We start from the raw sequence: 53,758 nt of genomic DNA on the forward strand, positions 1-53,758 counted from the left end.
ACCCGCGGCTCGCCGTCGAACGCCGTGATCGTCGGCCCCTCGTCGCCCGCGCTCGTGACGAACACCGTCGCCTCGGCCAGCCCGTAACACGGCTTGTGCGCGGCCCGCGGCAGCCCGAAGGGAGCGAAGGCCCGCTCGAAGGCCTCGACGGTGGCCGCGCGGACCGGCTCGCTGCCGTTGAGCAGCGAGTTCACCTGCGAGAGGTCGACGGCTTCGAGGTCCCCCGCCGCTTCCGCGGCCAGGTCGAAGGCGAAGTTGGGCGCGGCGGTGACGGCGCCCGGGAGCTCGGCCAGCAGCCGGATCCAGCGCAGCGGGTCGCGCACGAACTCCATCGGCGTGAAGAAGACCGACCGCGAGCCGAGGAAGACGGGCGTGCCGATGAGCAGGACCAGGCCCATGTCGTGGAAGAACGGCACCCAGCCGGCCAGCGGGGTCGACGCGCCGGCGCGGTAGCACCGCGTGGTCTGCCAGCAGGCGGCCACCAGCGCGCGGTGCGAGATCACCGCGCCGGCCGGGCGGCGCGTCGAGCCGGACGTGTACTGCAGGTACGCGGGATCGGTCATCGCCACCGCGGCGGGCGGCTCGGCGTCGTCGGGCTCGATGTCCTCGACGGCGAGCACGACGGCCGGCGGGACCTTGTCCCGCAGGTCCTTCGAGGTGAGGCAGGCCGCCGGGGCGGCGTCCGCGAAGGCCGATTCGATCCGGGCGCGGCCGGTGCGGCCGGTCGGGACGGACAGCGGCACCGCGACGCGCCCCGCGTAGAGCGTCCCGAGGAAGGCGGTGACGTAGCCGAGGTCCTGCCGGGCGACGATCGCCACGCGATCACCCGGCCGGGTGACGCGCCGCAGCTCGCGGGCGACCCCGCGGACCCGGGCGAGCACCTGCGGCCAGGTCAGCGTGTGGTCGGCCGGGCCGGGGAAGGTGCGGCAGGTGAACGCGGGGCGGTCTTCGCCCGCATTGCGGAGCAGGTGGTCCGTGAACGGCGTGGCCAGGACGTCATCCGGGACGGCTGCGGGCGGCACGGCCCCATCCTGCCCTACCGTGTCGAAGCGATGGACGAGTTCGAACGGCACGGCATCGGGGTGGTCTCCGGCCGCGACGCGTGCGCCCGCGCCCTGCGCTCCCCCGAGCTGACGTCGGATCCGGGCGGCGGCTCGCCCAGCGTGCTGCTGCGGGACGGCGAAGATCACACTCGCGTGCGCGCGGTGCTGCGGGAGATCATCGCCGGGCTGGAGCCGCTCCCCGAGTCCCTGCGAGCCGGGATCGAAACGACGGTGGCCGCGCTGGGGACGTCGTTCGACCTGGTGCGCGACTTCGCCCGGCCGGTGGCGGGCGCGGTGACGTCGGCGGTGCTGGGCGTGCCCCTCGACGACGTGTTCCTGGACCACCTCGAGGCGACGACGGCGAACCTCGACGTCTTCGGCGGCACCGACCGGGCCGGACAGGCGTCGGCGTTCCGGCTGGCGGTGCAGCTCAGCCGGACGGTGGCCGGGCCGGGCGGGCTGACGGCGCTGCGGGAGGCACACGCGGCCGGTCGCCTGGACGACGACGAGCTGACGTTCACCCCGGTGGTGCTGGCCCACGCGGCGTACGAGAACTCGCTGAACTTCCTGGCCTGCGCCGGCCTCGAACTCGCGACTTCGGGCCCGCGGACCGTGCGGGAGCTGGTGACGGCGATCTGCCCGGCCCGGTACGTCCTGCGGTTCGGCCCGGACGGCCCGGTGGCGATCTCCCTGGCCGACGGCCTGCCGTTCGGCCTCGGCCGCCACGCCTGCCCGGGCTCCGGGGTGGCGGTGGCCGAGGGCGAGATCGCGCTCACCGCCCTCGCCGCGCGCCTGGGCCCCGGCAGCGAAGTGCGGGACGTGCGCTGGAAGACCCACCCGATCTTCCACGGCCTCGGTAGGGCGGTGGTCACGTTGTCGTGAGTGGTAATTCGGGTTAGAACCCTAATTACCACTCACGACAGCCGCGGCAGGCTCAGGAAACGGCGGAGACCACGCCGGCCAGGCGGTCGGCCGCGGCCTGCGCCGTGGACTGCGCCGGCGCCTCGACCATCACGCGGACCAGCTGCTCGGTGCCGGACGGGCGCAGCAGCACCCGGCCCTCCTCGCCCAGCTCGGCCTCGACCTCGTCGACGGCCGTGCGGACCTCGGAGGAGCCCGCGACCGCGGCCTTGTCGGCCACCGGGACGTTGACCAGCACCTGCGGCAGCCGGTTCATCACCGCCGCCAGGTCGGCCAGGGACTTGCCCGTCTCGGCCATGCGGCTCATCAGGCGCAGCGCCGTCAGCAGGCCGTCGCCGGTGGTGGCGTGGGCCGGGAGCACGACGTGGCCCGACTGCTCGCCACCGAGGGCGAAGCCGCCGGCGCGCAGCTCCTCCAGGACGTACCGGTCACCCACCGCGGCGGTGACGACCGTGACGCCGTGCGCCTTCATGGCCAGGTGCAGGCCGAGGTTGCTCATCACGGTGGCGACCAGGGTGTCCTTGGTCAGCTCGCCGGCCTCGGCCAGCGCCAGCGCCAGGACCGCCATGATCTGGTCGCCGTCCACGAGCTCGCCCGCGGAGTCGACGGCCACGCAGCGGTCCGCGTCACCGTCGTGCGCGATGCCGAGGTCGGCGCCGTGGGCGACGACCGCTTCGCGCAGCTTCTCCGGGTGGTTGGAGCCACAGTGCTGGTTGATGTTGACGCCGTCCGGGTCGGCGTACAGCGCGACGACCTCGGCCCCGGCGCGGCGGTAGATCTCGGGCGCGGCGGCGGAGGCAGCGCCATTGGCGCAGTCGACGACGACCTTGAGCCCGGCGAGCGGGTGCGGCGTGGCGTCGAGCAGGTGGGCGGCGTAGCGGTCGAGGGCGTCCTCGACGTCCGTGACGCGCCCCACACCGGCACCCGTCGGGCGGACGGCGTCGGCGGACAGGCCGGCTTCGATCTCGTCCTCGATGCCGTCGGGGAGCTTGTGCCCGCCCGCGGCGAAGAGCTTGATGCCGTTGTCGGGCATCGGGTTGTGCGACGCGGAGATCATCACGCCGAGGTCGGCCTCGAGCGCGCCGACCAGGTAGGCGACGGCCGGCGTGGGCAGCACCCCGACGCGGCGCACGTCGGCCCCGGCGGACGTGAGGCCCGCCACGACCGCGGCTTCCAGCATCTCGCCGCTGGCGCGCGGGTCGCGGCCGACGACCGCGATCGGCCGGTGCGAGCGGTCGTGCGCGGCGAGCACGCGGGCGGCGCTGGCCGCCAGCGCCAGCGCGAGCTCCGGCGTCAGCTCGGCGTTGGCCAGACCACGGACTCCGTCGGTCCCGAACAGGCGTGCCATCGATCGACCTCCTCTGCGCGGTCACACCGGTGCGACCACCACGACAACCTAGCGATCCTGACGGACCGCGTTCCCCCACCCCGGTGATGTCGCTCCCCGGCTCGGAAACGACACAGAGCCGGAAAACGAACACCCCGGAAAACGCCGGAGCGCCCATCCGATGGACGGATGGGCGCTCCGGTGGTTCGCGCCTCGAGACGCGATCAGCGCTTGCTGTACTGCGGGGCCTTGCGGGCCTTCTTGAGGCCGTACTTCTTCCGCTCCGTGGCGCGCGCGTCACGGGTCAGGAAGCCGGCCTTCTTGAGGGCCGGGCGGTCGTCGGCGTCGACCTCGATGAGCGCACGGGCGATCGCCAGGCGCAGCGCGCCCGCCTGACCCGAGACGCCGCCACCGTGCAGGTTGGCGAAGATGTCGAACGAATCCGGCTTTTCGACCAGGACCAGCGGGTCCTTGATGAGCTGCTGGTGCACCTTGTTCGGGAAGTACTCCTCGAGGGTGCGGCCGTTGAGCTTGAACTGACCGGTGCCCGGGACGACCCGCACGCGGACGACGGCTTCCTTGCGGCGGCCGACGGTCTGCGCGTTGCCGCCGGCGGCCCGCGACGGGCGCGGCGCGGCAGCGGACTCGCTGGTGGCGACCGGGGTCTCGCTGGTCGCGGCCGGGGTCTCGGCGGCCGGGGTCTCGGCGGCAGGCGCCTCGGCGGCGGGGGCCTCGGCGGCCGGGGCCTCGGCCGCCGGGGTTTCGCTGGTCGCGACGTCGCCGGTCTCGGTCGCCTCGACGACCTCGGGGGTCTCGGACTCGGTGCTGGTCACAGACTGTTCCTCACTCACTGCGCGACCTGCGCGATCTTGGTGATCTCGCGCGCCTGCGGCTGCTGCGCGGCGTGCGGGTGCTCCGAGCCGGCGTACACCTTCAGCTTCTTGGCCTGGGCGCGACCGAGCTTGTTCTTCGGCAGCATGCCCTTGACGACCTTCTCGACAAGGTGCTCGGGCTTGGTGTCCAGCAGCTCGCCGAACGAGCGCTTCCGCAGACCGCCCGGGTAACCGCTGTGCCGGTACGCGAACTTCTGCTCGCGCTTGTTACCGGTGAGCGCGACCTTCTCGGCGTTGACGATGATGACGAAGTCACCGGTGTCCACGTGCGGGGCGTAGGTCGGCTTGTGCTTGCCGCGCAGCAGCGTGGCGACCTCGGTCGCCAGCCGTCCGAGCACGACATCCTCGGCGTCGATCACGTGCCAGGCACGAGTGACGTCGCCGGGCTTGGGGCTGTACGTGGGCAAGGGTCTACCTCGTCGTCAACATTGCGTGTGGGTTCTGTGCGGGCCTAGCGCTTACGCGCCGCAGCGCACAACGACATATGAAGATACCCCCACAGTCACCGCACCCGCGCATGGGGGGTGGTGGAAGCGTCCATACTAGGCTCCGGGCGGCCCGGGCGCAGCCGGGACTCTACCGGAGTTTTCCCGCCGAAGCGCCTGCACGCGCCGCCGTCGCACGCGAGGATGGGGCCATCCGGGCGGCATCGGCTGAGCAGGGGACGGCATGAGCAAACGACCGACGGCGATCTTCGTCCTGGGCGCCGTGCTGGCCCTGGTCACCGCCTGCGGCCAGGCGAAGGCGGGCACCGCGCTGCCGAAGGGCGACGACGCGGCGGACTACGTCGGCGCCAAGTTCGAGCAGGTGATCGGCAAGCTCGGCGACGCCATCACCGACACGCGCGACGTCACCAACTCGCTGGACGCCTACTTCAAGTTCGACGACAAGTGGGTCCACAGCACCGTGACGTCGGCGCGCACCGGCAACCCGGAGAACCGGGCGGTGCGGCACCGGTCGCAGAAGAACCCGGACGAGATCATCGACACATACACGCCCGCGGACGGCACGGTCGAGTACACCTACCTCGGCCCGATGTACGTGCAGAAGGGCGTCTCGCCGACGGCGTGGGTGTCGATGCCGAAGCCGGAGGGCGGGCTGGTCCTGCCGTGCGCCTGGGGCGGGGTGCTGACGCCGTGCCGGATGGCGGACTCGGCCGTGGAGGCGTACCGGGCCGACAAGCGGGCGGTCCGCGGGGCGAAGAGCCTCGGCGACGGCAAGACCGCGCTGACCGTGAACGTGCCGTTCGGGATCTTCGTCAAGAACCGGGTCGAGATCCTGCCGCCGAGCATCACCGGCCAGATCGGGCCGGAGCTGAAGAAGGCCGCGGTCCCGGCCACCATCACGCTGAACCCGGACGGCAGCCTCGTCTCCTTCGTGCTGGAGGCCAAGTTCGCCGGCGACGGCCACCAGCTCGAGCTCAAGTACGAGTTCCGGTTCACCGGCAAGGCGAGCCTGCAGGACATGCCGAAGCTGCCGGAGGCGAGCCAGATCACCGTGCTGCCCGACCGCGCGGCGATGGACGACTTCTACCGCCGGCTCGGCGAAGCCCAGGGCAGCTGAGGCGTGACCACGACCCGAGGTGATCTCCGATGACTCCACCGTCGCCACCGTCGCCACCGTCCCAGCCACCCGGCCCGCAGCAGCCGCAGTGGTGGCAGCCGCCGGCGAACCAGCCCGGCGCCGCACCGCAGCCCGGCGCGTGGCAGCCGGAGCAGCAGGCGACCGGCCCGCACGCCGGGCAGTGGCAGCAGCAGCCGGACCCGGGCACCGGCGCCTACACCGGCCAGTGGAACCCGGGGCAGCCGTCGGGCTCGTTCTCCGGGCCGTGGCAGCAGGGCCGGCCGGGCGGTGCGCCGTGGCAGCCGCCGTCCCAGCCGACGCCGCAGCAGCCGCCGACGCCCGGCCACGGGCAGCCGCAGTACGGCGGTGGGTTCCAGCCGTCGCAGTACGGCGGTCTCGGCGCGTTCCCGGCCGAGCCGGCGAAGAAGCCGAAGCCGAAGAAGCCGTTGCTGATCGCCGTCGCCGCGGTCCTGGTGCTCGCCCTCGGCGGCGGTGCCGCGTGGCTGCTGGGCGCGTTCCGCGGGGACGTCCTGGAGCAACAGTCCCTTCAGGACGGTGTGGTCAAGGTCCTGAACGACAACTACGGCGAGCCGGACGTGAAGAACGCGCAGTGCCCGGCGAACGAGGCGGCGCAGAACGGCACGACGTTCGACTGCACGGTGACCATCGGCGGGCAGCAGAAGAAGGTGACCGTGCGGGTGCTCAACGACCGGCCCGAGTACGAGGTCGGCGCCCCGCGCTGAGTTTTCCTTGCCGGGCAAAAGAAACGGCGGGCCCCGCACCGGAGTGCGGGCCCGCCGTGGTTTCCGGGGCTACCGGCTCAGAACAGGCCTTCGACGGCGTTGTCGGTCTGCTGGTAGCCGTCGGCGATCTCCGGCAGCACGGCCGCGATCTGCGCCAGAACCTGCTTCAGGTCCTCGAACTTCTGGTCCCAGGTGCGCTGGGCGGCGTCGTACTGCTCCTTCGCGGAACCGGTCCAGGTGGTGACCAGCGGCTTCAGGTCGTCCTTCAGCCGGTCGAAGGCGGCCTGGAGCTCGCCACCGGTCGCCTTGCAGTCGTCCGCGGCCGCGCGGATAATGGCGTAATCAACAACAATTCCGGCGCCATCAGGCATGATGTGCTCCTTTGTGAGAGAAAGTTTGCGAGGGAAGGGGAAATCAGCCGAGCTTGTCGAAGCCGGCGTTCACGGCGCGCAGGATCTCCTGCTGCTGCTGCTCGGAACGCTCGTACTTCGAACCGGCTTCCTTGAGGAGCTCACCGATGCGCTGGAGGGCCTGCGCCATGCCGCGGGCGTCCTCGTCGAAGCGGTGCATGACGTTGGCGAAAGCCTGCTTCGCTTGACCCTGCCAGCCAGCGCGGGTGGCCTCGATGCGGTCGCGCAGCGTCGCGAGGTTGAGGTCCATCTGCGCCCGGACCTCGGTCACCCGCGCCTCGGACTCCGTGAACTGCTGGACTGTCCCTTGAAAACCAGGCCCGCTCATTCGGGACCCCCTTCTGTCCTGTGGTGGATTGGCCGCAACCAAGCTTGTTCGTTCGTACGGCCCTACGACGCAGACACTGCCACGTCCGGTTCCCCCTTGTCGTGGTTTGCCCCGAAGTAGTTGCTTGCGTTAACGCCCACCACGGGAACCGATCGCCGCAGGTATCCGAGGCACCCCCCGAACCGCGGCTGCCGCACCGCGAAAAGGTTCTCCACCAGCGGGATTAGCACGCGCACAGCAACCGGCAGTACGGCTTCACTGATCGCGTTGCATGATTCGCATCTGGGAAAAGTCTTCGTCTTCGTCACCCGATCGAGCGGTTCGGACCGGAGATTGCGAACGCGAAGGAACCGGATCGGGAACCGCGGGAACCGCCAGCCCGCGGGCGCGGCGGAACCGTTCGGCGGCCGCGCGCAGCGTTCCCGGCGTCGGATCGCCGGACTTCGCGCCGCGCCCGCTCCGTTTCAGGAGGTCGGCGTTTTCGCTGTGGTGCCGCCGGCTGCGCGCCTTCGCGTTCCCGGCGACGCGACGCGCGTGCGTCACCGCGTCCTGGCCGATCCGCTTGAAGGACGTCGCGGCGCTTTCGAATTCTTCGGACGACACCGCGTGCCCTCCTCTCAGTTGAGGATTTCGACCGTGCGCACGGCCTGCGCGCAGGCGGCGGCGACCCGGTCCCGCAGCGGGGCCGTGGCGTACTGGCAGCCGACGTGGACGCGGATCCGGCCCTTCGCCACGACGTACCAGTCGACCTGGAGATCGGGCCGGTCCGGCTTGATTTCGTGGTACCCGATCACGGTCTTGCCGACGTACGACAGGCTCGGGTTGAACGCGCTCCAGCGGGCGGGGTCCCCGTCCGCGATGTTCTTGAGCTCGTCGACGAGCTTCTGCCGGTCCGCGGTCGCGTCGTAGTCCATGACGATCTCCTGCGCGACCAGGAGATCGTTGCCGTCACGGGACTCCTGCGGGTGGATCACGACCTGCTTCTGGGCCACCCGGTCGTCGGTCTGGACCCAGTCTTCCGGGGCGGTGAACTTGAAGTCGTACTGCGAAAGCGTCCGGCCGCTCTCGGTCCCGGGGTCGCGGAAGACGAAGACGCCGGCGACGACGAGCGCGGCCACGACGACCACCGCGCCCGCGACGATCCCCCACAGCTTCCGGCGGCTCTTCCCGACCGGTTCGGGCGCGGGACGGGCACCCGCGGGCGGGCCCGGCGGGTTCGGCCGGGCGGGCGGGCTCCACGGCCGGGACACCGGCTGGCCGGCCGGCGGCGACGGCGGGGGCACCGGCCGGTTCGGGAACCCGCCCGGCGCGGTCGGGGTGCGCGGCGGCGCCGGACGCGGGGCGACGTCGCCGGGGCGCACGACCTCCGTGCGCTGTGCCCCCGGCCCGAGCGCGCCGCTCGGGGCCGCGCCCAGCCGGGCCATCGCTTCGCCGGGCAGCGCACCGGTGCGGTCCGGGTCCACCAGCACCGCCCGCAGCGCGCCGCGCGCGACGACCGTCTCGGGCTGGTCGAGGCTCGTCGGCACGACACCGGTGCGTTCGTGCACCAGCCGCGAAATCATCGGGATCCGGCTCGACCCGCCGACCAGGAAGATCGCCGTGAGCTGCTTGGGCCGCAGGCCGGCTTCGCCGAGCGCGGCGACCGTCAGCTCGACAGCCCGGCCGAGCGGCGCCGCGATCAGCCGTTCGAGGTCTTCGCGGGTGACGTGGGCGTCGGCGAACGGCGGCGGCATCGGCACGTCGGTGTAGGCGTGCCGCGACAGCGTCTCCTTCGCGCCACGGACGTCCTGGCGCAGCACCCGGCGCCGGCGCCGGTCGGCCAGCTCGCGGCCTTCGACGAGCTCGCGCCAGGCGTCCGGATCGGCCGCCGAGACCAGGGACCCGACGTGCTCCAGCAGCGCCTGGTCGATGTCCGCGCCACCGAAGCTGGGGTCCCCCCGGGTGGCGAGCACCTGGAAGCCGCCCCGCTGCGGACGGCCGGTGCGATCCCGCGCGACCTCCGGCGGCAGCCGCCGCACCACGCTGACGTCGACCGTGCCCCCGCCGAGGTCCAGCACCGCGAGCGCGTCGCCGGGGCGGCCGCTGAACTCCACGGTGCGGTCGTTCGTCACGTCCTGCGGCGCGAACGTCGCCGCGTGGTACACGGCCGCAGCCACCGGCTCCGGCACCAGCGCGACCTCGCGCGCCAGCCCGCCCGCGGCCTGCCGCAGCAGCCGGGTGCGGATCGCGCCCCAGTCCGCGGGGTGGGTCAGCACGAGCAGGTCGACCTCGGCGTCACCGGCCAGCCGGCGCGCTTCGGACACCGCGCGTCCCAGCACGGCGTGCACGACGTCGGTCACCCGCAGGACGTTCTCGCCGAGCAGCAGCTCGCCCTCGTCGATCCGCCGCTTCGGGTTCGGCTCGTACCGCGACGGGTCGACCGCCGCCTGCCGCTCGGCCTCCTGGCCGACGAACAGCGTGCCGTCCGCCGCCGCGTACACCGCCGAGGACATCAGCGGCTGGCCGTCGATCACCACGACCTGCGGCTCGCGTCCGTTCACCGAGGCGACGACGCAGGTGCTCGATGTCCCGAAGTCCACCGCAACCCGGACCGTCACCAGCAGCTCCCGCCCATTTCGTCGCGTTGCCCCGCGCCCGGCCGGCGGGGCGCGCTCTCGGGGAGAAACCTACTCACCCCGCCGAAAGCGCGTCCGGCCACCGTCGTCAGTCGGGCTGGATCCACGACACCTGGACGAGCTGCTTGCCGTTCTTCCGGGTCAGCAGGTTGCCCCGGCCCGGCGGCATCGCGCTCGGCTTGATGTTGCCGATCAGCGCGCCTTCGTCGCGCGAACCGTTCATCACCATGCCCGGCGCCGCGATCTCCTTGAGCTTGCCGATGATCGGGTCGTACATCGCCTTGCTCGCGCCACCGGTGCGCCGCACGACGATCAGGTGCAGGCCGACGTCCTTGGCCTGCGGCAGGAAGTCGGAGATCTTCCGCAGCGGGTTGTTCGTCGACGTGGCGACCAGGTCGTAGTCGTCGACGAGGATGAACAGCTCCGGCCCCTTCCACCACGACCGCGTCTTCAGCTGCTCCTGCGTGACGTCCGGGCCCGGCAGCCGGCGCGTCATCGAGTTGAAGACGTCGTTGACCATGCTCTCCAGCTGCGCGGCCGACACCGCGTACCCGAGCAGCGAGTCGCCCTGGACGTAGCCGAGCATCGTGCGCCGGTAGTCGACCAGCAGGATGAGTGCTTCCTTGGAGTTGTAGCGCTCCGAGATGCCCCGGGCGATCTGCCGCAGCAGGTTCGTCTTGCCCGACTCGCCGTCCGCGAAGGCGTAGAAGTGCGGCTCGGCGTTGAAGTCGAGGTAGATCGGCTGCAGGTCTTCTTCGTTGACACCGATCGGGATGAGCTTCGAGTCGCGGGCGGTGTCGAGCTTCTGCACCTCTTCGTAGGTGATCAGCTCCGGCAGCAGGCGGACCTGCGGCGCGACGCGGCCGCGCCACGCGCCCTTGATCTTCGCCACGGCGTCGGCCACGCCGGAGGCGATCGTCTCCGGGTCGCTGGAACCGTCGATCCGCGGCAGGCCGCCCAGCATGTGCAGCTTCTCCCGGGTCAGGCCCCGGCCCGGCCGCCCGGCCGGGATGTTCACCGCGATGCGCCGGTCGATGTCCGACTCGGTCGGGTCACCGAGGCGCAGCTCGAACCGGGTGCCCAGCATGTCCTTGATCGCCGGGCGGATGTCGGCCCACCGGTTCGCGGAGATGATCACGTGCACGCCGTAGGACAGACCCTGCGTGGCGAGCCGGGTGATCGAGGTCTCGAGCTCTTCGAAGTCGTCGCGCAGGGCCCGCCAGTTGTCGACCACGAGGAACGCGTCCCCGAACGGATCCTGGTCGGGGCGGATCTCCCCGCGGCGCTTGCGGTTGCGGAACTCGGTCATCGAGTCGATGCCCATCGCCCCGAACCGGCCTTCCCGCTCGGTGAGCAGGGTGGTCAGCTCGGCCACGATCCGGCGGGCCTTGTCCGGCTCGCGCCGGGCCACCGCCACGCCGCCGACGTGCGGCAGGCCGGCGAGCCCGGTCAGGGTGCCACCACCGAGGTCGAGGCAGTAGAACTGGGCCTCCTCCGGCGTGTGCGTCAGCGCCATCGACATGAGCAGCGTCCGCAGCATCGTCGACTTGCCGGTCTGCGGGCCGCCGACGATCACGCCGTGCCCGGCCGCCCCGGAGAAGTCGGCCCACAGCGGGTCACGGCGCTGCTCGTACGGCCGGTCGATGATGCCCAGCGGCACCTGCATCCGCCCGTTGCCGAAGTAGCCCACCGGGGACAGGCCGCGGTCGTCGGTCGGGTTCAGGTTGGGCAACAGGGTGTCGAGCGAGTTCGGGTCCTTCAGCGGCGGCAGCCACACCTCGTGCGCCGGCGGCCCCTGGCCGACCAGGCGCGAGACGATGACGTCGAGCTCGCTGGGTTCGACCGCCTCTTCGGGCTGCCGCTGCTCTTCCTTCGGCGCCGCCTCGACGAACTGCGGCTCCGGCTCCTTCGGCAGCTCGACGAAGTCCGGGACGAACAGCTGCGGCCGCTTGTCCGCGCGGACCACGGTCGCCGCCGGGCCCGCCGCCTTGAGGCCGGCCGGCCGGTACGGGCCCGAGACGTAGGCCGCCTTGAACCGCACCAGGGTCGACGTGTCGTACTTGAGGTACCCGCCGCCGGGGACCGACGGCAGCTCGAACGCGTCCGGCACGCCGATCGCGGCGCGGGACTCCGCCGCCGAGAACGTCTTGAGGCCGATCCGGTACGACAGGTGCGAGTCCAGGCCGCGCAGCTTGCCTTCTTCCAGGCGCTGCGAGGCGAGCAGCATGTGCATCTGCAGCGACCGGCCCAGCCGGCCGATGGCGACGAACAGGTCGATGAAGTCCGGCTTCGCCGACAGCAGCTCGGAAAACTCGTCACAGACGATGAAGAGCGCGGGCAGCGGGTCGAGGTCCGCGCCGTTTTCGCGCGCCTTCTCGTACTCCCAGACGTTCTTGAAGTTGCCGCCGTTCTTCAATGCTTCCTGACGCCGGTTCATCTCGCCGGCCAGCGCGTCCCTCATGCGGTCGACCAGCGTGACCTCGTCCGCGAGGTTGGTGATGACCGCGGAGACGTGCGGGGCCTTGTCGAGGCCCATGAACGTCGCGCCACCCTTGAAGTCGACGAGGACGAAGTTCAGCGTGCTCGACGAGTGCGTGGACAACAGGCCCAGCACCAGGGTGCGGAGGAACTCCGACTTGCCGGAACCGGTGGCGCCGATGCAGAGGCCGTGCGGGCCCATGCCCTCGGCGGCGGCTTCCTTGATGTCCAGCTCGACCGGCTGGCCGTACTCGCCGACGCCGAACGGGACGCGGTAGCGGTCGCGGATCGGCCGCGGCCGCCACGCCTGCTGGACGTCGAAGGTCATCGGGTCGCCGGGGATGCCGAGCAATTCCAGCAGCGACGGGTTGGACAGCAGCGGCTCTTCGTCACCGACGTCCTGGCCCGCGGCGCCGCCGACGCGGTACGGCGAGATGAGCCGGGCCAGCGACTCGGTCTCGACCAGGCTGAGGGTGTCCGGCCGGCCGAACCACTCGACGCCGCCGGCACTGCGGGCACCCAGCCGGTCCGACTCGACGACCAGCCGGAGGCCGCGGCGGGCGGCGAGGTTGCCGAGGGAGTCGGACAGGTCGATCAGCGTGACGCCGACCAGGCCCTCCTCGAGGACGATCTGCTCTTCGCGGGTGACCTCGGCGTCGTCGATGATGATGACGACGTGCGGCTGGTCCGGCGCCGGGGTGGCGTTGCGGGAGAAGCGCTGGCGGTCACGCAGTTCTTCGTCGAGCCAGGCTTCGATCTGGGCCAGCGAACCGGCCATCATGCGCAGCTGGCCGATGCCGTCGGACAGCGTGGGGTGCTGGGCGTGCGGCAGCCACTTCGCCCACTCCCACTCCTCCTTCGCACGGCCCGCGGTGGCGACCGCGACCAGCACGTCGTCGGGGCTGTGGAAGGTGACCATCTGCGCGAGCATCGCGCGGGTCAGGCCGCGGGTCAGCGCGCGGTCGCCCTGCATGCTGACCGCGGCGAACCCGCGGAGGGTGATCTGGGTCGGCAGGTCCGGCACGATCGAGTGCGCGCGCACGAACCGGCGCAGCGCGAGGGTGGCGATCGGCTCCAGCTCGTCGACCGGCCCGGTCTGGGGCGGGACCAGCCGCGTGGCGAGGCGGTGCGAGCTGCGCCCGACGCGCAGGTGCAGGAAGTCCTGGTCGTTCTGGCGGCGTTCCCACATCCGGCGGCTGGCGGCCAGTGACCAGAGGGACTGGGGGTCGGGGTGGACCCATTCGAGAGCGGCGCGCTGGTCGACCATCGCCTCGCGGGCCCGGTCGCGCATCTGGCCCAGGTAGCGGAGGTAGTCCTTGCGGTCTTCGTCCATCTCGGCGCGCTTGGCGCCGCCGCCCTTGCCGCCACCGCCGGCCATCATCCCGAGCGTCCCGACGACCATCATGCCGCCCATGGCCATCATCATCGGGTTCCGGTTGCTGGCCTGGAACATGAAGACCATCATCCCGAGCGACGCGACGATCATGACGACCGGAAGCGCCTTCATGACGATGTTCCCGGGGATGACGCGCGGCACCTCGGGCGGCGGCTCGAGGTGCACCTCACCGCCCGGCGGCCGCGGTGCCGCCAGCCGCGGCGACTTCTTGAACTGCAGCGTGCTCATCGAAGGACCCCTCTTCAAACTCGACGATGGCGGCCACCGTTTTAGTGCGCAAGGTGCGCGGAACAACCTATCGAACGCCGCGGCGGAATTCCGGCGGATGCCGTAACGCCCTCGTGAACCGGTCCTGACCTCGCCTGGCGAGTGTACGGCGCGGCACCGACAGTAATCGCGTGATCCGGCCGGTGAGCTGCGGTCACCGGTGAATTTCAGACCGCCCGCAACGGCCAACTCGCCAGCCGGAACGGCCAACTCGCCAGCCGCAACGGCCAACTCGGCGGGTTCTCCGGCGTGTTGGCCGTTGCGGTCGCTGAGTTGGCCGTTGCGGTCGCTGAGTTGGCCGTTGCGGTCGGCCACCGACCTGAGCTGCGGTTGCCGGTGAATTTCGGACGTTCGATGATGCCCGCGCCGGGGTTCGGTATAAGTTCCCCGGGAGCAGCATCGACCGAGCGGGGGCAGTGCAGTGGCTACGGGCACGACAGTATTCAGCAGGGTGACGGTCGTCGCACCGTCCACCCGGATCGACGTGGCGCTGCCCGCCGACGTCGCGGTGGCCGATCTGCTGCCGATGCTGCTGGACATGGCCAAGGAGACCGCGCCCGACGGTGGGGCCCGCCACGGTGGCTGGGCGCTGGCCAAGCTCGGGGACGCCCCGCTCGACCCGAGCCGCACGCTGGCCTCGCTCGGCGTCGTCGACGGTGAGCTGCTCCAGCTGCGCAAGCGCAACGAAAACCCGCCGCCGCCGCTGTACGACGACGTCGTCGACGCCATCGCCGAGTCGTCCCCGGACAGTTTCCGCCCGTGGACGAAGGAGACGGCGAACCGGTTCGGGCACGTCGCGGGCGGGCTGGCGCTGTTCGCCGCCGCCGTCGCGTTGTTCATGAGCGGTTCGTTCTACGGCGGCAACGCGCTGGGGGCGGCCATCGCCGGCGGCATCGGCGCCGTCGCCTGCGTCGCGATCGGCGCGACGCTCGCCAAGGGCTACCAGGCCGAACCGACCGGCGTGCTGATCGCCGCGGCCGGCGGGCTGCCGCTGGCCTTCGTCAGCGGCTTCTACATCGTGCCCGGCCTCTCCCTCCGGGCGAACCTGCTGCTCGGCGCGGTCCTGGTGATCATCGTCGCGTCGGTCTGCATCATGGTCATCGGCGCCGGCATCACGACGTTCATCGCCGCGGCCACCGCGGGCACCTTCGGCGCGCTGGCCTTCCTGTTCGGCACGCTCGTCGCGCACCCGGCGGCCGGGATCGCGGCCGGCACCGTCGCGGTCGCCCTCGCCTGCATCTCGATCCTGCCGCGCGCCACCATCTGGCTCGCGAAGCTGCCGCTGCCGCACGTCCCGAGCAACGCCGAAGAGCTGAAGGAAGACTCCGGCTTCCCCGACTACCGGGCGATCGAGCGCCGCACGGCGATCGCGCACAACTACATGACCGGCCTGATGGTCGGCTGCGGCGCCACGGTGGCCGTCTCGGCGATCATCGCCGCGAGCGCGCCCGGCGTGTTCGGGAGCATCCTCGGCGTCGTCGCGACGCTCGTCCTGCTGCTGCGCGCCCGCGCGTACGCCAACGGCAGCCAGGCGATCGCCCTGCTCACCACCGGCCTGGTCTCGGCCACCGGGATCGCCATCGGCTGGCTCGTGTCGGCGAGCGCCCAGAACCGCCTCCTGTACGTCTTCGGCGTGCTGATCCTGCTCGCCGCGGGCGCGCTCGTCGTCGGCGTGATCTTCCCGAACCAGCGGTTCTCGCCGCCGCTGCGGCGCACGGTGGAGATCATCGAAGCGATCTGCATCGCCTCCGTGCTCCCCCTCGCCCTCGGTGTGATGGACCTCTACACCACCCTGCGGCACCTGAACTTCAAGTGACCGGATCGGGTGACTCTCCCATGGCAGCAGCACGGCGTCCCGGCGCCACCCGACGGACCTCGACGGCCCTGCTGGCCGGCACGCTCGGCCTCCTGTCGCCGCTGACGCTCGCGGTACCGGCGTGGGCCCAGGCCGCCCCGGCCGACGGCTATTTCGCGGCACCGCCGCCGGTCGACATGGGCAAGCTGATCCCGGACTCGCGCCAGCCCGACAAGACCTACACCCAGACGAAGGGCTGCGTGCAGCGCAGCACCCTCGGCCAGAACATCGAAATCAAGTACCGGCCGTGGGGCCAGGAGTACCTGCAGATCGCCAAGGCGCAGGACATCGTGAAGGCGGCCACGGGCAGTGCCGGCGGTGGCATCCGCGTCGCGGTGATCGACACCGGTGTGACGAAGCACCCGTGGTTCCAGGACCGGCTCAAGTCCGGCGGCGACTACGTGGCCACGCCGACCAAGGGCCAGCAACCGGGGCTCGAGGACTGCGACGGCCACGGCACGGAAGTCGCCGGGATCATCGGGGCGAAGCCGGACAACCCCGAAGTCGGATTCGTGGGTGTCGCACCGGACGCCACGATCGTGTCCTACCGCCAGCTGAGCGAGAACTACGAGCCCGCCAAGCAGAACTCGACGGCCGGCTCGAGTTCACCGCCGTCGTCGTCGAGCACGAACCCGCCGTCCGGGTCCGGCACACCGCCGCCGACGGGCGGTGGTGGCGGCAGTGAAGGCGACCGGACGTCCCCCGGGCAGTCCAACGGCGGCCGTCAGCTGGAGAAGGACGGCACCGCGGGCACGCTGAAGACGCTGGCCGAGATCATCCGCGGCATCGCCGACCGGCACGAGGCCGACGTCATCAACATGTCGGTCGACAACTGCCGCCCGGCGACCGGCTCGATCACCGAAGGCGAACAGCAGGTCCAGGCCGCGGTGCACCTGGCGGCACTGGCCGGCATCGTGGTCGTCGCGGCCGCCGGCAACGCGACGGACACCTGCCCGCAGAACGACCAGCCGGACGCGCGCAAACCGAAGACGATCGTGACGCCGCCGTGGTTCGCGGACGACGTGCTGTCGGTCGGGGCGATCGACGAGACCGGCAGCGTGGCGTCGTTCAGCGTGCACGGCCCGTGGGTCGGCGTCGCGGCCCCCGGCACGCGGATCGTCTCGCTCGACCCCGCCGAGGGGTCGAGCGGCCTGGCGAACCTGACGTTCGAGAACGGCGACAAGGCCAGCGAGATCCAGGGCACGAGCTTCGCGGCGCCGTACGTCGCGGGCCTGGCGGCGCTGGTCAAGGCGAAGTACCCGCAGCTCGACGCCAAGGGCATCATCAACCGGATCAAGGAGACGGCCCAGCACCCGGCGGCCCCCGGCGGGCGCGACAGCTTCGTCGGCTCCGGGGTCGTCGACCCGGTGGCGGCGCTGACGCAGGTCCTGCCGTCCGAGGTGGGGAACCAGGCGTCGGCGCCGCCCCCGCAACTGGCCCAGCTGCCCCCGGCGAACGACCACAGCTCGACGCCGATGATCGTCGCGCTGGCCGGCACGGCGGGCGGCGTGGTCGCGCTGCTGATCACGTTGTTCGTCATGCACACGATCCGCCGCAACCGCCCGGCCGAAAGCGACACCTCCCGCCGCTGACCACAAACATCACCCGTGATTGAGCGGGCATCTCACGTGATTGGGAAGGCATCACGCGTGATTGGGCGGGCATCGGCGTGATGACCCTTCAATCACGCGTGATGCCTCTCTGATCACGCGTGATGCCTCTTTCGTCACTTCGCGGGCGGTGCCGGCGGCTTCTTCTCGGACGGCGGGTTCTCGTCCGCGCCGATCACCGGGGGTGTCACCAGGCCGGGCTCGCCGAGCAGGTCCGACGACTTCGTGACCGGGCGGGTCTTCGACGGGCGGCGGGCCTGGCCGCCCGAGCCGAAGGCTCCGAAGCCCATCATCGGCATCATCGGGACTCCGCCCGACGTGCTGTGGTTCTGCTCGGCGGACGGGGCAGGCTGCGGAGCGGCCGCGTCAGCGGGGTCGGGGGTGCCGGCGCCGGTGTGGCGCCCCTCCGCCGGGCCGTCGGCCGACGACGGCGTCATGACCTCGTCGGCCGAAGCCGGGGCCGAGGAGTCCGCCGACGCCGCGTCCGTGGCCTGCTCGCCCGCCTCGTTCAGCGCGTCGTCGTGCAGCTTGAAGCGCTCCGGCGGGTACCGGTGCCGGATCTCGATCGTGCGGGACGCCGCGTCCGGGTCGTCGACGCCGTTGCACAGCCGGTCGAACGCCTCCAGCACGTCACGCGCGGTTTCGTGCAGCGCCTTCGCCGAGTCCTGCGTCTCCGCCAGCTGCGAACGCGCCCGCTTCGCCCCGCCGCTCGGGAGCAGCATCGTCTCCGACGTCAGCTCCGCCGCGTCCACCAGCACCTCGACCAGGTCGACGACGACGTGGCGCAGGGTCGTCACCATCTCGTCCAGCGCGCCTGCCAAAGCCTCGAGCGCTTCGCGGAGGTCGCCGCCCGCCGCGCCGATCGTGCGGATGTACGCGACGAACGAGTCCGCGTCGCGGCCCTCCCAGCCCGCGTCGAGCCGGCCGAGCTGGTCGTCCAGGCGCGCCGAAACCTCGGCCGCGACCGAAGCTGCCTGGCGCAGGCGGTCCGCTTCCGCGCCGAGGTCGGCCCAGCGGCCGACCAGCGGGCGGAAGTACGTCTCGACGGAGTCGAGCACGCCCAGCTGCTGCGCGAGGTCCGTGAGGTACGCCAGGTACGGCTCGGCCGCCGCCGTGATGTCCTCGCCCGCGGGCACCGGCACCGAAGCCGCCAGGGGGTAGCTGCCGGCCGTCATCCGTCGAGCCTCCCGGCCCGCTTGATCAGCTCCGCGGCTTCGTCGTCCTGGTCGCCGTGGCGGACCGTCACCTGACGCAACGCCTCCGCGGCCGAGCGCAGCGCCGCGGCGCCGTCGGTCAGCTGCCGCCGCAACGCCCCGGCCGCGCGGCCGTACGACTCACCGAGGCCCAGCTGCGCCCCCAGCGTCCCGTAGGACTCCCCGGTGACGTCGCCACCGCCGACCTCGGCCGCCGCCGTGTCCAGTTCGTCCGCGGCGGCCTCGGCCGTCTCGGCGTACCGGGCGACGACGACGCCGTCCATCTTCAAGCCGGCCACGGCACCTCCGCTCACGAGAAAGACCTTCGAGCGTGGGACGCCCGACGCCGGCCGGCGGTTCCGCTCAGTTGCCGGGCTGCGCGGTCGGGTACGCGCCGGCGTTCGGGTCGATCGGCACCGAGTCGAACTGCCGCAGCACGTCCTGGGTGTTCAGCGACGCCCCGGTCGGCAGCAGCCCGATGATCGACTCGGGCGCCGGCTGCCGGTTGTTCATGCCGATCGCGTCCGCGGTCTGCGCGTCCGGGACGCTGTAGCGGATACCGCGATCGGAGATCAGCTGGATCTGGCCCTTGCCGAAGCTGGCCTTGCCGGTCGCGGACTGGACGACCGCGGCGAACCCGGGCTTGAGGTAGAAACCGTTGAGCGGCACGCGGTTCGGGCCCGGCGTGGTCACCGTCATCGAGGTGAACTTGTCCCCGGTGCTCTTCTGACCGGGCAGCTGCGTGTCGACGTACACCGAGGTGTGCGCGTCCTGGTCCGGGCCGGACCCGACCAGCGACCAGCCCAGGCACGCGACCGAGGAGTTCTTCGTCGCGTCGAGGATCGTCGGCACCGAGCGCGGGAAGTCGTCGACCGCGATGTAGTCGGGGTCGGTGGGCTGCAGGGTGTGCACGCCGGCGAGCTTGTCGGGGCCCAGCGTCTGGATGCTGTTGGAGCTGCCGTTCTTCGCGACGCGGATGATGTCCGCGACGGCATTCGACACCCGCTGGATGCCGGTCGGGGTGATCGCCCAGTAGTTCAGGTCCCGCTGACCGGCCTGCTGCGTGGCGAAGACGTCGCCCGCGGTCAGGCCGTCGAAGTCCGCCGGGGCCCGGCCGTTCTGGATCTTCGGCGGCGTCAGCTTCGCGACCTCGGGGATCGCGTTGAGCAGCCCCTGCGTGATCTTCCGCGGCGACGGCGGCAGCTGCAGCGCCGTCCGGACGGCGTCGTTCGGGTTGTCGACGTCGATCTCGGCGCGCACGGTGTTCGCGTTCGGCCGGTTCCGGGAGCTCGGCAGCCGGTAGACGAGGTAGGTCTTCCCGTTGTCGGCCTTCGCCAGCAACGCCTCGTTCTCACCCAGCTCGGTGCCGAGGCCGCTCGGCGCGATACCGCCGAAAACGTAGGTGTTGGTCCGGCCGGTGTCGGCGTTCGGCAGCGCCGGATCCAGCTGAACCTGGTCGCAGACGGCCCAATTGGGGGAAATTCGCTGGGAATCCGTCGGGATCAGCTGCGGACCGTCCGGAATTCCGGTCAGTTTGTCGCGCGGAATGTCCTTGAGCTGCTCATCGGAAACGACCGTGGGATTCTTCACACTCGCCGGGCTCGCCGGGGCGGCGGCGGGCGCCTCGGCCGCGCCACCGGTGCCCGCACCGGTCTTCTTCTGCTGAGCCAGCAGCAGGAGCCGCGCCGACGCGAGGTTGAACGTGGGGATCAGCTTCGTCGGGTTGCCCGTCACGACGTAAACGGTGCCGGACTGCTCGCCGATCACGATGTTCCCGGCCGCGGGCACCGACGGCGCCGGGCTGAGCAGGCCCCAGACGACGAAGACGATCATGCCGAGCACGCCCAGCACCACCCCCACGATCGTGGCCCGCGTGTGGGTGCGCATCGGGTCGTGCAGCATCACGGCGTCCCGCCGGACCAGCGCCGACTGCATCCGCCGTAGGACGAACTGATACGCCTGGACCTGAGACTTAGTCGTGGGTGTTGATGGCATTCTCGACCTACAGCTCTCCCCGTCGCGGTACGGTTCCGCAGGATAGCCGTACGGGGACCGTCTGGTGTGGGGTTTCTACCAACTCAAGCTAGTGTCGGGCACCCCGGGACCCGGCTTCCGGGTACGCAGCAAGCACGAGGGGAAGAGAAAGCGCGGATGTCCGTCACCACTCCTCCACGTCCGCCTGGCCCGCCCGGGCCCCCGCCGCCCGGTGGCCGTCCGCCGGGCCCGCCGCCGCGGCCGGGCAGACCCGGTGGTCCCGGTGGCCCTGGTGGCGTTCCCGGTGGACCCGGTGGTGTTCCTGGCGGACCTGGTGCCGTTCCCGGTGGCCCTGGCGGACCCGGTGGCGTGCCCGGCGGTCCTGGCATGCCCCCGCGTGGTCCCGGCGGCCCCGGTCCTGGCGGACGTCCGGGCGGCCCTGGCGGTCCCGGTCCTGGCGGTCCCGGTCCCGGCGGTCCCGGTCCCGGCGGCCCCGGTGGCGGCGGTCCTGGTGGTCCCGGTGGCGGCGGTCCTGGTGGTCCCGGCGGCGGTGGCCCCGGCGGTCCCGGCGGCGGTGGCCCCGGCGGTCCCGGCGGCGGTGGCCCCGGCGGTCCCGGCGGTCCTCAGGGGCCCGACGACAGCGGCCCCGCAACTCCCCCGCCCGGCCCGGCCCGGATGGCCCCGCCGGCGCGGCGACGGTCCGCCGGCGTCACGCTCGGCCCGCTGCCCGTGACCAACCTCGTCGTGCTCGAAGTCGGCCTCGCGATCGGCCTGGTCCTGCTCGCGATCGACATGTCGCTCAAGTACGTCGGCATCGGCATCGTCGGCTTCGCCCTCATCGTCGCGCTGCTGCGCTGGCGCGGCCGCTGGTTCACCCAGTGGGTCGGCCTGACGCTGCGCTACACCGTCCGCTCGCACGACCGGGTCGCGGACCCGCTGCCGCCGAGCACCGTCGAAGCCATGACCGCCGAAGAAACCACGGTCACCGGTCCCGACGACGCCCGCGTGAACCTGCTGCGGATCGCCGTGCCGGACCTCGTCGTCGCCCACGGCGTCGACCACGAGCGCCAGCAGGTCGGGCTCGCCTGGAACGACGGCACCTGGACGGCGGTGCTGCTCGTCGAGCCGACCCCGGCGCTGATCACCCAGGCCGACGGCGCGCCGAGCCTGCCGCTGTCGGCGCTGGCGCCCTGCCTCGAAGACCGCGGTGTGGTCCTCGACTCGATCCAGATGATCTGGCACTGCTACCCGGGCAGCGCGGCGTTGCCGTCGGACTCGCCGGCGCTGAGCTCCTACATGGAGGTGCTGGGCCCGCTGCCCGCGGCGGCCCGGCGGACGACGTGGGTGGCGATCCGGCTCGACCCGCGGCGGTGCCCGGCGGCGATCCGGGAACGCGGCGGCGGCGTCGTCGGCGCCCACCGCGCGCTGATCGGCGCGCTGTCGCGGGTGCGCAACGCGCTGGAGTCCCAGGGCGTGCCCACCCGGCCGCTCGACCCGGACGAGCTGCTGCGGGCGAGCATCTCGGCGGCGGAGCTGACCTCCGTTGCCGGCTCACCCACCAAGGTGACGCTGCAGGAACGCTGGTCCGGCGTGACCGCGGCCGGCATCGGGCACGCGAGCTACGCCATCACCGGCTGGCCGAAGGGCAAGGTCACCAACAGCCTCAACGCGCTGACGAGCGTCCGCGCGCTGTCGGCGACGCTCGCGATGTCGATCTCCCCGGCGTCCGACGAGGGCAAGATCGGCCTGCGCGGCGTGGTCCGGCTGAGCGCGCGGAACCCGCGTGAGCTCGACGCCGCCGACCAGCGGCTGCAGGGGCTGTCCGAGCGGCTCGGGGTGGACCTGACGCCGCTGCGCGGGCTGCAGGTTTCCGCGTTCGCCGCGACGCTGCCGATCGGAGGAACAGCATGAGTTCGCGCATCCGTGACGCCGGGCAGAACAGCGGCGTGGCACCGGAGTTCACGGTGGATCCGGCGCTGCTCGACGCGATCAGCCCCTCGGGTGACCGCGGCGGCATCGTCCTCGGCTCGGGCCTCAAGGGCGAGCCGCTGACCATCTCGGCGCTGCGCTCGACCCCCACCCGGATCGTGCTGGTGGGCGGGCTGTACCTGGCCCGCCAGGTGGCCATGCGCGCGATGGCGGTCGGCGCGTGGGTCGTGGTCGCGACCGGGCGCCCGACGGAGTGGCAGGTGCTCTCCCGGGCGGCCGGCAGCCGCGACGGGCGGCCGTCGCCGCTGGTGCAGATCCGCCGGTTGTCGCCGGTCGAGCTGCCGCGGCCGTCGGAGGACGCGCCGCTGCTGGTGGTCACCGACGGCGGCCCGACACCGCAGGACCTGTTCCCGCCCCGCTCGCCCTGGCAGACCACGGTCTACGTCCTCCCGTACCTGCACCCGCAGGCGGGCGCGACGGCCAACGCGGCGGACCTGGTGCTGATGCAGCGCCTCCCGGCCGGCCAGGCCGAGCTGGCGGCCCGCATCTGGCGCCTGCCGCCGCAGATGATGCGGCAGCTGACGACGTTGAAGGACGATCAGGTGGTGGCCCTGGGCCGCAACCTCTGGCGTCCCCTCCGCCTGGTCACCACGGGCAAGGAGCAGCAGCTCCTCGGCCCGGTCCGCCGCGGCGACTGACCTCGCTTCCCGACAACTTCGTGAAGGCCACCTTGAGGAACTTAAAGTTCCTCAAGGTGGCCTTCACGAAGTTTGGTGGCTAGAGCGAGGTGCGGATGTTGCGGGTTTGCTCGGCACGGGCCGCGAGGTCGGCGTCCGGGGGGTAGTCCACGCCCAGGAGCGTCAAGCCGTGGGCGGGAGCCACCGCGCTGTCGCGGATGCCGCTCTCCAGCACCTTCGACGGCCACGCGTCGGTGCGGCGGCCGTCGCCCACCAGGAGGAGCACGCCGACCAGGCTGCGGACCATCGAGTGGCAGAACGCGTCCGCGGAGACCCGGACCTCCAGCAGGTGGTCGTCCACCCGCTCCCACGTCAGGCGCTGCAGCTCGCGGATCGTGGTGCCCGTGTCGCGCTGCTTGCAGTACGCCGCGAAGTCGTGCAGGCCCAGTAGTTCCGCCGCCGCCGCATTCATCGCGTCCGTCGACAGTGGACGGTTCCAGGCCAGGGTGTCGTGGCGGCGCAGCGGGTCCACGCCCCACGGCGCGTCCGAGACCCGGTAGCGGTAGTGACGGCGGATCGCCGAGAACCGCGCGTCGAAGCCCTCGGGAGCGATCCGGGCGCCCAGGACGCGTACGTCGCCCGGCAGCAGGCGGTTCCAGCGGCCCGTCATGCGCGTCAGATCGGGGATGCCTTCGGAAGAGACGGGGACGCGGCCCGAAGCCTCGGAAAGGGGCACCACGTCGACGTGGACCACCTGGCCGGTCGCGTGCACGCCGGCGTCCGTGCGGCCCGCCACGACGACGGACTTCGGGACGGCGGCCCCCGGTGGCTGCCGCTGCAGGGCCTCCTCCAGGACGCCCTGGACCGTGCGACGGCCCGGCTGGCGGGCCCAGCCCGAGAAGTCCGTGCCGTCGTAGGAGACGTCCAGGCGCAGACGAACGAGCCCGCCCTCCCCGAAGGGAGTGGCGGGCTCGTCCGGTGTCGAAGCGGCCGTCAGGACGTCAGTCCTTCTTGGCGTCGGCGTCGGTCTCCTCCGAAGCGGGAGCCTCGGTGGTGTCCTCGGCCTTGGCCTCCTCGGCAGCGGGAGCCTCCTCGGCCGGAGCCTCGGTGGTGGTCTCCTCGGCAACCGGAGCGGCGGCCTTCTCGTCCTTGGCGAACTTGGTCTTGCGAGCGCGCTCGGCCTCGGACGTCACGGTCTTCTCGGGCACCAGTTCGATGACCGCCATCTTGGCGTTGTCGCCCTTGCGCGGAATCGTCTTGGTGATCCGGGTGTAACCGCCCGGACGCTCCGCGAAGTGCGGACCGATCTCGGCGAACAGCTTGTGCAGGACGTCCTTGTCACGGACGACCTTCTGCACCTGACGGCGGTTGTGCAGGTCGCCCCGCTTCGCCTTCGTGATCAGCTTCTCGGCCAGCGGGCGGACCCGGCGGGCCTTCGCCTCGGTGGTCGTGATCTTGCCGTGCTCGAACAGCTGCGTGGCCAAGTTGGCCAGGATCAGCCGCTCGTGCGCGGACGACCCGCCGAGCCGGGCTCCCTTGGTAGGGGTGGGCATTGGTTCTCCTACTAGTTCAGCTCGCAGCGTCCAGGCACAGAGCCCTAGAGCTGCTCGGTCTCTGCGTAGTCCTGGCCATCGTCGTGGCCGTCCGAAATCCCGTCGGCGATGCCACCGACACCCTCCGACCAGCCTTCACCGTCGTAGCTGGCGGCCGCCGCGGTCGGGTCGAACCCGGGCGGGCTGTCCTTCAGCGCGAGGCCGAGACCGACGAGCTTGAGCTTGACCTCGTCGATCGACTTGGCGCCGAAGTTGCGGATGTCGAGCAGGTCCGCCTCGCTGCGCGAGACGAGCTCGCCCACCGTGTGGATGCCTTCGCGCTTGAGGCAGTTGTACGACCGGACGGTGAGGTCCAGGTCCTCGATCGGCATCGCGTAGGCGGCGATGGTGTCTGCCTCCTGCGGCGACGGGCCGATCTCGATGCCCTCGGCGTCGACGTTCAGCTCGCGAGCGAGACCGAACAGCTCCACCAGCGTCTTGCCGGCCGACGCGACCGCGTCGCGCGGCGTGATCGACGGCTTGGTCTCGACGTCCAGGATCAGCTTGTCGAAGTCGGTGCGCTGCTCGACACGGGTGGCCTCGACCTTGTAGGTCACCTTGAGCACCGGCGAGTAGATCGAGTCGACCGGGATCCGGCCGATCTCCGCGCCCGCCTGCTTGTTCTGCAGGGCCGGAACGTAACCGCGGCCGCGCTCGACGACGAGCTCGATCTCGAGCTTGCCCTTGCCGTTCAGCGACGCGATGTGCAGATCCGGGTTGTGCACGGTGACACCCGCCGGCGGCACGATGTCGGCCGCCGTGACCTCACCCGGGCCCTGCTTGCGCAGGTACATGGTGACCGGCTCGTCCTCTTCCGAGGAGACCACGAGCTCCTTGAGGTTCAGGATGATGTCGGTGACGTCTTCCTTCACCCCGGGAACGGTGGTGAACTCGTGCAGCACGCCGTCGATGCGGATGCTCGTCACGGCCGCGCCCGGGATGGACGACAGCAGCGTACGACGCAGCGAGTTGCCGAGCGTGTAGCCGAAGCCGGGCTCCAGCGGTTCGATGGTGAACCGGGAGCGGGTCTCGTTGACCGTCTCTTCGCCGAGAGCCGGCCGCTGGGAAATCAGCATTTCTTCCTAATTCCTTTCCAGACGACGCCCGCCATATGACGTCGAAGGGATGGCGCGGCGGCGGCGCACCTGTCGCGCCGCCGCCTTGTCCGACGGTGCCGGACTACTTCGAGTAGAGCTCGACGATCAGCTGTTCCTGAACCGGAACATCGATCTGCGCACGCTCCGGCAGCTGGTGGACCAGCACGCGGAGGTTGGACTGGACGACCTGCAGCCACGCCGGGACCGGACGGTCGCCGTAGGACTCCTTCGCCACGACCAGGGGCAGCATCGAGAACGACTTCGGCCGCACGTCGATGATGTCCCACTTCGAGACCTGGAAGGACGGGACGTTGACCTTGACGCCGTTGACCAGGAAGTGGCCGTGGCTCACCAGCTGACGCGCCTGACGGCGGGTGCGGGCGATGCCGGCGCGGTAGATCACGTTGTCCAGGCGGGACTCGAGGATCTGCAGCAGGTTCTCACCGGTCTTGCCAGGACGCCGGACGGCTTCCTTGTAGTACCGGACGAACTGACGCTCGAGAACGCCGTAGGTGTAGCGAGCCTTCTGCTTCTCCTGCGACTGCAGGAGGTACTCGGACTCCTTGATGCGCCCGCGGCCGTGCTGGCCCGGCGGGTAGGGGCGACGCTCGAAAGCCTGGTCGCCGCCGATGAGGTCAACCTTGAGGCGACGCGAGATACGCGTCGCGGGGCCGGTGTAACGAGCCATTTCTTCTTACTCCTCCCCGTTCCTCAGACCCGGCGCCGCTTGGGCGGGCGGCAGCCGTTGTGAGGCTGCGGGGTCACGTCCTGGATGGTGCCGACCTCGAGGCCGGCCGCCTGCAGCGAGCGGATCGCCGTCTCGCGGCCCGAACCCGGGCCCTTCACGAAGACGTCGACCTTCTTCATGCCGTGCTCGGCGGCCTTGCGGGCAGCGTTCTCGGCGGCCATCTGCGCGGCGAACGGGGTGGACTTGCGCGAGCCCTTGAAGCCCACGTGCCCACTCGACGCCCACGCGATCACGGCACCGGTCGGGTCCGTGATCGAGACGATGGTGTTGTTGAAGGTGCTCTTGATGTGCGCGTGACCGTGCGCAACATTCTTCTTTTCCTTGCGGCGGACCTTCTTGGCCCCGGCCGCAGTACGAGACTTCGGTGGCATGTTCTGAGGGTTCTCCTACTCAGCGCGCGTTCTCTTGGTGAGCGGCGACCGCTTCGGCCTGCCCGCGCCGGATGATCGAACCGGCGTCGGTGTACAGGTTGCGGAGCGCCATCGGGCGGGCGTAGAGCGCCTTGGGCGAAACGCAAGCCGTGCCGCGGCGGTGGACGCCGCCCATCTGCACGACCTTCTTGCCCTGGACGCTCACTTCTTGCCAGCCTTCTTCTTGCCGGCGACCGTCTTCTTCGGACCCTTGCGGGTGCGGGCGTTGGTCTTCGTGCGCTGACCACGGACGGGAAGTCCGCGGCGCCAGCGAAGGCCCTCGTAGCACCCGATCTCGATCTTCCGACGGATGTCGGCGTTCACCTCGCGGCGAAGGTCACCCTCGACCTTGAAGTTCTCTTCGATGTACGTACGCAGCTTCGCGAGGTCGTCATCGCTGAGGTCTTTGACGCGGGTGTCCGCGTTCAGCTCGGCAGCCTTGATGAGCTGCTTCGAGCGGGTACGGCCGATCCCGTAGATGTACGTAAGCGCGATCTCCAACCGCTTTTCGCGGGGGAGGTCTACGCCAGCGAGTCGTGCCATTGGCGTTGATGCTCCTTCATTGAATTCATCTTCAGGTCTGCTCCCCGTCCGGTTCCGGGACCGACTCGCCTGTCGTGCCCTCTGCTTGCGCTTCGGGTGTCCCGGCCCCGGCCTGAAGCCCGGGGGTGAACCGGACCACTCGCGTGGCCCGGCAGGTGCGGGGAGGGTGTGTAGCCGTCAATCCACTCTGGTTCGAGTGCGAGTGATCAGCCCTGCCGCTGCTTGTGCCGCAGGTTCTCGCAGATCACCATGATCCGGCCGTGACGGCGGATCACCTTGCACTTGTCGCAGATCTTCTTGACGCTCGGCTGGACCTTCACGTCTTCTGCTCTCCTGCTTCTGTGACATCCGAGGCTTCGCCCCGGGCCGGGGGCCTCGCCACCCGGACCCCCGAAACCTCAGCTGAGCTGCTTCTCGTGATCACTTGTAGCGGTAGACGATGCGACCACGAGAGAGGTCGTAGGGCGAAAGCTCCACGACAACCCTGTCCTCGGGCAGGATGCGGATGTAGTGCTGCCGCATCTTGCCGCTGATGTGAGCCAGGACCTTGTGGCCGTTCTCCAACTCGACGCGGAACATCGCGTTGGGGAGCGGCTCGACTACGCGGCCTTCGACCTCGATGGCCCCGTCTTTCTTCGCCATGTCCTCCGCATTTCCTTGTCGAACACTGCCTTGTCAGCACTGTCTGCCGCCACACCCGTGATCAACTCGAGCACTAGCGCCGGGTTGGGGTGTTGCGTGGCACACTGGTGCCCGGGTCCCAGTAGACCGTGAATTCACGAGCGCGCAGGATCCGGGCGCGATAAGTGCGCCGACTTGACAGTGTACGCATGCCGTGTCGCGACCCCCAAACCGGGGGTGACCATGCTAGGCGGAGGTCCGGCCAGGTCGTGAGTGGTAATTAGGGTTCTAACCCTAATTACCACTCACGAGGGTGTTTGCGCAGGTCAGGCGTCTTCGGCGGCCGTGAGCACCCAGGGGCCGTCTTCGGTGATCGCCACCGTGTGCTCCCAGTGGGCCGCGCGGGAGCCGTCGGCCGTGACGACCGTCCAGCCGTCGTCCAGCTCGCGGGTCTCGCCGCCGCCACCGGTCAGCATCGGCTCGATCGCCAGCGCCATGCCCGGCTTCAGCCGCGGGCCCTTGCCCGGCTTGCCGACGTTCGGCAGGAAGGGGTCCATGTGCATCTCGCGGCCGATGCCGTGGCCGCCGTACTCGACGATCATCCCGTACTCGATGCCGTCGTCGCGGCTCGCGCGCTCGGCGGCGGACTGGACGGCGTAGGAGATGTCGGTGAGCCGGCCGCCGGCGCTGACCGCCTCGATACCGGCCCACATCGCCGCCTCGGTCGCCGCGGACAGCGCGAGATCGGCGTCGGAGACCTGGCCGATGGCCAGCGTCACGGCGGAGTCGCCATGCCAGCCGTCAAGGATGGCGCCGCAGTCGACGGAGATGATGTCGCCGTCGGCGAGCACCTGGGTCTTCGCCGGGATGCCGTGGACGATCTGCTCGTTCACCGACGCGCAGATCGACGCCGGGAAACCGTGGTAGCCCTTGAACGACGGCACCGCGCCGGCGTCCCGGATCGTCTGCTCGGCCAGCTCGTCGAGCTCGGCGGTGCTGACGCCCGGTTTCGCCGCGGCACGGACCGCCGCGAGCGTGCGGGCGACGACCAGGCCGGCGGCCCGCATCGCCTGCAGCTCGTCCGGGGTCTTGACTTCGATCATGCGCCCACGCCGGAGCACTTGCAGAACACGCAATCCTCCGAGGTTCACGTGCGGTCGCGCAGCGCTTTCAGCACCCGGCCGGAGATCTCCTCGACGCTGCCGACACCGTCGACGGTCACCAGGATGTCGGCGTAGTACTCCAGCAGCGGCGCGGTGTCCGACACGTAGATCTGCTGACGGCGGCGGATGACCTCTTCGGTGTCGTCCGCACGGCCACGGGACATGAGCCGCCCGACGACGACGTCCTCCGGGACCTGCAGCTGGATCACGGCGTCGAGGGCGACGTCCGAGTCGCCCAGGATCTCGCCGAGGACCTCGGCCTGCTTGGTGTTGCGGGGGAAGCCGTCGAGCAGGAAGCCGATCTTCGCGTCCGGCTCGGTGAGCCGCTCGCGGACCATTTCGTTGGTCACCGAGTCGGGCACGAGCTCACCCGAGTCCAGGTAGCGCTTCGCCTCCTGGCCCAGCGGGGTCTCCTGGCCGACGTGCGCGCGGAACAGGTCACCGGTGGAGATGTGCGGGACGCGCAGCTGTTCGGACAGGGCCACCGCCTGGGTGCCCTTGCCCGCGCCGGGCGGGCCGACGAGAACCAGACGCGTCACTTCAAGAACCCTTCGTAGTTGCGCTGCATCAGCTGGCTTTCGATCTGCTTCACGGTGTCGAGGCCGACACCGACCATGATCAGCACAGCCGTGCCACCGAACGGGAAGTTCTGGTTGTTCCCGCTACCGGTCAGCGACAGGAAGAAGTTCGGAAGGATCGCGATGATGCCCAGGTACAGCGAACCGGGAAGGGTGATCCGGCCCAGCACGAAGCTCAGGTATTCGGCGGTCGGGCGGCCCGGGCGGATGCCGGGGATGAAGCCGCCGAACTTCTTCATCTCTTCCGCACGCTCGTCCACGTTGAACGTGATCGTGATGTAGAAGTACGTGAAGAAGATGATCAAGCCGAAGTACAGCGCGATGTGCGCCCAGCTGGACTGGTTCACGATGTAGTTCTTGATGAACACCTGCCAGCCGGAGTTGGCGTTCTGGTCGCCGACGAGGCGGCTGATCAGGTCCGGCAGGTACAGCAGGGACGACGCGAAGATGACCGGGATGACGCCGGCCTGGTTCACCTTGATCGGCAGGTAGGTCGACGTGCCGCCGTACATCCGGCGGCCGACCATGCGCTTGGCGTACTGCACCGGGATTCGGCGCTGCCCCTGCTCGACGAAGATGACGCTGGCGATGATCACCAGGCCGAAGACGCAGACGATCGCCAGGCCGACACCACCCGCGTTGCTGAGGATGTTGCCACCCTCGACCGGGATGCGGGCCGCGATGTTCAGGAAGATCAGGACGGACATGCCGTTGCCGACGCCGCGTTCGGTGATCAGCTCGCCCAGCCACATCATGACGGCGGTGCCCGCGGTCATGGTGATGACGATGATCGCCAGCGAGTAGACGCTGTTGTCCGGGATGATCGGCTGGTCGCAGTCCGGGAAGAGCTGCTTGCGGTCCGCGAGCGCGACCACGCCGGTGGCCTGCAGGATCGCCAGCGCGACCGTCAGGTACCGGGTGTACTGGGTCAGCTTGCCCTGGCCGGACTGCCCTTCCTTCTTCAGCTCCTCGAACCGCGGGATGACCACGGTGAGCAGCTGGATGATGATGCTCGCCGTGATGTACGGCATGATGCCGGTCGAGAAGAGCGACAACTGCAGCAGCGCACCACCACTGAACAGGTTCAGCAGCTGGTAGACGCCCTCCTGCTGCGCCTGGGAGCTACAGGCCTGTACGGCACCGTACGAGATGCCGGGCGCCGGAATGGTCGCACCGATTCGGTAAACCGCGACGATGGCTAGCGTGAACAGGATCTTCTTGCGTAGATCCGGCGTCGCGAGAGCCGAGCGGAAGGCGCTGAGCACGCGGGGGACCTCCTCGGCGTCGTCGGCTGTCCTAACCGACGATCGGCTTGGCCGGCACGGGGCCGGCAGGAACACACAGCACTACCTGGCACGCAAGCCAGGAACGCTTCGGGGCACACTCGTCCCGAAGCGTGTCGCCGACTCTAACAGCTTCACAGGGCGTGTCCGCAGTCCGTGTGCGTTTTCCGTACCAAGGTTGCTCCGGCGGGTTGATCCACTTCGCCGTCTTGGCCGTATTCCTTGACAGAACGGCTCAAGCGTTCGACGCCGCGAGCACGCCGGCCAGCCCGACGAGCACCACTCCGGTGCCCCGGTCGACGGTGCGCCGGGCCCGCCGGGAGAGCTTGAACGTCTTCACCGCGGCGCGACGTGCGCCGAGCAGCGCGATCTGCGTCGAATTGCGCCTTGACCTGCGATGATGACCTGCAGACGAAGGCGGTGAAGATCGAAACCGCCTTCGGGTCGGTGATCGTGCCGCCGAAAGCGGCCAGGAACTGCCCGAGGCCGGCCGCTATGGCGGCGGGGCGGGCCGGCCGGCCCGCCGCTCCTGAAGCCATGGTTCGTGAAGGCCACCTTGAGGAAGTTGTAGTTCCTCAAGGTGGCCTTCACGGCTTTCGGGGAGGTGCGTTCGACCGGCGAGCCCGGAGAGGCCGTGGCGAACACCGTGCGTCATCCCGTGGTGGAGGCCGAGCAGGTTGTTCGCCCCTGGCGTAAGGGCGACGAGCACGGACGCACCGAAGACCCACATGTGTTCACCGTAGCTGCGGTTCGTCGTCCGGTTCGTCCGGCGGCAGCACGGTGATGGCGACGCCGGAAGGCGGCGTCGGGGTGTCGGCGTAGGCGACGGCCGGATCGGCCCAGCCGGCCGTTCGCAGCGGCAGGTGCGCCACGACGGCGGCGGCCGCGGCCACGACGGCGGCCGCGATCAGGAGCCACATGCCCGGCGCGATGCTCACGTCCAGGTCGAGATCGCCACCCATGGCGGACAGCCCGAAGCCGTGCATGCCGACGGTGGCGACGACCCCGGCGGTGAAGACGGCACCACCGGCGATCAGCCACCGGCCCGCACCACTCCCGGCCCGGGTGGAGGCAAGGACGGCCGCAACGGCCAGCACCACGACGGCGACGAGCACCGGGACACCCAACGGCGAGCCGGCCTGGGCGACGGACTCCTGCCCGGGCAGTTCCATGGTGCTGCCCCAGGCCGTTTCGGTGACGGACAGATCGGTGTTGAGGAACCCCCGCCCGGAGCCGACGTGCTGCCGGAGCCGGAACAGCGGCAGGAAGGTGCCGATGAGGGCCATCAGGGCCGCCAGGGCGGTGAGGGTGGGCGGGAGGAGGCGCAGGAGGGCGGGCGGGCCCGGGAGCGGGGTGGGCAGGCCGGCGAACCGGGGTGCGCCGGGGTGGGGTGGTCCCGCGAACGATGACTGGCCGGGCGGCCCGGCCGGGTGCGGCACGCCGGGCTGGGGTGGCCCGCCGAACGGAGACTGGCCGGGCGGCCCGGCCGGGTGCGGCACGCCGGGCTGGGGTGGCCCGCCGAACGGAGACTGGCCAGGTGGCCCGGGCTCGTGGGGCGCGCCGGGCTGCAGGGGCTGCCCGGCAGGCAGGCCCGGCAGCTCCGCAACCGGGAACGGCAGCGGTGCCGCGTCCGCGGGCCCGGGCGGTCCGGCCGGGAAGAGCTGCGCCGCGGGAGCCGGCCCGCTCCCGGAACCCCCTGGCTCGAAGGACTCCGTAGCGAGCGGCGGGCCGATGTCCGGCGACCGGGGAGCCTCCACCGGGAAGTCGAGGGGCGACTCGCTCCCACCGCCGTCCGCGGGCCGGGGAGCTTCCACCGGGAAGTTCAGCGGCGACTCCGCGCCCTCGGGCCGGGATGCGGGCTCCTGCGACGGTCTGTCCACTCTGCGATCTTCCGTCCGGATTCCCGTCCCGGCAAGGAGCGATCCGGTCAGTCCGGCGGCAGGGCCTGGATCACCACTCCCGACGGCGGGGTCTCCGCCAGGCGCCCAGCACCGAGCGGACCGCTTCGGGGCTCCGGGGCCGAGTGGCTCCTCACGGCCGAACAGCGGCAGCACCGCGCCTTCACCCGGATCACGGAAACGCCAACGGCCCGCCTGGCGGAGCCAGACGGGCCGTTGAACGAGAACGAGCTCAGTTGGTGGTGGCGGAGCCACCGGCCGCTTCGAGCTTCTCCTTGGCGGAGCCGGAGAACGCGTCGGCGGTGACGTTCAGCTTGACGCCGTTCACGTCGCCGTTGCCGAGGACCTTCACCAGCTTGCCCTTGCGGACCAGGCCGCTCTGCGCGAGTTCCTCGGCGCCGATCTGGCCGCCGTCCGGGAAGACGCGGGCGATGTCGCCCACGTTCACCGGCTGGTACTCGGTGCGGAAGCGGTTCTTGAAGCCGCGCAGCTTCGGGAGCCGCATCTGGATGGGCATCTGCCCACCCTCGAACCGGGCCGGCACGTTCTTCCGGGCCTTGGTGCCCTTCGTACCGCGACCGGCCGTCTTGCCCTTCGAACCCTCACCACGGCCCACGCGCATCTTGTCGCGCTTGGCGCCCGGAGCCGGACGCAGGTGGTGGATCTTGATGGCCGTCATGCCTGGACCTCCTCGACCTCCACCAGGTGGCGGACGGTGTGGATCAGACCGCGAACCTGGGGGGAGTCTTCACGCACGACGCTCTGGCGGATCTTGCGCAGCCCGAGGGTGCGCAGCGACTCGCGGTGAGCGTGCTTCGTGCCGATCTTGCTCTTGACCTGGGTGACCTTGAGCTGAGCCATGTCAGGACCCCTGACCCGCGCGCTGGCGCAGCATCCGGGCCGGCGCGACGTCCTCGAGCGGGAGGCCACGGCGAGCCGCGACCTCTTCGGGACGCTGCAGACCCTTCAGGGCCGCCACGGTCGCGTGCACGATGTTGATCGCGTTGTCGGAGCCGAGCGACTTCGACAGCACGTCGTGGACACCCGCGCACTCCAGCACGGCCCGCACCGGGCCACCGGCGATGACGCCGGTACCGGCGGAAGCCGGGCGGAGCAGGACGACACCAGCGGCTTCCTCACCCGTGATCGGGTGGGGAATGGTGCCACCGACGCGCGGAACGCGGAAGAAGTTCTTCTTCGCTTCCTCGACGCCCTTGGCGATCGCCGCGGGAACTTCCTTGGCCTTGCCGTAGCCGACGCCGACCTGACCGTCGCCGTCGCCGACGACCACCAGGGCGGTGAAGCTGAAGCGACGACCACCCTTGACGACCTTGGCGACGCGGTTGATCGTCACGACCTTCTCGAGGTGCGGGGTCTTGTCCTGGCCGGCCCCGCCACGGCCACTGTCGCGCCGGTCCCGGCCGCCACCGCGACGGTCATTGCGGTCGTTGCCGCCCTGCCCGCCGGGTCCGCCCTGTCCGCCGCCGAATTGCCGTGTACGTCCCGGCATCAGGCTTCCTCTCCGTGCTTCTGCAACTGCATCATCCTCAGAACTCCAACCCCGCCTCACGGGCGGCGTCGGCGAGCGCGGCGATGCGGCCGTGGTAGGCGTTGCCCCCACGGTCGAACACCACAGCCGAGATCCCGGCGTTCTTGGCCCGCGCGGCGACGAGTTCCCCGACCTTGGCGGCCTTGGCCTTCTTGTCGCCGTCGTGCGCCCGGACGTCCGCCTCGAGGGTGGACGCCGACGCCAGCGTGCGGCCGGCGAGGTCGTCGATCACCTGCACGGCGATGTGCCGCGAGGATCGCTTGACGACCAGGCGCGGACGCTGGTCGGTGCCCGAGACCTTCTTGCGGAGCCGGAAGTGCCGACGGGCCTTCGCGACGCGGCGGCGGGTCGAGATGTCCTTGCCCACCGGCTTGCGCTTCGTAGTCGTGTCGCTCATGATCACTTACCCGTCTTTCCGACCTTGCGGCGGATCTTCTCACCCTCGTAGCGCAGGCCCTTGCCCTTGTACGGGTCCGGACGCCGCAGCTTGCGGATGACGGCCGAGATCTGGCCGACCTTCTGCTTGTCGATGCCCGAGACCGAGAACCGGGTCGGAGTCTCCACCTTGAAGGTGATGCCCTCCGGGGCCTCGATCTTGACCGGGTGCGAGTAGCCGAGGGCGAACTCGAGGTCCGAACCCTTGGCCTGCACGCGGTAACCCACGCCGTGGATTTCCATCTTCTTCTCGTAGCCGGCGGTGACGCCGACGACGAGGTTGTTCACCAGCGTCCGGGTGAGCCCGTGCAGCGCCTTGCTGGTGCGCTCGTCATCCGGACGCTTGACCAGCAGCGTGCCGGTCTCGTCGCGCTCGACCGTGATCGGCTCGGCGATGGTGTGCTCCAGGGTGCCCTTGGGCCCCTTGACCTTGATGTGCTGACCGTCGATGGTCACCTCGACCCCGGAAGGGACGGCGACCGGCAGCTTTCCGATGCGTGACATGCCTGTACCCCTTCCCTTACCAGACGTAGGCGAGGACTTCGCCGCCCACGCTGTTGCGCTTGGCCTGCCGGTCGGTCTGCAGGCCGCCGGACGTCGAAATGATCGCGATACCGAGGCCGCCGAGCACCGACGGCAGTTCGGTGGACTTTGCGTAGATCCGCAGACCGGGCTTGGAGACGCGCCGCAGGCCGGCGATGCTCCGCTCACGGTTCGGGCCGTACTTGAGCTCGACGACGAGGTTCTTGTGCTTCTCGCCCGGCTCGTCGTGGTAACCCGCGATGTAACCCTCGCGCTTGAGGATCTCGGCGATGTTCGCCTTGAGCTTCGAGTGCGGGAGCTTGACCTCGTCGTGGTACGCCGAGTTCGCGTTACGCAGACGCGTCAAGAAGTCTGCGATGGGGTCGGTCATCGTCATGGTGACCTGTCAACCTTTCTCGCCTGGTTCCCCGCTCCCAGAAGGAGCGGGGCCTGTGGCGAATCTGGAGTTAAAAAGAAGCTCTTACCAGCTGGACTTGCGGACGCCGGGCAGCTCGCCCGCGTGCGCCATCTCGCGAAGGCAGATCCGGCAGAGCCCGAACTTGCGGAACACGGCGTGCGGACGGCCGCACCGCTGACAGCGGGTGTAGGCGCGCACGGCGAACTTCGGCTTCTTCGAGGCCTTGTGGACCAGGGCTTTCTTGGCCATGGGCTCAGTTCTCCTTGAACGGGAAGCCGAGCTTGCGCAGCAGCGCCCGGCCCTCGTCGTCGTTCGTGGCGGTCGTGACGACGGTGACGTCCATGCCGCGCGGGCGGTCGATGGAGTCAGGGTCGATCTCGTGGAACATCGACTGCTCGTTGAGACCGAACGTGTAGTTGCCGTGGCCGTCGAACTGCTTCGGCGAAAGCCCGCGGAAGTCGCGGATACGCGGCAGCGCGATGGTCAGCAGCCGGTCGAGGAACTCCCACATCCGGTCGCCGCGCAGCGTGACGCGCGCGCCGATCGGCTGGCCCTCACGCAGCTTGAACTGCGCGATGGACTTGCGGGCCTTCCGGACCTCCGGCTTCTGGCCGGTGATCAGGGCGAGGTCCTTGACCGCACCCTCGATCAGCTTGCTGTCGCGGGCGGCGTCGCCGACGCCCATGTTCACGACGACCTTCGTCACGCCCGGGATCTGGTGGACGTTGCCGAAGGAGAACTCAGCCTGCAGCTGGCCCTTGATTTCCTCGCGGTACCGCACCTTGAGGCGCGGCGAGGTCTTCTCTGCGGTGGTCATCAGATGTCCTTACCGTTCCGGCGCGAGATCCGGACCTTCTTGCCGTCCTCGCCGATGCGGTAACCCACCCGGGCCGGCTTGCCATCCGAGTCGACGACCATCACGTTCGAGACGTGGATGGGCGCCTCCTGCGTGACGATGCCGCCGGACTGCGCACCGCGCTGGGTCTGGCTGATCCGCGTGTGCTTCTTGATCCGGTTCACGCCCTCGACCAGCACGCGCTCGCGCTCCGGGTAAGCCTGGATGACCTTGCCCTTGGCGCCCTTGTCCTTGCCGGCGATGACGACGACCGTGTCGCCCTTCTTCACCTTCATGGCTTACAACACCTCCGGCGCGAGCGAAATGATCTTCATGAACTTTCGGTCGCGCAGCTCACGGCCCACCGGGCCGAAGATGCGGGTGCCGCGGGGCTCGTTGTCGTTCTTGATGAGCACGGCGGCGTTCTCGTCGAACCGGATGTAGGAACCGTCCGGACGACGGCGCTCCTTGACCGTGCGGACGATGACGGCCTTGACGACGTCGCCCTTCTTCACCCCGGCAGCCGGGATGGCGTCCTTCACGGTGGCGACGATGATGTCGCCGATGCCGGCGTAGCGCCGCCCGGAGCCACCGAGAACGCGGATGCAGAGAATTTCCTTCGCACCCGTGTTGTCGGCTACCCGAAGCCGCGACTCCTGCTGGATCACGTCAACTCCTGTATGTCGCGCCGGTTCTCGCCCGCTTGTGAGGATTCACAGGGCGAGCCTTGCGGAACTAAGAACTCCGAAGAGCCCTGCTTACTTGGCCTTCTCCACGATCTGCACCAGGCGCCACCGCTTCGTCGCCGACAGCGGGCGGGTCTCCATCAGGGTGACCCGGTCGCCCACGCCCGCCTCGTTGTTCTCGTCGTGCACCTTCACCTTGGAGGTGGAGCGGACGACCTTCGAGTAACGGGGGTGCTTCTTGCGGTCCTCGAGCTCGACCACGATCGTCTTGTTCATCTTGTCCGAGACGACGTAGCCCTCGCGGACCTTGCGGTCGTTCCGGGCCGGCGTCTCGGTGGTGGGCTCGCTCATGCGGCACCTTCACTCTCGGCGTCGGGGGCAACGGACAGGCCGAGTTCGCGCTCGCGCATGACCGTGTAGATCCGCGCGATGTCCGTGCGGACGGTGCGCAGACGGCGGTTGTTGTCGAGCTGCCCGGTCGCCATCTGGAAGCGGAGGTTGAAGAGCTCCTCCTTGTATTCCTTCAGACGCAGGACGAGCTCTTCCGCGGTGAGCTCACGCAGCTCCGATGCCACAGCACCAGCGTTCGCCATCAGAACTCACCACCTTCACGGGTCACGATGCGGCACTTCATGGGGAGCTTGTGGATCGCGCGGCGGAGCGCCTCACGGGCGGTCTCCTCGTTCGGGAAGGAGATCTCGAACATCACGCGGCCCGGCTTCACGTTGGCGATCCACCACTCGGGCGAACCCTTACCGGAACCCATGCGGGTCTCGGCCGGCTTCTTGGTCAGCGGGCGGTCCGGGTAGATGGTCGTCCACACCTTGCCACCACGCTTGATGTGACGGGTCATGGCGATACGAGCGGACTCGATCTGCCGGTTCGTCACGTAGCTGTGCTCAAGCGCCTGGATGCCGTACTCGCCGAAGCTGACCTTCGTGCCACCCTTGGCGGCGCCGTGGCGCTTCGGAGAGTGCTGCTTCCGGTGCTTGACCCTGCGCGGGATGAGCACGTCTCAGCCCTCCGTCTTTTCTGCGGTCTCGGTGGCCGGGGCCGCCTCGGTCGTGGCGGCAGCGGCAGCGCGGCCGGCTTCGGTCGAGGTGGCGGTCGTGCCCGACGCGCCGGAACGACGCGGGCGGGACGGCCGGTCGCTGCGGTCACGGTCGCGACCGCCGCCACCACGCGGCGCGCGCTCGGCGGCGTCACGGGCTTCGCGGGCCTTCAGGCCACCGACGAGCTCACCCTTGTAGATCCACACCTTGACGCCGATGCGACCGAACGTCGTCTTGGCCTCGAAGAAGCCGTAGTCGATGTCGGCGCGCAGCGTGTGCAGCGGGACGCGGCCATCGCGGTAGTGCTCGGAGCGGGACATCTCGGCACCGCCGAGACGACCGCCGCACTGCACGCGGATGCCCTTGACCTGCGGCGAGCGCATGGAGGTCTGGATCGCCTTCCGCATCGCGCGGCGGAACGCCACGCGGTTGGAAAGCTGCTCCGCGACCGCCTGGGCGACCAGCTGGGCGTCGGCCTCGGGGTTCTTGACCTCGAGGATGTTCAGCTGGACCTGCTTCTTGGTCAGCTTCTCCAGCGCGCCGCGGATCCGGTCGGCCTCCGCGCCGCGGCGGCCGATGACGATGCCCGGCCGAGCGGTGTGGATGTCCACGCGGACGCGGTCACGGGTGCGCTCGATCTCGACCTTGGAGATGCCGGCGCGCTCCATGCCCGTCGCCAGCAGCTTGCGGATCTTGACGTCCTCGGCCACGTACTCGGCGTACTGCTTGTCGGCGTACCAGCGCGACTTCCAGTCCGTGGTGATACCCAGGCGGAAACCGTGCGGGTTGATCTTCTGGCCCACTACCGGCCACCTGCCTTCTTCTTGCTCTGAGCCTTCTGCGCGGCTGCCGGACGCGACTCCACCTCGACGGTGATGTGGCTGGTCCGCTTGCGGATCCGGTACGCGCGGCCCTGGGCCCGCGGACGGATGCGCTTGAGGGTGGGGCCCTCGTCGGCGTACGCGTTCTTGACCCAGAGGGTGTCCGGGTCGAGCTGAAGGTTGTTCTCGGCGTTGGCCACGGCGCTGGCGAGCACCTTCGCGACCGGCTCGCTCGCCGCCTGAGGGGCGAAACGGAGCACGGCCAAGGCGTCGGCGGCGCTACGTCCCTTGATGAGCTCGATGACCCGGCGCACCTTGGTAGGCGAGTCCCGGACGAAGCGAGCCCGCGCGTAAGCCACAGGCAAAGCCTCGGCCACGTCGTTCTGGGCGTTCATCGCTAGTTCCTTGATCTCTCGTGCCCGCTCAGCGGCGGCGCGACTTCCGGTCGTCCTTGATGTGACCCTTGAAGGTCCGAGTCGGGGCGAATTCCCCGAGCTTGTGACCCACCATTGCCTCGGTAACGAACACCGGGACGTGCTTGCGTCCGTCGTGCACCGCGATCGTGTGACCCAGGAAGTCCGGGATGATCGTGGAACGACGCGACCAGGTCTTGATCACGGTCTTCTTGCCCGACTCGTTGAGAACGTCCACCTTCTTGAGCAGGTGGTCGTCCACGAAGGGGCCCTTTTTAAGGCTACGTGGCATGTTCTTCTACCTCCCTGCTCAGCGCTTGTTCTTGCCGGTACGCCGACGGCGGACGATGAGGGCGTCGGACGCCTTGCGGCGACGCGTGCGCCCTTCGGGCTTACCGTTCGGGTTGACGGGGTGACGACCACCGGACGTCTTGCCCTCGCCACCACCGTGCGGGTGGTCGACCGGGTTCATCACGACACCACGGACCGTGGGGCGCTTGCCGCGCCAGCGGTTACGACCCGCCTTGCCCCAGTTGATGTTGGCGTGGTCGGAGTTGCCGACCTCGCCGATCGTGGCGCGGTTGCGCACATCCACGTTGCGGATCTCACCCGAGGGGAGACGCAGCTGGGCGTACGGACCGTCCTTGGCGACGAGCTGCACCTTCGCGCCCGCGGACCGCGCCATCTTCGCGCCGCCGCCGGGGCGGAGCTCGATCGCGTGGATCACGGTACCGACCGGGATGTTGCGCAGCGGCAGGTTGTTACCCGGCTTGATGTCGGCGCGGGGGCCGTTCTCGACCGTGTCACCCTGCTTGAGCTTCTCCGGCGCGATGATGTAGCGCTTCTCGCCGTCGGCGTAGTGCAGCAGCGCGATGCGAGCGGACCGGTTGGGGTCGTACTCGATGTGCGCGACCTTGGCGGGAACGCCGTCCTTGTCGTTGCGACGGAAGTCGATCAGCCGGTAAGCGCGCTTGTGGCCGCCACCCTTGTGCCGGGTGGTGATCTTGCCGGACGAGTTACGCCCACCGGTGCCGCTCAGCGGACGCAGCAGCGACTTCTCGGGAGTCGAGCGGGTGATCTCGGCGAAGTCCGAGACGCTCGAACCGCGACGACCCGGGGTCGTCGGCTTGTACTTGCGGATGCCCATTGTCAGCTCAGTCCTTTACGCGGTGGGTCCGCCGAAGATCTCAATCGCCTTGCTTTCCGGCGAGAGAGTCACGATGGCGCGCTTGGTGTCCTTGCGCTTGCCGAAGCCGGCGCGAGTCCGCTTACGCTTGCCCTTGCGGTTGGCCGTGTTGACACTGACCACCTTGACGCCGAACACCTTTTCGACCGCGATCTTGACCTGGGTCTTGTTGGCGTCCGGGCGGACGATGAACGTGTACTTGTGGTCCTCGAGCAGCCCGTAGGACTTCTCGGAGATGACCGGCGCGAGCAGGATGTCGCGGGGGTCCGGAATGGCGACCGAACTCACTTCTCGTCACTCCCTTCCGTGACCTCGCCCGACCGCGCGGCAGCCTTGACGGTCTTGCCGCGGGCGGGGCCGGCGACGAACACGTCGTACGCGGCCTTGGTGAACACGACGTCGTCGTTGACCAGCACGTCGTAGGTGTTGAGCTGGTCCGCCCAGAGCAGGTGCACCTCGGGGAGGTTCCGCAGGGAAACCCAGCTGTACTCGTCGTCCCGGTGCAGCACCACGAGCACGCGCTTCGCCTGCGTCACCGCGGCGAGCACGCTCTTGGCGGCCTTCGTGGACGGCTTCTCACCGGTCACCAGTTCGGTGACGATGTGCAGCTGGCCGGCGCGCGCCCGGTCGGAGAGGGCGCCACGCAGGGCGGCGGCCTTCATCTTCTTCGGGGTGCGCTGGGTGTAGTCGCGCGGCGTGGGGCCGTGCACGACGCCACCGCCGGCGAACTGCGGCGCGCGGGTCGAACCCTGGCGGGCACGACCGGTGCCCTTCTGGCGGTACGGCTTCTTGCCGCCACCGCGAACTTCGCCACGGGTCTTCGTGTCGTGCGTGCCCTGGCGCGCGGCGGCCAGCTGGCCGATCACGACCTGGTGCATCAGCGCGACATTGGCCTGCACGTCGAAGATCTCCTCGGGGAGGTCCACGGTGCCGTCGGCTTTACCGGCCGGGGTCTTCAGCTCGACGCTTGTCATTCGGAGTTACCACCCTTCGCGGCGCTGCGAACGAACAGCACGCCGCCCTTGGGACCGGGCACGGCGCCCTTGATCAGCAGCAGGCCGTCGTCGGCACGCACGGCGTGCACGGTCAGGTTCTGCGTGGTGACCCGGTCACTGCCCATGCGGCCTGCCATGCGCACGCCCTTGAAAACGCGGCCCGGGGTGGCACAGCCACCGATCGAGCCCGGCCGGCGGTGCACGGCCTGCGCACCGTGGCTCGCGCCCTGGCCCTTGAAGCCGTGGCGCTTCATGACGCCCGCGTAGCCCTTGCCCTTGCTGGTACCGGTCACGTCGACCTCGACGCCGGCGGCGAACACCTCGGCGGTGATCTCCTGCCCGACCTCGTAGGTCTCGGCGTCGGTGGTACGCAGCTCGGCGAGGAACCGGCGCGGCGTCACGCCTGCCTTGTCGAAGTGGCCCGTGCGCGGCTTGTTCACCCTGCGCGGGTCGACCGCGCCGAACGCCAGCTGCACGGCCGTGTAGCCGTCCTTGTCCTGGGTACGAACCTGGGTGACCACGTTCGGACCGGCCTTCACGACGGTGACCGGGACAACCCGGTTCTGCTCGTCGAAGACCTGGGTCATACCGAGCTTGGTGCCCAGGATGCCCTTCATCTGCCTGTCAGACATGAGTCTCTTACTCTCCGCCGCTCGCCCGCCGCTACTACTGGATGTTGACGTCGACGCTCGCCGGCAGGTCGATGCGCATGAGCGCGTCGACCGTCTTCGGCGTCGGGTCGAGGATGTCGATCAGACGCTTGTGCGTGCGCATCTCGAAGTGCTCGCGCGAGTCCTTGTACTTGTGCGGCGAGCGGATGACGCAGTAAACGTTCTTCTCGGTGGGCAGCGGCACCGGCCCGACAACACGGGCGCCGGTGCGCGTGACCGTCTCGACGATCTTGCGCGCCGAGGTGTCGATCGCCTCGTGGTCGTAGGCCTTGAGCCGGATGCGGATCTTCTGTCCCGCCATGGTGGCTGCTCGTTCCTTGTCGTCTCGTGCCGCTATCTCACAAACCCGGCCGGGTGTTGCCACTCTGGCCTGGGTTTCCGCAGTTCAACGGCCCTGTCCCCGGTCCACGCGGTCGGGCGTGTCGCGCCCGACGCACAGACGGATCCCGCGGGATCGTCGTCTTGCCTGGTCTTCCTCAACGTGAGGAGGCGATGAGCCGGCCCGCTTTCGCAAGCACTGCCCGTCTCACTGCCCTTGCCCGCTCGCCTCACCCGAAGGGAAGAGCTCCGCGGACCGTGGCCACTCGCACCGGAGCGGCCGACTCTGCTGATTCAAAGACCAGCGAAAGGATCGGCCGCCCCAGGACGAGCAACCTGAATAGTGTCGCACACGTGATTTGACGCCCCTGAGCCGGGGGTGTATTACCCCCGGCCGGGGCGCTGAATCACTTGATGATCTTGGTAACCTGGCCCGCACCGACGGTGCGGCCACCCTCGCGGATGGCGAAGCGCAGACCCTCGTCCATCGCGACCGGCTGGATCAGCGCGACCGTGATGTCGGTGTTGTCGCCCGGCATGACCATCTCGGTGCCCTCGGGGAGGGTCACGACGCCGGTCACGTCGGTGGTGCGGAAGTAGAACTGCGGGCGGTAGTTGTTGAAGAACGGGGTGTGACGGCCACCCTCGTCCTTCGACAGGATGTAGACCCGGCCCTCGAAGTCGGTGTGCGGGGTGGTGGTGCCCGGCTTCACGACGACCTGGCCGCGCTCGACGTCCTCGCGCTTGATGCCACGGACCAGCAGGCCGACGTTGTCGCCCGCCTGGCCCGAGTCGAGCAGCTTGCGGAACATCTCGACACCGGTGACAGTCGTCTTGGTCGACTTCTCCTTGATGCCGACGATCTCGACCTCTTCGTTGACGTTGATCTGGCCGCGCTCGACGCGACCGGTCACCACGGTGCCACGACCGGTGATGGTGAAGACGTCTTCGATCGGCATCAGGAACGGCTTGTCGAGCTCGCGCACCGGGTCCGGCACGCTGTCGTCGACGGCCGCCATGAGCTCGAGAACGGCCTCGGCCCACTTCTCGTCGCCCTCGAGGGCCTTGAGGCCGGACACGCGCACGACCGGCGCGTCGTCGCCCGGGAACTCCTGCGAGGACAGCAGCTCGCGGACCTCCAGCTCGACGAGCTCGAGGATCTCCTCGTCGTCGACCATGTCGGCCTTGTTCAGCGCGACCACGATGTAGGGCACGCCGACCTGGCGGGCGAGCAGCACGTGCTCGCGGGTCTGCGGCATCGGGCCGTCGGTGGCGGCCACGACCAGGATCGCACCGTCCATCTGGGCGGCACCGGTGATCATGTTCTTGATGTAGTCCGCGTGACCGGGGGCGTCGACGTGCGCGTAGTGACGCTTCTCGGTCTGGTACTCGACGTGCGAGATGTTGATCGTGATGCCGCGCTGCTTCTCTTCCGGCGCGTTGTCGATCTGGTCGAACGCCCGCGACTCGTTCAGCTCCGGGTACTTGTCGTGCAGCACCTTGGTGATAGCCGCGGTCAGAGTCGTCTTGCCGTGGTCAACGTGACCGATGGTGCCGATGTTGACGTGCGGCTTGGTCCGCTCGAATTTCGCCTTCGCCACTGGAATGTCCTCCTGGACTGATTTCGCTTTGTGCTCGTGGGGCGGCGTGGCTGCCGCCCCACGATTGTTCCTTCGTCGGTGCTGCGGACGTTCAGGAGAGTCCCTTATTGCCCGCGAGCGCTGGGGGGATTACTCCCCCGTCGCCTTCGCGATGATTTCCTTCGCGACGTTCGCGGGAACCTCGGCGTAGGAGTCGAACAACATGGAGTAGTTCGCCCGGCCCTGGGTACGGGACCGCAGGTCGCCGACATAGCCGAACATCTCCGACAACGGGACCAGCGCCTTCACGACGCGGATGCCCGCACGCTCCTCCATGGCCTGGATCTGACCACGGCGGGAGTTGAGGTCACCGATGACGTCACCCATGTAGTCCTCGGGCGTGGTCACCTCGACCGCCATCATCGGCTCCAGGATCACCGGGTGAGCCTTCTTCGCGGCTTCCTTCATCGCCATGGAACCGGCGATCTTGAACGCCATCTCCGAAGAGTCGACCTCGTGGTAAGCCCCGTCCAACAGGGTGAACTTCAACCCGACGAGCGGGTAGCCGGCCAGGACGCCGTACTGCATCGCGTCCTGCGCGCCCGCGTCGACCGACGGGATGTACTCCCGCGGCACGCGGCCACCGGACACCTTGTTGTCGAACTCGTAGAGCGCGCCGTCGGTGCGCTCGAGCGGCTCCAGCTTCACGATGACCTTCGCGAACTGGCCGGAACCACCGGTCTGCTTCTTGTGGACGTAGTCGAGCTTGTCGACCGTCTTCTTGATCGTCTCACGGTAGGCGACCTGCGGCTTACCGATGTTCGCCTCGACCTTGTAGTCGGACTTCATCCGGTTCACCAGCACCTCGAGGTGCAGCTCGCCCATGCCCGCGATGATCGTCTGGCCGGTGTCCTCGTCCAGCTTGACCTGGAACGTCGGGTCCTCTTCGGCCAGCTTCTGGATCGCCAGGGACAGCTTCTCCTGGTCGGCCTTCGTCTTCGGTTCGATCGCGACCCGGATGACCGGCTCGGGGAACGTCATCGACTCCAGCACGATCGGGTTCTGCGGGTCCGCCAGGGTGTCACCCGTGGTGGTGTCCTTCAGCCCGATGACCGCGTAGATGTGGCCGACCTGGGCGTCGTTGACCGGGTTCTCCTTGTTGGAGTGCATCTGGAAGATCTTCCCGATGCGCTCCTTGCGCTCCTTGGTCGCGTTGATGACCTGAGCGCCGGCGGCGACCTTGCCCGAGTACACCCGGATGTAGGTCAGCTTGCCGAAGAACGGGTGCGCGGCGATCTTGAACGCGAGCGCGGCGAACGGCTCGTCCACCGACGCCTTGCGGGAGGCCACGGTCTCGCCGTCGGGCAGCAGGCCCTCGACGGCCGGGACGTCCAGCGGGGTCGGCAGGTAGTCGATGACCGCGTCGAGCATGGGCTGCACGCCCTTGTTCTTGAACGCGGAACCGGCCAGCACCGGGAAGACCTGGCTGGTGATGGTGAGCTTCCGGATGCCGGACTTGATCTCGGCCTCCGTCAGCTCCTCACCCTCCAGGAACTTCTCCATCAGCGTGTCGTCCGCCTCGGAGACGGTCTCGATGAGCTTCTCGCGGTACTCCGCGGCCAGCTCGGCCAGCTCGGCCGGGATGTCCTCGACCGAGTAGTCCTCGCCCTTCTGGACCTCGCCGCGCCAGGTCAGCGCCTTCATGCGGACCAGGTCGACGACGCCTTCGAAGTCGTTCTCGGCGCCGATCGGGAGCTGGATGACCAGCGGGCGGACGCCGAGGCGGTCCACGATGGTCTTCACGGTGTAGTAGAAGTCCGCGCCCAGCTTGTCCATCTTGTTGACGAAGCAGATGCGCGGGACGTCGTACTTGTCCGCCTGCCGCCAGACCTGCTCGGACTGCGGCTCGACGCCTTCCTTGCCGTCGAACACCGCGACCGCACCGTCGAGCACCCGGAGGTTGCGCTCCACCTCGACGGTGAAGTCGACGTGGCCCGGGGTGTCGATGATGTTGATCTGGTGGTCGTCCCAGAAGGTGGTGGTGGCAGCCGAGGTGATGGTGATACCCCGCTTCTGCTCCTCCTCCATCCAGTCCATGGTGGCGGCGCCGTCGTGGACTTCACCGATCTTGTAGTTGACCCCGGTGTAGAACAGGATCCGCTCGGTGGTCGTCGTCTTGCCGGCGTCGATGTGGGCCATGATGCCGATGTTGCGGACCTTGTTCAGGTCGGTCAGCACTTCACGTGCCACGAGAGTGTTCCCCTGTTCTCAAGCTTGGGGCCCGGCATGGCTGGCCCAAAAGACGGGCGGCGATGCCGAACTACTTACCAGCGGTAGTGCGCGAAGGCCCGGTTGGACTCGGCCATCTTGTGCGTGTCCTCGCGACGCTTCACCGAGGCACCGAGGCCGTTCGAAGCGTCGAGGAGCTCGTTCTGCAGGCGCTCGATCATCGTCTTCTCGCGGCGGGCCTGCGAGAAGGAGACCAGCCAGCGCAGCGCCAGGGTGGTGGAGCGACCCGGCTTGACCTCGATCGGCACCTGGTAGGTGGCACCACCGACGCGGCGGCTCTTCACCTCGATGGTGGGCTTCACGTTGTCGAGGGCGCGCTTCAGCGTGACGACCGGGTCGGTGCCCGTCTTCTCGCGAGCGCCTTCGAGCGCGCCGTACACGATGCGCTCGGCCAGGGACCGCTTCCCGTCCTTCAGCACCTTGTTCACCAGCTGGGTGACCAGCGGGGAGGCGTAGACGGGGTCGGAGATCAGCGGCCGCTTGGGGGCCGGACCCTTGCGGGGCATTAGCTCTTCTCCTTCTTCGCGCCGTACCGGCTGCGCGCCTGCTTGCGGTTCTTGACACCCTGGGTGTCTAGCGAACCGCGGATGATCTTGTAACGGACACCCGGAAGGTCCTTCACACGACCACCACGCACGAGCACCATCGAGTGCTCCTGCAGGTTGTGGCCCTCACCGGGGATGTAGGCGGTGACCTCGATGCCGCTGGTCAGCTTCACACGCGCGACCTTGCGCAGCGCCGAGTTCGGCTTCTTCGGGGTCGTGGTGTACACGCGAGTGCACACGCCACGCCGCTGCGGGCTCCCCTTGAGGGCCGCGGTCTTCTGCTTGGCAGCCTTGTCCTGGCGGCCCTTGCGGACCAGCTGCTGGATCGTGGGCAATGGACCAGCTTCCTGTCGTGATCTGCTTCTTCGTGTCTTCACCGGCCCCCGCGGTCGGGCGTGTCGGCCCGCGTCACGGTCTGACGACCGGTAACTTCCCGGAGGGATTTCCGTCGGAACCCCGACCTGCCGAAGCCGGTGACCGGGTGCCTGAGCACCCCGACCATGCCGCACGGCACGCGGAGCGGCCCGACGCATGTCGGGCACGGTCTCCAAAGATACCCGCCCGGGTCCGGGAGGAACGCGGCGGGGGGTCTGTAGGTCGGCGAACCTCCAGCCTACCTCTCAACGCCCCGGGGCTGCGGGACATTCCGCGCCTCGGGTCGCCGGGGCGACCACGGTCGCGGGGGCGCGGGCGGTTCGGGGGTGTTCCGGCGGCGCGGAGCCGCCCGGGCGGTGCACGACCGCCGGGATGGTTCGCGCCACCGGGCACCGCGGCGACCGAGACCGGCGCCGGGCGGCCCCGCCCACCAGCGCACCGCCTCCGACGAGGTGCGCTGGGGCCGAGACCATCCGCAGCCACCGAGTCCGTCACCCGGGCCCGCTCCTCGCTACGTCATGAATGAGTCATTCAGGACGTCCGAAGTCGTGAATGAGTCATTCAAGACCCGGCGAGAGCGCTGCTCCGGGCTCAGTCCTCGTCCGGCTTGGCGTGGTCCGGCCGGCCCGGGTTCGGGTCCCGGGACAGGTCGATCAGCGGGTGCACGCCCGCCCCCTCCGGGGCTGCGTGGCTGCCCGTCGACTTCGGTTCCTCTGTGGAGCCTCCGGCCCCTTCGGTGCTGGTCATCACACACTCCTCGCGCGTCGTCCCCTGCTTCCCTCCCGGCCGAACCTACCCATTACCCGATCGGGTGACGCAGTGGGATCGGATCGGCCGTTCCGTGCGTCACAGTGCGGCCGGCGGGTCACGATGGGTGCACCACAAAACGGAGGAGCGAACGCATGTCGGGCGAGTTCGAGCACCTGGTGGCCGAGTTCGAGCGGTTCCAGGCGGGCATCCGCCACGCCGACGACCGGTTCGCCGGGCTGGGTGCCATGCAGCAGCAGCTGACCGAACTGCGGGCGAGCGCCGCGTCGGCCGACGGGGGCGTCACCGTCGTCACCGGGCCCGGCGGAGCCGTCCTGGACGTCAAGTTCACCGAGGCCGCGCTGGCCAAGGGCCCGCAGGCGCTCTCGGCGACGCTCCTCACCACGTTGCGGGAGGCCGTCGGCGAGGCGGCGCGGCGGCAGGCCGTGATCGTCGAGGGGAACATGGGCGACGACCTGGGCCTGGTCGACCAGGTCCTGGAGACGCAGGCCGTCGCGTTCGGAACCACCGTCGAAGAACTGCGGTCGAAGCTCACCGAAGAGCAGCCGGCGGAAGAGCGCGCTCCGCAGGACTTTTCGGAGCAGCCGGTGCTCCGGCCGGCCGGCCCGCCGCCGGCCCCACCCGCGCACGGCCCGTCCGCGGGCGACCGCTTCCTGCGCACCCTGTTCGACGAGGAGGACTGATGTCCGACGGAGCCGGCGGTTACCGGGTCCGGGTGGACGCACTGCACAAGTACGTCGGCGACCTGGACAAGTACCGCGAGCAGGGCGCGAAGATCACCGAAAAGGCCGCCCAGGCCGACGTCGGCGACAAGTCGTGGGGCGTGGTCGGCCTCTTCACCAAGAGCGGCTACGACGACACCCTGCGCGAGCTGCACTCGCTGCTGACGTCGATCGCGGACGGCCTGGCCGCGGCGCAGGCCAAGCTGACCGACGCGGCGAACGTCTACCAAGGCGTCGAGGACGACCACAAGACCTTCTTCGGCCAGGTCGAGGTCCTGCTCGACGGCCCGGAAAAGCACTGAGGGGAACACCATGGCCGAGGTCGAAGACGTCGCGAGCGGCATCACCGTCAAGCCCGGCGACCCGAAGACCGTGCTCGGGGTCAACGTCGACAACGCGATCAAAGCGACGCCCTTTGCCGGGAGCGCGGTCACCGTCGGCAAGGACGCCGTCTCGGTGACGAAGGCCGTCTTCGCGCCGCAGCCCGACGGGGCGGACATCACCCTCGCGCTCGGCACGATCGCCACCGACACCGCGAGCTTCATCCAGTCGAGTTCGAGCACCATCACCGACATCGCGACCGACCCGCTCGGGTGGCTGGTCGGGCAGGGGCTGAACTTCCTGGTCAACGCCGTCCAACCGGTCCAGGACGCGATCCACTTCGTCAGCGGCGACGGCCCGGCGCTGGCGATCGCGGCGGAGAACTTCGGCGCGATCGCCACCGGGCTGGACAAGCTGGCCAGGAACTTCGCCGAGGTCGCCGACAGCTCCCTCGAGAGCTGGGAGGGCGACGCGAGCAACGCGGCGAAGACGGCGCTGGGCGAGTTCGCGCACGGCATCGAGGGCGTCGCCGGGAAGTCCGGCGACCTGGCCCGGATGCTGCAGCTCAACAGCATGCTGATGAGTTTCGTCGAAGACCTGATCAAGGCCATCCTCACCGAGTTCGTGACCTGGCTGATCCTGCTGTGGGTGCCGGCACTGGCCGCCGCGGTGCCGACGTGCGGCGCTTCGCTGTCCGCCGCCGCCCCGGTGACCGAGGTCAAGGCAGCCCAGACGACCGCGAAGACCACTCAAAAGGTGAACAAGCTGCGCGAGCTCCTGCAGAAGGTGCTCGACTGGCTCCGGAAGCTGCAGCAGAAGTTCGCCTCGACCACGCTGGGCAAGTCGCTGACGAAGATCGCGAAGGAGAACGAGGGCAAGGACCTCCTCCAGAAGGCCGCCGGCGACAAGGGCCTGATCGGGAAGCGCTGGGCGAAGGCCTTCGAGAACCCGGTGCTCGACGCGGCCGGGAAGGTCGACTACCGGAAGACGATGCTGAAGGCCGGCGCCACCGAAGCGCTCAAGAAGGGTGGCGAAGCGGCGGTCAAGGGCGTGCTCGGCTTCAACCCGGCCAACCCCGGCGACAACCCGGCCAAGACGGTGAACGACCACCTCGGCAAGCTCAACAGCCACGTCAAGAACGCGAAGAAGACGAGCGACTACGACGGGACCGGCCGGGACCAGTCGGTCGAGGAAACTCGCGAGGACCTGGACTTCTGACGATGCAGACGCTCTTCACGATCGGCGTCCTGGTGGTCGTGGCCGCGGTGGCCGCCGCGATCTGGTGGCGGTCGCAGCGGACGGCCGCCGCGAGCCGCGCGGACCACTGGTTCAAGGCGTTCGCGGCCGAACGGGACGGCAGGTTCGGCAGCGGCGACGCCGGCGCCGCTCCGTCGTTCGGCGTGTTTCACCCGACCGGGCGACCGCTGATGGGGCCGCCGGAAGACCCGTGGGTCGAGTTCCGCCTCGGCGACCGGCCGGTGCTCGGGATCGACACGCGGGAGTCCTACCGGAACTTCGACGACCACATCCACTTCCGCGACCTGCACGTGACGCAGGTGCGCGTGCCGCCGGGGCCGGAGCTGCGGCTGGTCCCCGGAAAGCCGGTGTCCATGCCGACGCTCCCGCCGGACTCGGCGCTCGACGCCGAGCTGGCCCGGTGGCTGGCGGCGAACCCGCGGTTCGGGCAGCGGGAGGTCGTGATCGAAAACGGCGCCGCACGGACCTGGGGCCAGGGCTGCGCGACACGGCAGAACCTCACCACCGAGGCCCGGTACCTCGCCGAACTGGCCGATCACCTGCCGTCGACGCTGTGGAACCTCACTGGCGGCGCGTCGTGAGGTGGGTCAAGCCCGCCGACAACGCGAACACCAGCCCGAGACCGACGACGTACGGCCCGGCCAGCAGGGCGAACCCCGCACCGATGTTGGCGTCGGGCTGATCCGACGTCGCCCGGAAGCCGATCGCACCGACCGACAGCAGGATCGCGCCGGCGGTGATCAGCACGACGGCGATCACCGTGAGGCGCTTCGTGACGGGCGTCATGCCTTCATGGTGCCCGGGACCGCGCGGATCCGCCGGATCAGCGAGAGGTCTCCGGTCAGAGTTTGGCGCCGCAGTCCGAGCAGAACAGCGCGCCCGGCTTGTTGCTCTCGCTCCCGCAGCCGCCGCAGGCGACCTTCAACGCCAGGGAGGTGCCGCAGGACGAACAGAACTTGCCGCCGTCGGCTTTCAGGCCGCAGCCCGGACAGGTGACCTTCGCCCGGGTGTCGAGGTCCAGGTCCGCCGTCCAGTCCTTGTCGCGGGCCTTGTCCCAGATCTGGTCGCGCTGGGCCGCGGCCTGCGCGCGTGAGATCTCCTCGGCGACGCTCGGCGAGCAGCGCAGGCACTGGCCGATCTCCTCGTTCCAGCACTGGGACTCGCACATCCAGTCGCCGCAGCCGCGGCACTGGCGGAAGCTCGGGGTGATCTCCTCGACCGCCGCCGCCAGGGCCTTGTCCTTGGCCGGCGAGTTCGTCGCGCGGTCGTAGCGCCACTGGTCGGCCGAGTTGCTCAGGTCGCGCAGCGTCCCGCCGAAGAACGAGCCCACCGCGCGAAGCACGCTTCGGCCCGTCTCGACGTTGTCCCGCTGGAAGGCGGAGCGGAAACCGTTGCCGCAGCGTTCGCAGCGGAACTCGAACTGGTACCCCTGCGTGTTCGAGAGGTCCGAAAAGTTGTCCGTGAAGGGCACAGAGTCAGCCACGGCCCATCTTGGGCGGGTGGCCGCCGCCGCGGGGACGAGAGATTTGCCGACAACGGCCCGGCTACCGGCCGTCACGGGGCACCAGGTGCGCCGGCGGGAGCAGGGCCGGCAGCCCACCGGTGTGCGCCGCGAGCGCGGTCGCCGACGCCAGCACGCCGAGGCCCGCGTCGACCGTCACGGCCGGGCCCCAGCGGTCGGCGATCCGGCCCGCGTGCGGCGGGCACCGGCGGCCGCGGCGGCAGGACAGCCGCCGCCAGCACCGCCCCCGCCGGGGCGACCACCGTCGGACGACTTCCTCCGCGCGACGACCTCCGAGGGCTGGTCCTGACCGAAGAGCTGCCCGGAAGGGGGCTGCGTCTCCGGGGCCGAGCTGCTAGACGAGAGGGATGCCGATCTTCACTCGCCGGGTGCGCGCCCTCGCCGTCACCCTCGCCGCTCTGGGCGGTCTCGCTCTGCCCGTGTCCGCAGAGGCCGGAACGTCTCGCGACTTCGTGGCGCTGTCGGACGTCGCGCCGTCGATCCTGCAGGACATCCGCTACGACACGCGCCACAACTTCGTCGGCCGCCGCATCGACGGGTACCGGCAGCCGCTGTGCATCCTGACCCGGCAGGCCGCCGAAGGCCTGCGGAAGGCGCAGGCGCAGCTGGTCCGGCAGGGCTACACGCTCAAGGTCTACGACTGCTACCGGCCGCAGCGGGCGGTCGACCACTTCGTGCGGTGGGCCAAGGACCTCGCCGACGAGAAGATGAAGGCCGAGTTCTACCCGAACGTCGCCAAGGACCGGCTCTTCGCCGACGGGTACATCGCCGAGAAGTCCGGGCACAGCCGCGGGAGCACGATGGACCTCACCCTCGTCCGCATCCCGCCGCCGTTCCAGCGGCCGTACTTCCCGGGCGAGCCGCTCGTGCCGTGCTTCGCGCCGCGGGACCAGCGGTTCCCCGACAACACCGTCGACATGGGCACCGGCTACGACTGCTTCGACCCGCTCGCCCACACCGACAACCCGGCGATCACCGGCGTCGCCCGGCAGCACCGCGACCTGCTGCGCTCGACGATGGCCGCGGCGGGCTTCCGCAACCTGCCCGAGGAGTGGTGGCACTTCACGCTGAACGGCGAACCGTTCCCGGACACCTACTTCGACTTCCCGGTGTCGCGGGGAAGCCTGCACTAGAACGGCAGTGTGCTTGAACAAAAGCGCCCCGCGGTCCACTGTGGACCGCGGGGCGTCGTTTCGAACGTCAGGCTGAACGACGGCGGCGGGCGCCGAACACCAGACCGCCGCCGAGGGCGAGGGCCAGCAGCGCGAGCGCGCCGAGGCCGATCGCGTCGACGCCGGTGCTGGCCAGCCCGGAGGCACCGCT

Annotated in this window: 67 protein-coding genes (2 of these 67 only partly in view); 13 read left to right on the top strand and 54 right to left on the bottom strand. The window is 69.8% G+C overall.

Annotated features, from left to right (window positions below):
• On the bottom strand, window positions 1-1,022 hold the 5' portion of the coding sequence (locus tag ACLJQF_RS04115; RefSeq protein WP_410606872.1) for a fatty acyl-AMP ligase. 508 nt of this gene lie to the left of the window's left edge; only the first 1,022 of its 1,530 coding nucleotides appear in the window; the start codon lies at window positions 1,020-1,022; the stop codon falls past the left edge of the window.
• A 30-nt stretch (window positions 1,023-1,052) separates the two neighbouring features.
• Between ACLJQF_RS04115 and ACLJQF_RS04120 the strand changes: the two genes are divergently transcribed.
• The gene (locus ACLJQF_RS04120; RefSeq protein WP_410606873.1) at window positions 1,053-1,925 is read left to right on the top strand and encodes a cytochrome P450; all 873 of its coding nucleotides are present in this window, start codon (window positions 1,053-1,055) and stop codon (window positions 1,923-1,925) included.
• A 52-nt stretch (window positions 1,926-1,977) separates the two neighbouring features.
• On the opposite strand, the gene glmM is transcribed toward ACLJQF_RS04120, so the two are convergent.
• The 3 genes from glmM to rplM form a co-directional block, all read right to left on the bottom strand.
• Window positions 1,978-3,312, bottom strand: coding sequence for a phosphoglucosamine mutase (glmM, locus tag ACLJQF_RS04125; RefSeq protein ID WP_410606874.1), 1,335 nt, complete (start codon window positions 3,310-3,312; stop codon window positions 1,978-1,980).
• 203 nt (window positions 3,313-3,515) lie between these two features.
• On the bottom strand, window positions 3,516-4,124 hold the full coding sequence (gene rpsI, locus ACLJQF_RS04130) for a 30S ribosomal protein S9 (protein WP_410606875.1): 609 nt from the start codon (window positions 4,122-4,124) through the stop codon (window positions 3,516-3,518).
• Between the two features lie 14 nt (window positions 4,125-4,138).
• Window positions 4,139-4,591, bottom strand: coding sequence for a 50S ribosomal protein L13 (rplM, locus tag ACLJQF_RS04135; protein ID WP_410606876.1), 453 nt, complete (start codon window positions 4,589-4,591; stop codon window positions 4,139-4,141).
• A gap of 262 nt (window positions 4,592-4,853) precedes the next feature.
• Here rplM and ACLJQF_RS04140 point away from each other — a divergent pair, with 262 nt between their 5' ends.
• Entirely contained in the window at window positions 4,854-5,747 is an 894-nt protein-coding gene (locus ACLJQF_RS04140) for a hypothetical protein (protein ID WP_410606877.1), read from the top strand.
• A gap of 29 nt (window positions 5,748-5,776) precedes the next feature.
• Entirely contained in the window at window positions 5,777-6,490 is a 714-nt protein-coding gene (locus ACLJQF_RS04145; protein ID WP_410606878.1) for a DUF4333 domain-containing protein, read from the top strand.
• Window positions 6,491-6,567: 77 nt separating this feature from the next.
• Here ACLJQF_RS04145 and ACLJQF_RS04150 read toward each other — a convergent pair whose 3' ends face one another.
• The 5 genes from ACLJQF_RS04150 to eccCa form a co-directional block, all read right to left on the bottom strand.
• Window positions 6,568-6,861, bottom strand: coding sequence for a WXG100 family type VII secretion target (locus ACLJQF_RS04150; RefSeq protein WP_410606879.1), 294 nt, complete (start codon window positions 6,859-6,861; stop codon window positions 6,568-6,570).
• A gap of 43 nt (window positions 6,862-6,904) precedes the next feature.
• Window positions 6,905-7,228 carry a WXG100 family type VII secretion target gene (locus ACLJQF_RS04155; RefSeq protein WP_410606880.1) on the bottom strand — a complete coding sequence of 108 codons (324 nt, stop codon included), beginning with the start codon at window positions 7,226-7,228 and terminating at the stop codon, window positions 6,905-6,907.
• 255 nt (window positions 7,229-7,483) lie between these two features.
• Window positions 7,484-7,831 carry a hypothetical protein gene (locus ACLJQF_RS04160; protein WP_410606881.1) on the bottom strand — a complete coding sequence of 116 codons (348 nt, stop codon included), beginning with the start codon at window positions 7,829-7,831 and terminating at the stop codon, window positions 7,484-7,486.
• Window positions 7,832-7,845: 14 nt separating this feature from the next.
• Entirely contained in the window at window positions 7,846-9,825 is a 1,980-nt protein-coding gene (locus tag ACLJQF_RS04165) for a type VII secretion-associated protein (RefSeq protein WP_410606882.1), read from the bottom strand.
• 106 nt (window positions 9,826-9,931) lie between these two features.
• Entirely contained in the window at window positions 9,932-13,945 is a 4,014-nt protein-coding gene (gene eccCa, locus ACLJQF_RS04170; RefSeq protein ID WP_410606883.1) for a type VII secretion protein EccCa, read from the bottom strand.
• 490 nt (window positions 13,946-14,435) lie between these two features.
• On the opposite strand from eccCa, the gene eccD reads away from it, so the two are divergent.
• Window positions 14,436-15,800 carry a type VII secretion integral membrane protein EccD gene (gene eccD / locus ACLJQF_RS04175; protein WP_410606884.1) on the top strand — a complete coding sequence of 455 codons (1,365 nt, stop codon included), beginning with the start codon at window positions 14,436-14,438 and terminating at the stop codon, window positions 15,798-15,800.
• Window positions 15,801-15,820: 20 nt separating this feature from the next.
• Entirely contained in the window at window positions 15,821-17,431 is a 1,611-nt protein-coding gene (locus ACLJQF_RS04180; RefSeq protein WP_410606885.1) for a S8 family serine peptidase, read from the top strand.
• Between the two features lie 134 nt (window positions 17,432-17,565).
• Here ACLJQF_RS04180 and ACLJQF_RS04185 read toward each other — a convergent pair whose 3' ends face one another.
• From ACLJQF_RS04185 to eccB, 3 genes are read right to left on the bottom strand one after another with little or no spacing between them, the layout of a single operon-like run.
• The gene (locus ACLJQF_RS04185) at window positions 17,566-18,624 is read right to left on the bottom strand and encodes a WXG100 family type VII secretion target (RefSeq protein WP_410606886.1); all 1,059 of its coding nucleotides are present in this window, start codon (window positions 18,622-18,624) and stop codon (window positions 17,566-17,568) included.
• Window positions 18,621-18,956, bottom strand: coding sequence for a hypothetical protein (locus tag ACLJQF_RS04190; RefSeq protein WP_410606887.1), 336 nt, complete (start codon window positions 18,954-18,956; stop codon window positions 18,621-18,623). Before ACLJQF_RS04190 ends, ACLJQF_RS04185 begins: the two co-directional genes overlap by 4 nt.
• A gap of 49 nt (window positions 18,957-19,005) precedes the next feature.
• Window positions 19,006-20,637: a type VII secretion protein EccB gene (gene eccB / locus ACLJQF_RS04195; RefSeq protein ID WP_410606888.1), complete on the bottom strand. Its 1,632-nt coding sequence runs from the start codon at window positions 20,635-20,637 to the stop codon at window positions 19,006-19,008.
• A gap of 253 nt (window positions 20,638-20,890) precedes the next feature.
• Between eccB and ACLJQF_RS04200 the strand changes: the two genes are divergently transcribed.
• The 3 genes from ACLJQF_RS04200 to ACLJQF_RS04210 are packed head-to-tail and all read left to right on the top strand — an operon-like array spanning window position 20,891 to window position 23,243.
• A complete protein-coding gene (locus ACLJQF_RS04200) occupies window positions 20,891-21,349 on the top strand; it encodes a hypothetical protein (RefSeq protein ID WP_410606889.1) in 459 nt (152 codons plus the stop codon).
• The gene (gene eccE, locus ACLJQF_RS04205) at window positions 21,292-22,527 is read left to right on the top strand and encodes a type VII secretion protein EccE (protein ID WP_410606890.1); all 1,236 of its coding nucleotides are present in this window, start codon (window positions 21,292-21,294) and stop codon (window positions 22,525-22,527) included. The genes ACLJQF_RS04200 and eccE overlap by 58 nt, the downstream gene beginning before the upstream one ends.
• Window positions 22,524-23,243 carry a hypothetical protein gene (locus tag ACLJQF_RS04210; RefSeq protein WP_410606891.1) on the top strand — a complete coding sequence of 240 codons (720 nt, stop codon included), beginning with the start codon at window positions 22,524-22,526 and terminating at the stop codon, window positions 23,241-23,243. The genes eccE and ACLJQF_RS04210 overlap by 4 nt, the downstream gene beginning before the upstream one ends.
• Window positions 23,244-23,322: 79 nt before the next feature.
• On the opposite strand, the gene truA is transcribed toward ACLJQF_RS04210, so the two are convergent.
• From truA to ACLJQF_RS04405, 39 genes are all read right to left on the bottom strand, one after another.
• Window positions 23,323-24,150, bottom strand: coding sequence for a tRNA pseudouridine(38-40) synthase TruA (truA, locus tag ACLJQF_RS04215; protein ID WP_410607444.1), 828 nt, complete (start codon window positions 24,148-24,150; stop codon window positions 23,323-23,325).
• A 73-nt stretch (window positions 24,151-24,223) separates the two neighbouring features.
• Window positions 24,224-24,775, bottom strand: coding sequence for a 50S ribosomal protein L17 (gene rplQ, locus ACLJQF_RS04220; protein WP_410606892.1), 552 nt, complete (start codon window positions 24,773-24,775; stop codon window positions 24,224-24,226).
• A 44-nt stretch (window positions 24,776-24,819) separates the two neighbouring features.
• The gene (locus ACLJQF_RS04225) at window positions 24,820-25,890 is read right to left on the bottom strand and encodes a DNA-directed RNA polymerase subunit alpha (RefSeq protein ID WP_004558887.1); all 1,071 of its coding nucleotides are present in this window, start codon (window positions 25,888-25,890) and stop codon (window positions 24,820-24,822) included.
• A 103-nt stretch (window positions 25,891-25,993) separates the two neighbouring features.
• A complete protein-coding gene (rpsD, locus tag ACLJQF_RS04230) occupies window positions 25,994-26,599 on the bottom strand; it encodes a 30S ribosomal protein S4 (protein WP_410606893.1) in 606 nt (201 codons plus the stop codon).
• Between the two features lie 23 nt (window positions 26,600-26,622).
• On the bottom strand, window positions 26,623-27,030 hold the full coding sequence (rpsK, locus tag ACLJQF_RS04235; RefSeq protein WP_004558885.1) for a 30S ribosomal protein S11: 408 nt from the start codon (window positions 27,028-27,030) through the stop codon (window positions 26,623-26,625).
• Window positions 27,031-27,049: 19 nt separating this feature from the next.
• Window positions 27,050-27,235 (bottom strand): hypothetical protein, encoded by a 186-nt coding sequence (locus ACLJQF_RS04240; RefSeq protein ID WP_284745403.1) that lies wholly within the window; start codon window positions 27,233-27,235, stop codon window positions 27,050-27,052.
• Window positions 27,232-27,612: a 30S ribosomal protein S13 gene (gene rpsM / locus ACLJQF_RS04245; RefSeq protein WP_004558883.1), complete on the bottom strand. Its 381-nt coding sequence runs from the start codon at window positions 27,610-27,612 to the stop codon at window positions 27,232-27,234. The genes ACLJQF_RS04240 and rpsM overlap by 4 nt, the downstream gene beginning before the upstream one ends.
• A gap of 206 nt (window positions 27,613-27,818) precedes the next feature.
• On the bottom strand, window positions 27,819-27,932 hold the full coding sequence (gene rpmJ / locus ACLJQF_RS04250; protein WP_004558882.1) for a 50S ribosomal protein L36: 114 nt from the start codon (window positions 27,930-27,932) through the stop codon (window positions 27,819-27,821).
• Between the two features lie 100 nt (window positions 27,933-28,032).
• A complete protein-coding gene (infA, locus tag ACLJQF_RS04255) occupies window positions 28,033-28,254 on the bottom strand; it encodes a translation initiation factor IF-1 (protein ID WP_004558881.1) in 222 nt (73 codons plus the stop codon).
• A 305-nt stretch (window positions 28,255-28,559) separates the two neighbouring features.
• The gene (map, locus tag ACLJQF_RS04260; protein ID WP_410606894.1) at window positions 28,560-29,336 is read right to left on the bottom strand and encodes a type I methionyl aminopeptidase; all 777 of its coding nucleotides are present in this window, start codon (window positions 29,334-29,336) and stop codon (window positions 28,560-28,562) included.
• Window positions 29,337-29,380: 44 nt separating this feature from the next.
• Window positions 29,381-29,935 carry an adenylate kinase gene (locus tag ACLJQF_RS04265; RefSeq protein ID WP_410606895.1) on the bottom strand — a complete coding sequence of 185 codons (555 nt, stop codon included), beginning with the start codon at window positions 29,933-29,935 and terminating at the stop codon, window positions 29,381-29,383.
• Window positions 29,932-31,239 carry a preprotein translocase subunit SecY gene (gene secY / locus ACLJQF_RS04270; RefSeq protein ID WP_410606896.1) on the bottom strand — a complete coding sequence of 436 codons (1,308 nt, stop codon included), beginning with the start codon at window positions 31,237-31,239 and terminating at the stop codon, window positions 29,932-29,934. The genes ACLJQF_RS04265 and secY overlap by 4 nt, the downstream gene beginning before the upstream one ends.
• 752 nt (window positions 31,240-31,991) lie before the next feature.
• Window positions 31,992-33,137 (bottom strand): hypothetical protein, encoded by a 1,146-nt coding sequence (locus tag ACLJQF_RS04275; protein WP_410606897.1) that lies wholly within the window; start codon window positions 33,135-33,137, stop codon window positions 31,992-31,994.
• Between the two features lie 250 nt (window positions 33,138-33,387).
• Complete coding sequence (gene rplO / locus ACLJQF_RS04280) at window positions 33,388-33,834, bottom strand: 50S ribosomal protein L15 (protein ID WP_410606898.1); 447 nt, start codon at window positions 33,832-33,834, stop codon at window positions 33,388-33,390.
• Window positions 33,831-34,016 carry a 50S ribosomal protein L30 gene (gene rpmD / locus ACLJQF_RS04285; RefSeq protein ID WP_410596013.1) on the bottom strand — a complete coding sequence of 62 codons (186 nt, stop codon included), beginning with the start codon at window positions 34,014-34,016 and terminating at the stop codon, window positions 33,831-33,833. The genes rplO and rpmD overlap by 4 nt, the downstream gene beginning before the upstream one ends.
• 1 nt (window position 34,017) lies before the next feature.
• Complete coding sequence (gene rpsE, locus ACLJQF_RS04290; RefSeq protein ID WP_247060534.1) at window positions 34,018-34,665, bottom strand: 30S ribosomal protein S5; 648 nt, start codon at window positions 34,663-34,665, stop codon at window positions 34,018-34,020.
• Between the two features lie 37 nt (window positions 34,666-34,702).
• On the bottom strand, window positions 34,703-35,101 hold the full coding sequence (rplR, locus tag ACLJQF_RS04295; protein ID WP_410606899.1) for a 50S ribosomal protein L18: 399 nt from the start codon (window positions 35,099-35,101) through the stop codon (window positions 34,703-34,705).
• A 2-nt stretch (window positions 35,102-35,103) separates the two neighbouring features.
• On the bottom strand, window positions 35,104-35,643 hold the full coding sequence (gene rplF / locus ACLJQF_RS04300) for a 50S ribosomal protein L6 (protein WP_410606900.1): 540 nt from the start codon (window positions 35,641-35,643) through the stop codon (window positions 35,104-35,106).
• 16 nt (window positions 35,644-35,659) lie between these two features.
• A complete protein-coding gene (rpsH, locus tag ACLJQF_RS04305) occupies window positions 35,660-36,058 on the bottom strand; it encodes a 30S ribosomal protein S8 (RefSeq protein WP_103342413.1) in 399 nt (132 codons plus the stop codon).
• 84 nt (window positions 36,059-36,142) lie between these two features.
• Complete coding sequence (locus ACLJQF_RS04310) at window positions 36,143-36,328, bottom strand: type Z 30S ribosomal protein S14 (RefSeq protein WP_285988108.1); 186 nt, start codon at window positions 36,326-36,328, stop codon at window positions 36,143-36,145.
• 4 nt (window positions 36,329-36,332) lie between these two features.
• A complete protein-coding gene (rplE, locus tag ACLJQF_RS04315; protein ID WP_020643209.1) occupies window positions 36,333-36,896 on the bottom strand; it encodes a 50S ribosomal protein L5 in 564 nt (187 codons plus the stop codon).
• On the bottom strand, window positions 36,896-37,210 hold the full coding sequence (gene rplX, locus ACLJQF_RS04320; RefSeq protein WP_013222610.1) for a 50S ribosomal protein L24: 315 nt from the start codon (window positions 37,208-37,210) through the stop codon (window positions 36,896-36,898). The genes rplE and rplX overlap by 1 nt, the downstream gene beginning before the upstream one ends.
• Window positions 37,211-37,213: 3 nt before the next feature.
• Entirely contained in the window at window positions 37,214-37,582 is a 369-nt protein-coding gene (gene rplN / locus ACLJQF_RS04325; RefSeq protein ID WP_004558867.1) for a 50S ribosomal protein L14, read from the bottom strand.
• A 90-nt stretch (window positions 37,583-37,672) separates the two neighbouring features.
• Entirely contained in the window at window positions 37,673-37,951 is a 279-nt protein-coding gene (rpsQ, locus tag ACLJQF_RS04330) for a 30S ribosomal protein S17 (protein WP_043781942.1), read from the bottom strand.
• A complete protein-coding gene (gene rpmC, locus ACLJQF_RS04335; protein WP_323329521.1) occupies window positions 37,948-38,193 on the bottom strand; it encodes a 50S ribosomal protein L29 in 246 nt (81 codons plus the stop codon). The genes rpsQ and rpmC overlap by 4 nt, the downstream gene beginning before the upstream one ends.
• On the bottom strand, window positions 38,193-38,612 hold the full coding sequence (rplP, locus tag ACLJQF_RS04340) for a 50S ribosomal protein L16 (protein ID WP_004558864.1): 420 nt from the start codon (window positions 38,610-38,612) through the stop codon (window positions 38,193-38,195). The genes rpmC and rplP overlap by 1 nt, the downstream gene beginning before the upstream one ends.
• Before the next feature lie 3 nt (window positions 38,613-38,615).
• Window positions 38,616-39,455 carry a 30S ribosomal protein S3 gene (rpsC, locus tag ACLJQF_RS04345; RefSeq protein WP_410606901.1) on the bottom strand — a complete coding sequence of 280 codons (840 nt, stop codon included), beginning with the start codon at window positions 39,453-39,455 and terminating at the stop codon, window positions 38,616-38,618.
• Window positions 39,455-39,868, bottom strand: coding sequence for a 50S ribosomal protein L22 (gene rplV, locus ACLJQF_RS04350; RefSeq protein ID WP_410606902.1), 414 nt, complete (start codon window positions 39,866-39,868; stop codon window positions 39,455-39,457). Before rplV ends, rpsC begins: the two co-directional genes overlap by 1 nt.
• A gap of 28 nt (window positions 39,869-39,896) precedes the next feature.
• Entirely contained in the window at window positions 39,897-40,178 is a 282-nt protein-coding gene (rpsS, locus tag ACLJQF_RS04355; protein WP_026468892.1) for a 30S ribosomal protein S19, read from the bottom strand.
• 18 nt (window positions 40,179-40,196) lie between these two features.
• Window positions 40,197-41,033, bottom strand: coding sequence for a 50S ribosomal protein L2 (gene rplB / locus ACLJQF_RS04360; RefSeq protein WP_410606903.1), 837 nt, complete (start codon window positions 41,031-41,033; stop codon window positions 40,197-40,199).
• Between the two features lie 15 nt (window positions 41,034-41,048).
• Window positions 41,049-41,360, bottom strand: a complete 312-nt coding sequence (gene rplW / locus ACLJQF_RS04365) for a 50S ribosomal protein L23 (protein WP_284745387.1) — start codon at window positions 41,358-41,360, stop codon at window positions 41,049-41,051.
• Complete coding sequence (gene rplD / locus ACLJQF_RS04370) at window positions 41,357-42,046, bottom strand: 50S ribosomal protein L4 (RefSeq protein WP_410606904.1); 690 nt, start codon at window positions 42,044-42,046, stop codon at window positions 41,357-41,359. Before rplD ends, rplW begins: the two co-directional genes overlap by 4 nt.
• The gene (gene rplC, locus ACLJQF_RS04375) at window positions 42,043-42,699 is read right to left on the bottom strand and encodes a 50S ribosomal protein L3 (RefSeq protein WP_410606905.1); all 657 of its coding nucleotides are present in this window, start codon (window positions 42,697-42,699) and stop codon (window positions 42,043-42,045) included. The genes rplD and rplC overlap by 4 nt, the downstream gene beginning before the upstream one ends.
• Window positions 42,700-42,733: 34 nt before the next feature.
• Complete coding sequence (gene rpsJ, locus ACLJQF_RS04380) at window positions 42,734-43,039, bottom strand: 30S ribosomal protein S10 (RefSeq protein ID WP_003102098.1); 306 nt, start codon at window positions 43,037-43,039, stop codon at window positions 42,734-42,736.
• A gap of 424 nt (window positions 43,040-43,463) precedes the next feature.
• Window positions 43,464-44,657, bottom strand: coding sequence for an elongation factor Tu (gene tuf / locus ACLJQF_RS04385; RefSeq protein ID WP_360279848.1), 1,194 nt, complete (start codon window positions 44,655-44,657; stop codon window positions 43,464-43,466).
• Window positions 44,658-44,786: 129 nt separating this feature from the next.
• A complete protein-coding gene (fusA, locus tag ACLJQF_RS04390) occupies window positions 44,787-46,886 on the bottom strand; it encodes an elongation factor G (RefSeq protein ID WP_410606906.1) in 2,100 nt (699 codons plus the stop codon).
• Between the two features lie 74 nt (window positions 46,887-46,960).
• Window positions 46,961-47,431, bottom strand: a complete 471-nt coding sequence (gene rpsG / locus ACLJQF_RS04395; protein WP_003102106.1) for a 30S ribosomal protein S7 — start codon at window positions 47,429-47,431, stop codon at window positions 46,961-46,963.
• On the bottom strand, window positions 47,431-47,805 hold the full coding sequence (rpsL, locus tag ACLJQF_RS04400) for a 30S ribosomal protein S12 (RefSeq protein WP_003102113.1): 375 nt from the start codon (window positions 47,803-47,805) through the stop codon (window positions 47,431-47,433). The genes rpsG and rpsL overlap by 1 nt, the downstream gene beginning before the upstream one ends.
• A gap of 631 nt (window positions 47,806-48,436) precedes the next feature.
• Complete coding sequence (locus ACLJQF_RS04405) at window positions 48,437-48,592, bottom strand: hypothetical protein (RefSeq protein ID WP_091304693.1); 156 nt, start codon at window positions 48,590-48,592, stop codon at window positions 48,437-48,439.
• 155 nt (window positions 48,593-48,747) lie between these two features.
• On the opposite strand from ACLJQF_RS04405, the gene ACLJQF_RS04410 reads away from it, so the two are divergent.
• Genes ACLJQF_RS04410 through ACLJQF_RS04425 form a run of 4 tightly spaced genes read left to right on the top strand, consistent with a single transcriptional unit; the run spans window position 48,748 to window position 51,494 of the window.
• Complete coding sequence (locus ACLJQF_RS04410) at window positions 48,748-49,296, top strand: YbaB/EbfC family nucleoid-associated protein (RefSeq protein WP_410606907.1); 549 nt, start codon at window positions 48,748-48,750, stop codon at window positions 49,294-49,296.
• Window positions 49,296-49,637, top strand: a complete 342-nt coding sequence (locus ACLJQF_RS04415) for a hypothetical protein (protein ID WP_410606908.1) — start codon at window positions 49,296-49,298, stop codon at window positions 49,635-49,637. Before ACLJQF_RS04410 ends, ACLJQF_RS04415 begins: the two co-directional genes overlap by 1 nt.
• 10 nt (window positions 49,638-49,647) lie before the next feature.
• Entirely contained in the window at window positions 49,648-50,874 is a 1,227-nt protein-coding gene (locus ACLJQF_RS04420) for a hypothetical protein (protein ID WP_410606909.1), read from the top strand.
• Window positions 50,875-50,876: 2 nt separating this feature from the next.
• Window positions 50,877-51,494, top strand: a complete 618-nt coding sequence (locus tag ACLJQF_RS04425; RefSeq protein ID WP_410606910.1) for a hypothetical protein — start codon at window positions 50,877-50,879, stop codon at window positions 51,492-51,494.
• Here ACLJQF_RS04425 and ACLJQF_RS04430 read toward each other — a convergent pair.
• Window positions 51,475-51,699, bottom strand: coding sequence for a hypothetical protein (locus ACLJQF_RS04430; RefSeq protein ID WP_410606911.1), 225 nt, complete (start codon window positions 51,697-51,699; stop codon window positions 51,475-51,477). The genes ACLJQF_RS04425 and ACLJQF_RS04430 overlap by 20 nt on opposite strands.
• A gap of 55 nt (window positions 51,700-51,754) precedes the next feature.
• Window positions 51,755-52,396 (bottom strand): zinc ribbon domain-containing protein, encoded by a 642-nt coding sequence (locus ACLJQF_RS04435; RefSeq protein ID WP_410606912.1) that lies wholly within the window; start codon window positions 52,394-52,396, stop codon window positions 51,755-51,757.
• 386 nt (window positions 52,397-52,782) lie between these two features.
• Between ACLJQF_RS04435 and ACLJQF_RS04440 the strand changes: the two genes are divergently transcribed.
• Window positions 52,783-53,568, top strand: a complete 786-nt coding sequence (locus tag ACLJQF_RS04440) for a M15 family metallopeptidase (RefSeq protein ID WP_410606913.1) — start codon at window positions 52,783-52,785, stop codon at window positions 53,566-53,568.
• Window positions 53,569-53,635: 67 nt separating this feature from the next.
• On the opposite strand, the gene ACLJQF_RS04445 is transcribed toward ACLJQF_RS04440, so the two are convergent.
• A protein-coding gene (locus ACLJQF_RS04445) for a hypothetical protein (protein WP_410606914.1) crosses the window boundary here: on the bottom strand, window positions 53,636-53,758 show its final stretch. 1,623 nt of this gene lie beyond the right edge of the window; only the last 123 of its 1,746 coding nucleotides appear in the window; the start codon falls outside the window, past its right edge — the gene reads right to left on this strand; its stop codon occupies window positions 53,636-53,638.

This window comes from Amycolatopsis sp. lyj-109 (genome assembly GCF_046548995.1).
Lineage (GTDB): Bacteria > Actinomycetota > Actinomycetes > Mycobacteriales > Pseudonocardiaceae > Amycolatopsis.

Excerpts from the sequence above, each read along its gene's own strand:
- rplC (WP_410606905.1), bottom strand. The coding sequence starts at position 42,699 with ATGTCTGACAGGCAGATGAAGGGCATCCTGGGCACCAAGCTCGGTATG.
- rplE (WP_020643209.1), bottom strand. The coding sequence starts at position 36,896 with ATGACCACCGCAGAGAAGACCTCGCCGCGCCTCAAGGTGCGGTACCGC.
- ACLJQF_RS04420 (WP_410606909.1), top strand. The coding sequence starts at position 49,648 with ATGGCCGAGGTCGAAGACGTCGCGAGCGGCATCACCGTCAAGCCCGGC.
- infA (WP_004558881.1), bottom strand. The coding sequence starts at position 28,254 with ATGGCGAAGAAAGACGGGGCCATCGAGGTCGAAGGCCGCGTAGTCGAG.
- rpsQ (WP_043781942.1), bottom strand. The coding sequence starts at position 37,951 with ATGAGCGAGCCCACCACCGAGACGCCGGCCCGGAACGACCGCAAGGTC.
- ACLJQF_RS04145 (WP_410606878.1), top strand. The coding sequence starts at position 5,777 with ATGACTCCACCGTCGCCACCGTCGCCACCGTCCCAGCCACCCGGCCCG.
- ACLJQF_RS04310 (WP_285988108.1), bottom strand. The coding sequence starts at position 36,328 with ATGGCCAAGAAAGCCCTGGTCCACAAGGCCTCGAAGAAGCCGAAGTTC.
- rpsG (WP_003102106.1), bottom strand. The coding sequence starts at position 47,431 with ATGCCCCGCAAGGGTCCGGCCCCCAAGCGGCCGCTGATCTCCGACCCC.
- rplX (WP_013222610.1), bottom strand. The coding sequence starts at position 37,210 with ATGAAGGTGAAGAAGGGCGACACGGTCGTCGTCATCGCCGGCAAGGAC.
- eccB (WP_410606888.1), bottom strand. The coding sequence starts at position 20,637 with ATGCCATCAACACCCACGACTAAGTCTCAGGTCCAGGCGTATCAGTTC.
- eccE (WP_410606890.1), top strand. The coding sequence starts at position 21,292 with ATGGCCCCGCCGGCGCGGCGACGGTCCGCCGGCGTCACGCTCGGCCCG.
- rpmC (WP_323329521.1), bottom strand. The coding sequence starts at position 38,193 with ATGGCGAACGCTGGTGCTGTGGCATCGGAGCTGCGTGAGCTCACCGCG.
- ACLJQF_RS04155 (WP_410606880.1), bottom strand. The coding sequence starts at position 7,228 with ATGAGCGGGCCTGGTTTTCAAGGGACAGTCCAGCAGTTCACGGAGTCC.
- rplV (WP_410606902.1), bottom strand. The coding sequence starts at position 39,868 with ATGAACGCCCAGAACGACGTGGCCGAGGCTTTGCCTGTGGCTTACGCG.
- rplD (WP_410606904.1), bottom strand. The coding sequence starts at position 42,046 with ATGACAAGCGTCGAGCTGAAGACCCCGGCCGGTAAAGCCGACGGCACC.
- rpsJ (WP_003102098.1), bottom strand. The coding sequence starts at position 43,039 with ATGGCGGGACAGAAGATCCGCATCCGGCTCAAGGCCTACGACCACGAG.
- rpsH (WP_103342413.1), bottom strand. The coding sequence starts at position 36,058 with ATGACGATGACCGACCCCATCGCAGACTTCTTGACGCGTCTGCGTAAC.
- rpsK (WP_004558885.1), bottom strand. The coding sequence starts at position 27,030 with ATGCCACCGAAGTCTCGTACTGCGGCCGGGGCCAAGAAGGTCCGCCGC.
- rpsD (WP_410606893.1), bottom strand. The coding sequence starts at position 26,599 with ATGGCTCGTTACACCGGCCCCGCGACGCGTATCTCGCGTCGCCTCAAG.
- rpsE (WP_247060534.1), bottom strand. The coding sequence starts at position 34,665 with ATGCCGGGACGTACACGGCAATTCGGCGGCGGACAGGGCGGACCCGGC.
- rplQ (WP_410606892.1), bottom strand. The coding sequence starts at position 24,775 with ATGCCCACCCCTACCAAGGGAGCCCGGCTCGGCGGGTCGTCCGCGCAC.
- ACLJQF_RS04410 (WP_410606907.1), top strand. The coding sequence starts at position 48,748 with ATGTCGGGCGAGTTCGAGCACCTGGTGGCCGAGTTCGAGCGGTTCCAG.
- ACLJQF_RS04415 (WP_410606908.1), top strand. The coding sequence starts at position 49,296 with ATGTCCGACGGAGCCGGCGGTTACCGGGTCCGGGTGGACGCACTGCAC.
- ACLJQF_RS04180 (WP_410606885.1), top strand. The coding sequence starts at position 15,821 with ATGGCAGCAGCACGGCGTCCCGGCGCCACCCGACGGACCTCGACGGCC.
- ACLJQF_RS04225 (WP_004558887.1), bottom strand. The coding sequence starts at position 25,890 with ATGCTGATTTCCCAGCGGCCGGCTCTCGGCGAAGAGACGGTCAACGAG.
- map (WP_410606894.1), bottom strand. The coding sequence starts at position 29,336 with ATGATCGAAGTCAAGACCCCGGACGAGCTGCAGGCGATGCGGGCCGCC.
- rpsS (WP_026468892.1), bottom strand. The coding sequence starts at position 40,178 with ATGCCACGTAGCCTTAAAAAGGGCCCCTTCGTGGACGACCACCTGCTC.
- rpmD (WP_410596013.1), bottom strand. The coding sequence starts at position 34,016 with ATGGCTCAGCTCAAGGTCACCCAGGTCAAGAGCAAGATCGGCACGAAG.
- ACLJQF_RS04430 (WP_410606911.1), bottom strand. The coding sequence starts at position 51,699 with ATGACGCCCGTCACGAAGCGCCTCACGGTGATCGCCGTCGTGCTGATC.
- ACLJQF_RS04440 (WP_410606913.1), top strand. The coding sequence starts at position 52,783 with ATGCCGATCTTCACTCGCCGGGTGCGCGCCCTCGCCGTCACCCTCGCC.
- eccCa (WP_410606883.1), bottom strand. The coding sequence starts at position 13,945 with ATGAGCACGCTGCAGTTCAAGAAGTCGCCGCGGCTGGCGGCACCGCGG.
- rplF (WP_410606900.1), bottom strand. The coding sequence starts at position 35,643 with ATGTCACGCATCGGAAAGCTGCCGGTCGCCGTCCCTTCCGGGGTCGAG.
- ACLJQF_RS04425 (WP_410606910.1), top strand. The coding sequence starts at position 50,877 with ATGCAGACGCTCTTCACGATCGGCGTCCTGGTGGTCGTGGCCGCGGTG.
- rplR (WP_410606899.1), bottom strand. The coding sequence starts at position 35,101 with ATGAGCGACACGACTACGAAGCGCAAGCCGGTGGGCAAGGACATCTCG.
- ACLJQF_RS04120 (WP_410606873.1), top strand. The coding sequence starts at position 1,053 with ATGGACGAGTTCGAACGGCACGGCATCGGGGTGGTCTCCGGCCGCGAC.
- ACLJQF_RS04405 (WP_091304693.1), bottom strand. The coding sequence starts at position 48,592 with ATGACCAGCACCGAAGGGGCCGGAGGCTCCACAGAGGAACCGAAGTCG.
- rplB (WP_410606903.1), bottom strand. The coding sequence starts at position 41,033 with ATGGGCATCCGCAAGTACAAGCCGACGACCCCGGGTCGTCGCGGTTCG.
- ACLJQF_RS04140 (WP_410606877.1), top strand. The coding sequence starts at position 4,854 with ATGAGCAAACGACCGACGGCGATCTTCGTCCTGGGCGCCGTGCTGGCC.
- ACLJQF_RS04210 (WP_410606891.1), top strand. The coding sequence starts at position 22,524 with ATGAGTTCGCGCATCCGTGACGCCGGGCAGAACAGCGGCGTGGCACCG.
- rplO (WP_410606898.1), bottom strand. The coding sequence starts at position 33,834 with ATGACGGCCATCAAGATCCACCACCTGCGTCCGGCTCCGGGCGCCAAG.
- rpsM (WP_004558883.1), bottom strand. The coding sequence starts at position 27,612 with ATGGCACGACTCGCTGGCGTAGACCTCCCCCGCGAAAAGCGGTTGGAG.
- ACLJQF_RS04150 (WP_410606879.1), bottom strand. The coding sequence starts at position 6,861 with ATGCCTGATGGCGCCGGAATTGTTGTTGATTACGCCATTATCCGCGCG.
- glmM (WP_410606874.1), bottom strand. The coding sequence starts at position 3,312 with ATGGCACGCCTGTTCGGGACCGACGGAGTCCGTGGTCTGGCCAACGCC.
- ACLJQF_RS04185 (WP_410606886.1), bottom strand. The coding sequence starts at position 18,624 with ATGACGGCCGGCAGCTACCCCCTGGCGGCTTCGGTGCCGGTGCCCGCG.